Source organism: Paraburkholderia sediminicola, from assembly GCF_046027355.1.
Classification (GTDB): Bacteria; Pseudomonadota; Gammaproteobacteria; order Burkholderiales; family Burkholderiaceae; genus Paraburkholderia; species Paraburkholderia sediminicola_B.
This window is the reverse complement of sequence record NZ_JAQQEK010000032.1, coordinates 1-57,671: the sequence shown is the minus strand read 5'-3', so window position 1 is coordinate 57,671 and position 57,671 is coordinate 1. Positions and strand designations below refer to the sequence as shown.

At 59.2% G+C, this 57,671-nt stretch carries 53 protein-coding genes and 3 pseudogenes (1 of these 56 running past the window's edge); 13 read left to right on the top strand and 43 right to left on the bottom strand.

What is annotated here, in order from left to right; genetic code table 11:
• A protein-coding gene (locus PQR42_RS36400; protein WP_408390680.1) for an MFS transporter crosses the window boundary here: on the bottom strand, window positions 1–101 show its start. It extends 1,162 nt beyond the left edge of the window; 101 of the gene's 1,263 nt are visible here — the first part of the coding sequence; the start codon lies at window positions 99–101; its stop codon lies off the left edge, out of view.
• A 36-nt stretch (window positions 102–137) separates the two neighbouring features.
• Between PQR42_RS36400 and PQR42_RS36395 the strand changes: the two are divergent.
• Both PQR42_RS36395 and PQR42_RS36390 read left to right on the top strand, forming a co-directional pair.
• Window positions 138–791: pseudogene (locus PQR42_RS36395) on the top strand (transposase); the annotation flags it as partial.
• A 287-nt stretch (window positions 792–1,078) separates the two neighbouring features.
• Window positions 1,079–2,842, top strand: coding sequence for an FAD-dependent oxidoreductase (locus PQR42_RS36390; protein ID WP_408495091.1), 1,764 nt, complete (start codon window positions 1,079–1,081; stop codon window positions 2,840–2,842).
• 134 nt (window positions 2,843–2,976) lie between these two features.
• On the opposite strand, the gene PQR42_RS36385 is transcribed toward PQR42_RS36390, so the two are convergent.
• The 7 genes and pseudogenes from PQR42_RS36385 to PQR42_RS36355 form a co-directional block, all read right to left on the bottom strand.
• Complete coding sequence (locus PQR42_RS36385; protein WP_408215029.1) at window positions 2,977–3,690, bottom strand: YoaK family protein; 714 nt, start codon at window positions 3,688–3,690, stop codon at window positions 2,977–2,979.
• A gap of 76 nt (window positions 3,691–3,766) precedes the next feature.
• Window positions 3,767–4,684 (bottom strand): VOC family protein, encoded by a 918-nt coding sequence (locus PQR42_RS36380; protein ID WP_408390677.1) that lies wholly within the window; start codon window positions 4,682–4,684, stop codon window positions 3,767–3,769.
• Between the two features lie 23 nt (window positions 4,685–4,707).
• Window positions 4,708–5,153, bottom strand: a pseudogene (locus tag PQR42_RS36375) (DoxX family protein).
• A 1-nt stretch (window position 5,154) separates the two neighbouring features.
• Window positions 5,155–7,047 carry an amidohydrolase gene (locus tag PQR42_RS36370; RefSeq protein ID WP_408390674.1) on the bottom strand — a complete coding sequence of 631 codons (1,893 nt, stop codon included), beginning with the start codon at window positions 7,045–7,047 and terminating at the stop codon, window positions 5,155–5,157.
• Complete coding sequence (locus PQR42_RS36365) at window positions 7,044–7,334, bottom strand: DUF1427 family protein (RefSeq protein ID WP_408215021.1); 291 nt, start codon at window positions 7,332–7,334, stop codon at window positions 7,044–7,046. Before PQR42_RS36365 ends, PQR42_RS36370 begins: the two co-directional genes overlap by 4 nt.
• Window positions 7,335–7,526: 192 nt before the next feature.
• A complete protein-coding gene (locus PQR42_RS36360; protein WP_408215018.1) occupies window positions 7,527–8,213 on the bottom strand; it encodes a hydrolase in 687 nt (228 codons plus the stop codon).
• Between the two features lie 29 nt (window positions 8,214–8,242).
• Window positions 8,243–8,584, bottom strand: coding sequence for a carboxymuconolactone decarboxylase family protein (locus tag PQR42_RS36355; RefSeq protein WP_408390671.1), 342 nt, complete (start codon window positions 8,582–8,584; stop codon window positions 8,243–8,245).
• A gap of 297 nt (window positions 8,585–8,881) precedes the next feature.
• Here PQR42_RS36355 and PQR42_RS36350 point away from each other — a divergent pair, with 297 nt between their 5' ends.
• Window positions 8,882–9,637 carry a TrmB family transcriptional regulator gene (locus PQR42_RS36350; protein WP_408215016.1) on the top strand — a complete coding sequence of 252 codons (756 nt, stop codon included), beginning with the start codon at window positions 8,882–8,884 and terminating at the stop codon, window positions 9,635–9,637.
• A gap of 253 nt (window positions 9,638–9,890) precedes the next feature.
• Window positions 9,891–10,652 (top strand): bestrophin-like domain, encoded by a 762-nt coding sequence (locus PQR42_RS36345; RefSeq protein WP_408390669.1) that lies wholly within the window; start codon window positions 9,891–9,893, stop codon window positions 10,650–10,652.
• Between the two features lie 56 nt (window positions 10,653–10,708).
• On the opposite strand, the gene PQR42_RS36340 is transcribed toward PQR42_RS36345, so the two are convergent.
• The 7 genes from PQR42_RS36340 to PQR42_RS36310 form a co-directional block, all read right to left on the bottom strand.
• The gene (locus tag PQR42_RS36340; RefSeq protein ID WP_408390667.1) at window positions 10,709–12,214 is read right to left on the bottom strand and encodes an alginate export family protein; all 1,506 of its coding nucleotides are present in this window, start codon (window positions 12,212–12,214) and stop codon (window positions 10,709–10,711) included.
• Between the two features lie 66 nt (window positions 12,215–12,280).
• Window positions 12,281–13,195 carry a VOC family protein gene (locus PQR42_RS36335; protein ID WP_408390665.1) on the bottom strand — a complete coding sequence of 305 codons (915 nt, stop codon included), beginning with the start codon at window positions 13,193–13,195 and terminating at the stop codon, window positions 12,281–12,283.
• 40 nt (window positions 13,196–13,235) lie between these two features.
• Window positions 13,236–13,682: a DoxX family protein gene (locus PQR42_RS36330; protein WP_408390663.1), complete on the bottom strand. Its 447-nt coding sequence runs from the start codon at window positions 13,680–13,682 to the stop codon at window positions 13,236–13,238.
• A gap of 1 nt (window position 13,683) precedes the next feature.
• Window positions 13,684–15,582, bottom strand: a complete 1,899-nt coding sequence (locus PQR42_RS36325; RefSeq protein WP_408390661.1) for an amidohydrolase — start codon at window positions 15,580–15,582, stop codon at window positions 13,684–13,686.
• A 46-nt stretch (window positions 15,583–15,628) separates the two neighbouring features.
• The gene (locus tag PQR42_RS36320; protein ID WP_171926426.1) at window positions 15,629–15,796 is read right to left on the bottom strand and encodes a DUF1427 family protein; all 168 of its coding nucleotides are present in this window, start codon (window positions 15,794–15,796) and stop codon (window positions 15,629–15,631) included.
• Window positions 15,797–15,839: 43 nt separating this feature from the next.
• Complete coding sequence (locus PQR42_RS36315; protein WP_408390659.1) at window positions 15,840–15,995, bottom strand: hypothetical protein; 156 nt, start codon at window positions 15,993–15,995, stop codon at window positions 15,840–15,842.
• 36 nt (window positions 15,996–16,031) lie between these two features.
• Window positions 16,032–16,718 (bottom strand): hydrolase, encoded by a 687-nt coding sequence (locus PQR42_RS36310; protein ID WP_408214999.1) that lies wholly within the window; start codon window positions 16,716–16,718, stop codon window positions 16,032–16,034.
• A gap of 278 nt (window positions 16,719–16,996) precedes the next feature.
• Between PQR42_RS36310 and PQR42_RS36305 the strand changes: the two genes are divergently transcribed.
• From PQR42_RS36305 to PQR42_RS36295, 3 genes and pseudogenes are all read left to right on the top strand, one after another.
• Window positions 16,997–17,272: a XapX domain-containing protein gene (locus PQR42_RS36305; RefSeq protein ID WP_408214996.1), complete on the top strand. Its 276-nt coding sequence runs from the start codon at window positions 16,997–16,999 to the stop codon at window positions 17,270–17,272.
• 49 nt (window positions 17,273–17,321) lie between these two features.
• A pseudogene (locus PQR42_RS36300) lies at window positions 17,322–17,561 on the top strand (sodium:proton exchanger); the annotation flags it as partial.
• A gap of 367 nt (window positions 17,562–17,928) precedes the next feature.
• A complete protein-coding gene (locus PQR42_RS36295; RefSeq protein ID WP_408214994.1) occupies window positions 17,929–18,132 on the top strand; it encodes a hypothetical protein in 204 nt (67 codons plus the stop codon).
• A 21-nt stretch (window positions 18,133–18,153) separates the two neighbouring features.
• Here PQR42_RS36295 and PQR42_RS36290 read toward each other — a convergent pair whose 3' ends face one another.
• Window positions 18,154–18,918 carry an alpha/beta fold hydrolase gene (locus PQR42_RS36290; protein ID WP_408390657.1) on the bottom strand — a complete coding sequence of 255 codons (765 nt, stop codon included), beginning with the start codon at window positions 18,916–18,918 and terminating at the stop codon, window positions 18,154–18,156.
• A gap of 438 nt (window positions 18,919–19,356) precedes the next feature.
• Here PQR42_RS36290 and PQR42_RS36285 point away from each other — a divergent pair, with 438 nt between their 5' ends.
• Complete coding sequence (locus tag PQR42_RS36285; protein WP_408390655.1) at window positions 19,357–20,223, top strand: helix-turn-helix domain-containing protein; 867 nt, start codon at window positions 19,357–19,359, stop codon at window positions 20,221–20,223.
• Between the two features lie 66 nt (window positions 20,224–20,289).
• Here the strand turns inward: PQR42_RS36285 and PQR42_RS36280 are convergent, their stop codons facing one another.
• The 11 genes from PQR42_RS36280 to PQR42_RS36230 form a co-directional block, all read right to left on the bottom strand.
• Window positions 20,290–21,249 (bottom strand): fumarylacetoacetate hydrolase family protein, encoded by a 960-nt coding sequence (locus PQR42_RS36280; RefSeq protein ID WP_408214985.1) that lies wholly within the window; start codon window positions 21,247–21,249, stop codon window positions 20,290–20,292.
• Between the two features lie 153 nt (window positions 21,250–21,402).
• A complete protein-coding gene (locus tag PQR42_RS36275; protein ID WP_408390653.1) occupies window positions 21,403–22,692 on the bottom strand; it encodes an MFS transporter in 1,290 nt (429 codons plus the stop codon).
• A 102-nt stretch (window positions 22,693–22,794) separates the two neighbouring features.
• On the bottom strand, window positions 22,795–23,997 hold the full coding sequence (locus PQR42_RS36270) for an acetamidase/formamidase family protein (RefSeq protein WP_408390650.1): 1,203 nt from the start codon (window positions 23,995–23,997) through the stop codon (window positions 22,795–22,797).
• 39 nt (window positions 23,998–24,036) lie between these two features.
• Window positions 24,037–24,600 (bottom strand): GlcG/HbpS family heme-binding protein, encoded by a 564-nt coding sequence (locus PQR42_RS36265; RefSeq protein ID WP_408214976.1) that lies wholly within the window; start codon window positions 24,598–24,600, stop codon window positions 24,037–24,039.
• 173 nt (window positions 24,601–24,773) lie between these two features.
• Complete coding sequence (locus PQR42_RS36260; RefSeq protein ID WP_408390648.1) at window positions 24,774–25,103, bottom strand: hypothetical protein; 330 nt, start codon at window positions 25,101–25,103, stop codon at window positions 24,774–24,776.
• Between the two features lie 149 nt (window positions 25,104–25,252).
• A complete protein-coding gene (locus tag PQR42_RS36255; RefSeq protein ID WP_408390646.1) occupies window positions 25,253–26,383 on the bottom strand; it encodes a YncE family protein in 1,131 nt (376 codons plus the stop codon).
• 108 nt (window positions 26,384–26,491) lie between these two features.
• Complete coding sequence (locus PQR42_RS36250; RefSeq protein WP_408390644.1) at window positions 26,492–27,610, bottom strand: porin; 1,119 nt, start codon at window positions 27,608–27,610, stop codon at window positions 26,492–26,494.
• A 516-nt stretch (window positions 27,611–28,126) separates the two neighbouring features.
• Window positions 28,127–29,134, bottom strand: coding sequence for an ABC transporter permease (locus tag PQR42_RS36245; protein WP_408214966.1), 1,008 nt, complete (start codon window positions 29,132–29,134; stop codon window positions 28,127–28,129).
• Window positions 29,131–30,105, bottom strand: a complete 975-nt coding sequence (locus PQR42_RS36240; protein WP_408214964.1) for an ABC transporter permease — start codon at window positions 30,103–30,105, stop codon at window positions 29,131–29,133. The genes PQR42_RS36245 and PQR42_RS36240 overlap by 4 nt, the downstream gene beginning before the upstream one ends.
• Window positions 30,106–31,617 (bottom strand): sugar ABC transporter ATP-binding protein, encoded by a 1,512-nt coding sequence (locus PQR42_RS36235; protein ID WP_408495086.1) that lies wholly within the window; start codon window positions 31,615–31,617, stop codon window positions 30,106–30,108. It lies immediately after the preceding gene.
• A 95-nt stretch (window positions 31,618–31,712) separates the two neighbouring features.
• On the bottom strand, window positions 31,713–32,711 hold the full coding sequence (locus tag PQR42_RS36230) for a sugar ABC transporter substrate-binding protein (protein WP_408214959.1): 999 nt from the start codon (window positions 32,709–32,711) through the stop codon (window positions 31,713–31,715).
• Between the two features lie 316 nt (window positions 32,712–33,027).
• Between PQR42_RS36230 and PQR42_RS36225 the strand changes: the two genes are divergently transcribed.
• Window positions 33,028–34,125, top strand: coding sequence for a LacI family DNA-binding transcriptional regulator (locus tag PQR42_RS36225; protein WP_408390642.1), 1,098 nt, complete (start codon window positions 33,028–33,030; stop codon window positions 34,123–34,125).
• Window positions 34,126–34,143: 18 nt separating this feature from the next.
• Here PQR42_RS36225 and PQR42_RS36220 read toward each other — a convergent pair whose 3' ends face one another.
• The 9 genes from PQR42_RS36220 to PQR42_RS36180 all read right to left on the bottom strand — a co-directional run bounded on the left by PQR42_RS36220 (window position 34,144) and on the right by PQR42_RS36180 (window position 43,132).
• Entirely contained in the window at window positions 34,144–34,911 is a 768-nt protein-coding gene (locus PQR42_RS36220) for a helix-turn-helix domain-containing protein (protein WP_408446527.1), read from the bottom strand.
• Window positions 34,912–34,971: 60 nt separating this feature from the next.
• Window positions 34,972–35,322 (bottom strand): cupin domain-containing protein, encoded by a 351-nt coding sequence (locus tag PQR42_RS36215; protein WP_408390638.1) that lies wholly within the window; start codon window positions 35,320–35,322, stop codon window positions 34,972–34,974.
• Entirely contained in the window at window positions 35,319–36,296 is a 978-nt protein-coding gene (locus PQR42_RS36210; protein WP_408390636.1) for a quinone oxidoreductase family protein, read from the bottom strand. The genes PQR42_RS36215 and PQR42_RS36210 overlap by 4 nt, the downstream gene beginning before the upstream one ends.
• Before the next feature lie 11 nt (window positions 36,297–36,307).
• Window positions 36,308–36,847, bottom strand: a complete 540-nt coding sequence (locus PQR42_RS36205; RefSeq protein ID WP_408214947.1) for a gamma carbonic anhydrase family protein — start codon at window positions 36,845–36,847, stop codon at window positions 36,308–36,310.
• The gene (locus PQR42_RS36200) at window positions 36,844–37,725 is read right to left on the bottom strand and encodes a beta-keto acid cleavage family enzyme (protein WP_408214945.1); all 882 of its coding nucleotides are present in this window, start codon (window positions 37,723–37,725) and stop codon (window positions 36,844–36,846) included. The genes PQR42_RS36205 and PQR42_RS36200 overlap by 4 nt, the downstream gene beginning before the upstream one ends.
• Window positions 37,726–37,742: 17 nt before the next feature.
• On the bottom strand, window positions 37,743–38,492 hold the full coding sequence (locus tag PQR42_RS36195) for an SDR family NAD(P)-dependent oxidoreductase (protein WP_408390634.1): 750 nt from the start codon (window positions 38,490–38,492) through the stop codon (window positions 37,743–37,745).
• A gap of 14 nt (window positions 38,493–38,506) precedes the next feature.
• Window positions 38,507–39,349: a dioxygenase family protein gene (locus tag PQR42_RS36190; protein ID WP_408390723.1), complete on the bottom strand. Its 843-nt coding sequence runs from the start codon at window positions 39,347–39,349 to the stop codon at window positions 38,507–38,509.
• 934 nt (window positions 39,350–40,283) lie between these two features.
• Window positions 40,284–40,562, bottom strand: a complete 279-nt coding sequence (locus PQR42_RS36185; protein WP_408390632.1) for a YciI family protein — start codon at window positions 40,560–40,562, stop codon at window positions 40,284–40,286.
• Between the two features lie 365 nt (window positions 40,563–40,927).
• Complete coding sequence (locus tag PQR42_RS36180; protein ID WP_408390629.1) at window positions 40,928–43,132, bottom strand: OsmC domain/YcaO domain-containing protein; 2,205 nt, start codon at window positions 43,130–43,132, stop codon at window positions 40,928–40,930.
• A 753-nt stretch (window positions 43,133–43,885) separates the two neighbouring features.
• Between PQR42_RS36180 and PQR42_RS36175 the strand changes: the two genes are divergently transcribed.
• Window positions 43,886–44,398 (top strand): PH domain-containing protein, encoded by a 513-nt coding sequence (locus tag PQR42_RS36175; RefSeq protein ID WP_408214934.1) that lies wholly within the window; start codon window positions 43,886–43,888, stop codon window positions 44,396–44,398.
• 589 nt (window positions 44,399–44,987) lie between these two features.
• Here PQR42_RS36175 and PQR42_RS36170 read toward each other — a convergent pair.
• The 5 genes from PQR42_RS36170 to PQR42_RS36150 all read right to left on the bottom strand — a co-directional run bounded on the left by PQR42_RS36170 (window position 44,988) and on the right by PQR42_RS36150 (window position 50,401).
• Complete coding sequence (locus tag PQR42_RS36170) at window positions 44,988–45,911, bottom strand: beta-keto acid cleavage family enzyme (protein ID WP_408390721.1); 924 nt, start codon at window positions 45,909–45,911, stop codon at window positions 44,988–44,990.
• Between the two features lie 73 nt (window positions 45,912–45,984).
• Window positions 45,985–46,428: an acyl-CoA thioesterase gene (locus tag PQR42_RS36165; RefSeq protein WP_408390626.1), complete on the bottom strand. Its 444-nt coding sequence runs from the start codon at window positions 46,426–46,428 to the stop codon at window positions 45,985–45,987.
• Window positions 46,429–46,477: 49 nt separating this feature from the next.
• Complete coding sequence (locus PQR42_RS36160; RefSeq protein ID WP_408390624.1) at window positions 46,478–47,818, bottom strand: aspartate aminotransferase family protein; 1,341 nt, start codon at window positions 47,816–47,818, stop codon at window positions 46,478–46,480.
• A gap of 115 nt (window positions 47,819–47,933) precedes the next feature.
• Window positions 47,934–49,238 (bottom strand): MFS transporter, encoded by a 1,305-nt coding sequence (locus PQR42_RS36155; protein WP_408390621.1) that lies wholly within the window; start codon window positions 49,236–49,238, stop codon window positions 47,934–47,936.
• 74 nt (window positions 49,239–49,312) lie between these two features.
• The gene (locus PQR42_RS36150; protein WP_408214921.1) at window positions 49,313–50,401 is read right to left on the bottom strand and encodes a porin; all 1,089 of its coding nucleotides are present in this window, start codon (window positions 50,399–50,401) and stop codon (window positions 49,313–49,315) included.
• A 222-nt stretch (window positions 50,402–50,623) separates the two neighbouring features.
• Between PQR42_RS36150 and PQR42_RS36145 the strand changes: the two genes are divergently transcribed.
• Window positions 50,624–51,451, top strand: a complete 828-nt coding sequence (locus tag PQR42_RS36145) for a TetR/AcrR family transcriptional regulator (RefSeq protein ID WP_408390618.1) — start codon at window positions 50,624–50,626, stop codon at window positions 51,449–51,451.
• A gap of 410 nt (window positions 51,452–51,861) precedes the next feature.
• Here the strand turns inward: PQR42_RS36145 and PQR42_RS36140 are convergent, their stop codons facing one another.
• Window positions 51,862–52,902 (bottom strand): phosphotriesterase family protein, encoded by a 1,041-nt coding sequence (locus tag PQR42_RS36140; RefSeq protein ID WP_408390615.1) that lies wholly within the window; start codon window positions 52,900–52,902, stop codon window positions 51,862–51,864.
• A gap of 754 nt (window positions 52,903–53,656) precedes the next feature.
• On the opposite strand from PQR42_RS36140, the gene PQR42_RS36135 reads away from it, so the two are divergent.
• Both PQR42_RS36135 and PQR42_RS36130 read left to right on the top strand, forming a co-directional pair.
• Window positions 53,657–55,930 (top strand): beta-glucosidase family protein, encoded by a 2,274-nt coding sequence (locus tag PQR42_RS36135; RefSeq protein WP_408390612.1) that lies wholly within the window; start codon window positions 53,657–53,659, stop codon window positions 55,928–55,930.
• A gap of 202 nt (window positions 55,931–56,132) precedes the next feature.
• Complete coding sequence (locus tag PQR42_RS36130; RefSeq protein ID WP_408390609.1) at window positions 56,133–56,951, top strand: peptidylprolyl isomerase; 819 nt, start codon at window positions 56,133–56,135, stop codon at window positions 56,949–56,951.
• 422 nt (window positions 56,952–57,373) lie between these two features.
• Here the strand turns inward: PQR42_RS36130 and PQR42_RS36125 are convergent.
• Window positions 57,374–57,671, bottom strand: a 298-nt coding sequence (locus PQR42_RS36125; RefSeq protein WP_408495080.1) for an electron transfer flavoprotein subunit alpha/FixB family protein, incomplete at its 5' end; no start/stop codon positions are given.

Sequence of the window (57,671 nt, the reverse complement as noted above, 5' to 3'; positions counted from 1 at the left end):
AGCTGCACTGTGGCGTTTTCGCTCGGAAAGAACGACGAAGCGAAATAGATGGAGAATACGCTGTAAGCGAGAAAGTCGTACCACTCGATCAGGTTGCCCATGAGCGCGCCGATCAATGAGCGCAGGCGCACTGCAAAGAGGTCGAATCAACCAGGACAATGATCGATCGTGTCGAACGCCAACGGGACCTGACACCTCGCCGACTGGTCGGTGACACCGCATACGGCACAGCAGCGCTGCTTGGCTGGATGGTTGAACAGAAGCACATTGAGCCACACGTTTCAGTCTGGGATAAAACAACGCGCAAGGACAATACGTTCTCCCACAGCGAATTTATCTGGAAGGAACAGGCCAACGAATATCGATGTCCTGCGGGAAACGCGCTGCGCAGCGACTGGCGTCCATTCAGGAATCCCCGCACACACGTCACGAAAGCCGACACCATCGTCTACCGAGCGAGCCAAATGGACTGTGACGGCTGTTCGATGAAGAATCGATGTTGCCCGAATATGCAGTTTCGCAAAGTTGTGCGCAGCATCCATGAAGCCGCACGCGATGAAGCGAGGCGCATCGCGGCCACCCCAGAATACAAACAGTCTCGCCGGCAGCGAAAGAAAGTGGAAATGCTCTTCGCTCACCTCAAGCGCATCCTCAAACTGGATCGCTTGCGACTGCGTGGTCCAAGCGGTGCGCATGATGAGTTTCTGATGGCAGCAACTGCGCAAAATCTGCGAAGAATGGCCAAGTGGCTCATGCCTGAAGGTAAGCACGCAAACCAGGCAGTTACATGACGAAGAACTGGGGGGCGTCGCACGTTGCAAAACCGCCGCCTCGCTGAACTCTTCAACTCGAAACGTACTGCCAAAGTCAGCGCCCCAAACCAAAACACGACTTTGCGCGACGCTTCGCCATCGGGTTGAGCTCTGAGGTAGAGCAAGACTGGTGTTACCTATTTGCTGCATGTTGACGGCTAACCTATCTTGAATCACTGGACGACATTTACCCCGTGGGTTATCCAAAAGGCCAGGGGCGTGACTCTCCGCCGGCCGGTCCCAACGCGCGTAGTCAGAGGTTCACGATGAACAGCGGCGCAGCTTCGCCACCTGGCGGGCCGAAAAACCAGACAGAAGCCGGCACGAACGACGCCGATCGTTCTGCCGTGGCGGATGCGCAGACCCCAGATAACACCCCGCGCTGGCATCAGATATTTCCGGTACTGACTGACGCCGAGATTGATCGGATCAATCGCTTTGGTGCGATACACAGCTACGTCGTCGGCGAATTCCTATATCGCGCGGGTGGCATGAGTCCTGGCATGTTCGTCCTGCTGTCGGGCACGATTCGATACACGGCGCGCGACGGACTCGGCCATCGACGTTTGCTGCGCTCTCAGGCGAAACGGGGCGAATTCACCTCCGACGTTGGCATGCTTTCAGGCAAGCCCGGCCTTGTCGATGCTGAGGTTATCGAAGATGTCGTGGCGCTCGTGATTTCGCCGGACAAGCTGCGTGCCCTGATGATCGGCGAGGCGGAGCTTGGTGAAAGGATCATGCGCGCGCTGATCCTGAGGCGCGTCGCCGCGATCGAGCGCGGGCAAGGGGCGGTGCTCGTTGGCCCGCCCGACAACGAGCGGCTCCTCGCGCTGCAACATTTCCTGCAACGCAATGCTTACCCGCATATGACGCTTGACGAAAGCGGTGCCGATGCCATCGCGTTGCTCGAGCGCATGACGCCTCGGCGCGATGACATGCCGCTCGTTGTCTGCCCGGACGGCACCGTGCTGCGCAATCCGGACGACGGGCAGCTCGCCTCGTGCCTGGGACTCGTGCCGGAATTCGATCCCAGGCATGTTTACGACGTCGCGATCGTCGGCGCCGGGCCCGCTGGCCTGGCGGCAGCCGTCTATGCGGCATCCGAAGGCTTGTCAGTGGCCGTCTTCGATTGCCGCGCGCCGGGCGGCCAGGCAGGCACGAGTGCACGCATCGAAAATTATCTGGGCTTTCCAACGGGTATTTCGGGGCAAGCGCTAGCCGGCAGGGCATTTAACCAGGCGCAGAAATTCGGCGCGCACATCGCGATTCCCGTCGAGGTGAAAGGCTTGCATTGCAGCGCATACCCGCTCGAGGTGGAGCTTGCCGATTCGCGGCGCGTTGCGGCACGGACGGTAGTCGTCGCGAGCGGCGCGGAATATCGGCGTCCGGCAGTGAGCGGGCTTGCGCGCTTCGAAGGTCACGGCGTCTATTACTGGGCGACGTCGATCGAGGCCCGGCTTTGCCGCAGCGAAACCGTGCTGCTAGTCGGTGGCGGAAATTCAGCAGGACAGGCCATTGTGTTTCTTGCATCGCATGCTGCCCATGTTCATGTCCTCGTCAGGGGCCAGGAACTCGAACACAGCATGTCGCGCTATCTGATCGAGCGAATTGCCTCGTTGCCGAACGTGACGATCCATATGGGTTCTGAAATAACGGCCCTCGAAGGTGACGAACGGCTGGAGTCCGTCCACCATCGGCGACGCGATGGGGGTACAGAAAGTCTGAAGACGCATCATCTGTTCCTTTTTATCGGTGCCGACCCCAACACGAACTGGCTGCGCACGTGTGGAGTGTCGCTGGATCCGGGCGGATTTGTGTTGACCGATACCGACCTGGGAACACGGGCCAGCGGGCCCACGCTCCCGCTGCATACAAGTGTCGACGGCGTGTTTGCAATCGGCGATGTTCGATCGGGTTCCACCAAGCGCGTTGCAGGGGCCGTGGGCGAAGGGGCAGCCGTGGTCGCGCAGATTCACCGCTTTCTAGCCATGAAGCGCGCCGAAACACCCGCGCGTTCCATGCATGTGTAAGCTGCCTGTCACGATGGGTTGCAAGGCTGGATATGTCGCGGCAATGGTACTTGCACACACATGCCCGTCCGCCGGCTGCCACGTCCAGCTGTTCCGGGCACCACGGGATGAGCAGGCCGGCCACGCCTGTCCGACTATCTCCTCGCGTCTGTCACCGATCCGGAAGCCGCCAGCTGTTTCTGTGCGCTGCGAGCCTTCAAAGCCAGCCACAAGAGCACGACGCACGGCAGCAGCAACGCCCAGAACGCTGTGTGCCGATACGCGAGAGCGCCAAGGATTGCGCCAGCTGCGAACGCGAAAATCGTCGGCAACATCTTCCCCAGTCGCGTTCGCGCCACCGCTCGTGCTTCGGATGGCATCTGCGGCGACAGGATGTCGATCGTGTCGAGCACGGCCTGCGTCACGTTGCCCGTCATCACGGTGTTGGGCACGCCGGGACGCGTGACAAGCCGGCCGTGCGCATTCTGCACGCCCATTGCCGCTGCGCCGATCATCCCGCAGACGATGACGGGCGTGCTATCTGCATGCACAACCGGCGAGACGCCGACACCCGCGAGGCAAAAGGCCAGCATGAGCGCTGCCTGAACAGCGTAGAGAACACACGCCGCGCGGTTGGGCGTCGCGGGTCCGACGCTCTTAACAAGCACGCTGCTGACGACCACGCCTGCAACGAATGCGGGGAACGCCATCAACTTCATGAACACGCCCTGGCCGAAACCCGCCGCTCCGGCGCCAATCAGCACGAAGTTGCCCGTCACGTGAGCGGTGAACAGCCCGAAAAGCGCGACAAAGCTAAGTGTGTCTACGTAGCCCGCGATGGCGGCGAGCACGCTGTCTTCAGATTTCATCGATCGTCTCCCATGCCGGGGAATGACATCGGATGGCCTCGCGACCGTCATGGCGCATCACCCCGCCATCCCGCGTCTACTGCGCAATTGCGTGAATCTCGGCGATATATCCACCCGGGAACTGCACGAGCGCGGCTTCGAGGTTATCCGAAGTGAACGGCGGGACCAGCACCGTGACGCCTGCCGCCTTCGCCTTCTGCAGCGTGTCGGCGAGATTCGTCACTTCATAGCCCGTCATCTCCCGGCCGAACGGCCAGGGCAAGTGGCCGTCGGTCACCAGCACCGTCATCTTGCCGAATCCCGAGTCGATCCGCACGCGTCGGTATGTATCGCCCGGCCGGCCAATTTCGACGCCAGGCGCGTTGTGATCATCGGACACGACTTTGCCATGCGAAAAAGCCACGAAGTTGCGAATCAATAGACTGGCGCGCTCCGGTGACACGTAGACCCGGTTCTCGGGCACCGTCTGCAAAGAATCATAGTTCGGCGCCTGGTTGTGCCAGTACAACTGCATGTTGACGCCGCCCGGCCAGGAGACGATCGCGTCACGTCCGATCGGATCGGGGAACGTCGCCACCGTGACGTCGGCGTGGTGCCGCCTGGCCGACTTGACGGCCGTGTCGATGTCGGTCACGAGATATCCCGTGCGCTCGCTACCGAACGGATACGGAACAGGCGTCTTGAAGCCGAACACAGACAACGTGCCGACCGGCGTGAAAACGAGTTGCGAGATCGTCTTGCTCGACGTGGGTGTCACCTGAAAAACGCCCTGTTGCGACTTGTGGCCGCCGAAGGTTGCGACAAGACTATCGGTGAATTTGTCGAAGTCTTCAGGCGCTACATAGACATGGGTGGTGTCGTATTGCGGCCCCACAGCGAGCTGCGGCTCCGCGACGGGCTGTGGAATTCTCGGTGGCGTAGCCGAGGCGACTGACGATGCAGCGAGACAGATGATGGCAAGCGCTGTCGCTGCCAGGGAACGAAGATTACGCATGATACTGAAAGTCCTTTGAGGTTTTACCGAACACCGGCATGGCCGGAGGAATGCTTGATGCCGGCAAGGCATGGCGCCATGACGAGCGCAGCGATGAGTCCGAGATGCTCGAAGAAGCCGTTCAACGCGAAAACCTGCGCGCCGCCCGTCAGGTCCAGAAGTCGTTCGCGACGAGCATCGCAACGGCCGTCAATGCGCCCAGCCCTCCCGCGCCCAGCCACACGAAGCGGTTGGCGATCACGCAGACCGAGCCGCCCAGTTCGACGACGATCGCGAGCGTTGCCCACAGCCATCCCGGATGAAGTCCGAAATGCTGCTGCTCGAGCACGGCGCCATGAAAGTTCGCGAGCTTGGCCACACCTCCAATCAGATACGCAGACACGAGCGCCGTGCGTGCCACCAGCGGCAGCCAGCGTTGCGCGAGCAACGCAGCGATCCAGTGCGGATTCCTTTGTGCGTTTGTACTCATGTCAGACCGCCCAGCAGGCGCAGCCGAGCGCGCCCCAGAACGAGCGCAAATCGGACGCCGGCGCGTTGTTCGACCAGGCGCGCGCATGGTCGTGGCCATGCACGGCACAACCATTCGAGCAGCCGCACGATAACGCCGCCATCTTCTGCAACGACGCCTCGCCCTCGCCCTTCGAGTCCTTCCACGCCGCGAACCCGCCAAAGCGGCGCACGGGTGACCAGTCGGGCATCGCCGGAGGTGGAGCGCTGTCGTCGAGATGAGTGAACGCCGCACTGCCATACACAATGCGGCCGCCAACAATCGTCAGATCCGACACCGTGTGCGCGATCTCGTCCTCAGGGCAAGCGAAGAAGTCGCGGTCGGGAACGATCAGGTCCGCGAGCTGGCCCACGGCGATCTGGCCTTTCTTGCCTTCTTCGTTGGAGAACCAGGTGACCTTCTCGGTCCACATCCGCAGCGCCGTATCGCGGTCCAGGCGATTACGCTGCGGATAGAGGCTCAGACCGCCGACCGTCTTGCCCGTCACGAGCCACGCAAGCGATACCCACGGGTTGTACGATGCGACGCGCGTCGCGTCCGTGCCCGCCGACGTTCGTACGCCCTTCTCGAGCATCCGCGCGATGGGCGGTGTCGCCTCGGCCGCCGCCGCGCCGTAGCGTTCGACGAAATATTCGCCCTGGTAGGCCATTCTGTGTTGCACCGCTACGCCTCCGCCGAGCGCCGCGATACGGTCCATCGATCGCTCGGAGATCGTCTCGGCATGGTCGAAGAACCAGTGGATGCCATCGAGCGGAATGTCACGGTTAACCTTCTCGAAGACATCCAGCGCGCGGCTGATCGTCTCGTCATAGGTTGCGTGCATGCGCCATGGCCAGCGGTTTTCGGCGAGCACGCGCACGACCTCTTCCAGTTCGTGTTCCATCTGCGGCGGCATGTCGGGGCGCGGCTCGCGGAAGTCCTCGAAATCCGCTGCGGAGTACACCAGCATCTCGCCCGCACCGTTGTGCCGGAAGTAGTCGTCGCCCTGCTTGTACTTCGATGTCTTCGTCCAGTTCAGAAAGTCCTGCTTCTCTGCGTTCGGCTTCTGCGTGAACAGGTTGTACGCGAGACGCACCGTCATCTGTCCGTCGCTGGAAAGTTTTTCGATGACCTGGTAGTCCTCCGGATAGTTCTGGAAGCCGCCGCCCGCGTCGATCACACCCGTCACGCCGAGGCGGTTCAGCTCGCGCATGAAATGGCGCGTCGAATTGAGCTGATAGTCGAACGGCAGCTTTGGCCCCTTCGCCAGCGTCGCGTACAGAATCGACGCATTCGGTTTGGCGAGCAGTAGCCCTGTCGGGTTGCCGTCGCCGTCGCGCATGATCTGTCCGCCGGGAGGCTCCGGCGTGTCTTTCGTGTAGCCGACCACGCGCAGCGCCGCGGCGTTCAGCAACGCCCGGTCATAAAGATGCAGGATAAAGACGGGCGTCTCGGGTGCCACGGCATTCAACTCCTCGATGGTGGGCAGCCGCTTCTCGACGAACTGGTGTTCAGTGAAGCCGCCCACCACGCGGACCCATTGCGGTGGCGGCGTAATCGCCACCTGGCGCCTGAGCATGTTCATCGCATCGGCCAGCGACCGCACGCCGTCCCACCGCAGTTCCATATTGAAGTTCAAGCCGCCACGCACGACGTGCGTATGGTTGTCGATGAGCCCCGGCAGAACGGATCGTCCATTCAGATCGACTATCTTTGTCGCCGTACCGGCCAACGACATGACGTCGGCATTGTCGCCAACGGCCGTAAATTTCCCGTCCTTGATGGCGATCGCGCTCGCTGTCGGGTTTACACGATTTAGCGTCGTGAAGCGGCCGTTGTGCAGAATCAGGTCGGGGGTTTTTGCGGAAGTGTTCATGAGCGGGTTTCTCCGTTGCCAGCAATCTTGCGAGCAGTCATGACGCGAGAAATGCCGTGCTGCAATGTGCCGGATGCTGCGCTCGCCTCGTCCGATGCGCGCGACATCGCTGCGTGAATGGTGGCGGAGAAATATTGCCTGCTGAGGGGAACAAGCTGCTCTCCACCGAGAATGCCGAGCAGCCCGACCAGCGCAACGAGCGGCGGTGCCGGCGACCGTACGCCAATCAGGTGGTAGATGACACCGACCAGAACGCCGGCACCTAGTGAAAACAGATAGAGTTTCATCGGTTAATCTCTCTTGCAGCTTGCTCACGACGGAATCGCTTGCGGTCGTTGCGGCTCCAGCACGGTGAAGCGGCCATCGGGCAGAATCAGATCGGGGCTGCCTTAACTGAATTTCATATGGATTCCTGATGGCCGGCGGCGCCTTGCCACACGGCCGGAGTCATGACATCAGTTGAGACAGTGGGTGGCCGATTACCTGGCCGGAACCGCGGGCACGATTTCGTGGGAACCGTTGGCGCGCTGCGGCGCCTTGTGCACCATCGTGTATGCGTAATCCACGCCCATCCCGTACGCACCAGAGTGTTCCCTGACGACGTTCATGACTGCGTCGTACGTGTCGCGACGCGCCCAGTCACGCTGCCATTCGAGCATCACCTGTTGCCACGTCACGGGCACGACGCCGGCCTGAATCATGCGCTTCATCGCATAGTCATGCCCGTCCTTCGACGTGCCACCCGAGGCGTCTTCGACCATGTAGATCTCGTAGTCGCCTTCCAGCATCGCGCTAAGTGCAAAGGTGTTGTTGCAAACCTCTGTCCACAGGCCGGAAACCACGATCTTTTTGCGTCCATTCGCAGCCAGCGCGTCACGAACCTTCTGGTCGTCCCAGGAGTTCATCGACGTGCGTTCGAGCACCGGCTGACCGGGAAACACGTCGAGCAGTTCGGGGTAGGTGAAGCCCGAGAAGCTTTGCGATTCGACCGACGTAATGGTGGTGGGAATGCCGAATAGCTTCGCTGCCTTGGCGAGACCCACCACATTGTTCTTCAGCACCTGCCGGTCAATGGATTGGACACCGAATGCCATCTGAGGCTGTTGGTCAATGAAAAGCAGTTGGGAGTTTTGCGGGGTCAGTACTTCGAGCTTGGGGTTGGTCATGATGGGTTCCGATCAGTGTGTCTGGATAATCAGGCTTGCTTCAGCGTTTCGATGGCATCGAGCACGTGCGTGCTGTACGTGATGGCGGCGCCGGCGTTCAGGTTGATGGCAACGCCCAGCGCTTCTGCGATTTCCGCATCGGACACGCCGAGCTTGACGGCCTCTGCCGAATGAAAGGCGATACAACCATCACAGCGCGTGGTGACTGCGACGGCCAGCGCGATGAGCTCACGCGTCTTCGCGCCGAGATGGTTCGTGTTGGCGCCCGCACCTGCGATGAGGCCAAAACCGCGAAGGGTGTCCGGCGTGCGTGTGGACAGTTCCTTGAGGCGAACATTGATGTCCTGAATCGTTTCTTTCCACTCAATCATGAGATGACTCCAATACGGATACATGGGGAGCAGGCGCACGAGCGGACCACTCAACCGGCCCACGGTTCGCCCCGCTTCGGATCGATGTGATTCATCGGCTCCGGGCGTCAACGAATTGACTGGGATGAATGCTAGTCGCGGCCGTGAAACGCGTCCTTGAAATACGTTCCGGCCCAGCAAAAAATTTTATATCTAATTGATTTATATACACTTTTAGTGTACTATCCAAGCGAACGAATCGGCATGTAACGACCTTCACCACCTGCGTAGTGGTTGGCGAAGATGAGGTTGGCGAACATGAACCTTGTTGAGATGCTCCAGGCCGCCGGCATCGACGGAAACAAGGCCGACTTCTATCTGGCCTCGCTGGAACTCGGCGAGTCCACCGTCGCTTCGATCGCCCAGAAGGCGGGCATCGGCCGCACCAATGCATACGAAGTGCTCGACCGGTTGCTCGCCGACGGACTCGTCGCGACCGTGCAGAAAGGCGCGCGCAGCTATGTGATTCCGCAGGATCCGATCGCGCTGCTCAGGCGTATCGAGGCGCAGCGTCAGCTCGTTCAGGAAGTGCTCCCGCGGCTGCGCTCGATTCACAACTCAGCAGGTGGAAAACCGCGGGTGCGCTATTTTCCGGGTATCGAAGGGATCAAGACTGTGCTCAACGAAACGCTCGAATGTCAGAGTAAAGAGTTGCGCGCGGTGATGTCTAACAGTGAGCTGTTTCAGACACCGGGTTTTGAGGTCATCAGGGACGTCGCGGTGCGACGCATCCGCGCGGGTATCAATCTGCGCGTGATCCGCTCGGGCCCCGGCGATACGCGCGATCTGTGGCGATCGTCGAAGCGCGATCTCCGTGAACTCCGTTTCTCGCCCGCCGATTTCGAAGTCGGTATCACGACCTATCTCTACGACGACACTGTGGCCTTCGTTTCATCGCGGGCCGAGCACTACGCGCTGTCCATTCAAAGCGCGGAGTTCTTTGCGTTCGAGTGCAGTCTGTTCGAAGTGCTGTGGGGCGCGAGCACGCCCGATCGGTTCGACAAACCCGCCTGAACCGCTTTCGTTCGCTCGTCCAACGTGGCCTCGGCCAACACGGCAGCGGCTTCATCGAACGTTCACTAGACTGGCGAAGCTGCGCTTTGCACGGTATGGTGGGCGTTGCGGCCGGTAGCCTGTCCGCGTCGTGTCCAAGGTTCGCCTTCCAACACAGCCGGAAAGAGTTAGGTTGGCTCGACCACCGCTGCCCTGTGTCCGTTTTGGATAACCATTGGCGCAGGGCTTACGACCAGAGACTGAGGATTGAACTGTGAGCGACTTCGTTATCGCGTTGATCGTGTTTGTATGTGTATTCGGCAGCGCGCTGCTTGGCTTGTACCTGCGTACCATGCTGCCGCAGCATCACCTTGGCGACGATTCAGTCGGTGTCGTAAAGCTGGCGACCGGCCTGATCGCAACGATGGCCGCGTTGGTGCTTGGCCTGCTGATCTCGTCGGCGAAAAGCTCATTCGATACAGTGAACAGTGAACTTGTGCACAATGCCGCCGGCGTCGTTCGCCTCGATCGCGTGCTAGCCCAATATGGACCTGAAACGCAGGAGATCCGTGGCCTGGTTAAGCAGAGCTACGGCACGTGGATCCAGACACTCGTGTCCCGCGACCCTGCGGAGGTGGCAGCGCTTGGCAGCGTCGAGGCGTTAAGAGGGATGGAAGGCCTTCAGCACAAGCTGAAAGAACTCTCGCCGCGTAACGCAGAGCAGCGTGAGCTGCAGACGAACGCCATCCAGATTGCCGATGAAGTGCTGGCTGTGCGCGGACTGGCGCTACTGCAAGCGGTGGGCTCACTCCCCATACCGCTGCTGGTAGCCCTGGTGTTGTGGCTATCCATCATTTTCGGCGCGTTTGGCATGCTCACCCCCGCCAACGCTACAGTCATTGCAGCGTTGTTTATGAGCGCGTTATCCACTTCCGTGGCAATTTTCCTGATACTGGAAATGACCAAGCCGCTCGATGGACTGTTTACAGTCTCATTTGCCCCTCTGCGCGCCGCGCTCGCCATACTTGCTCAGTAGCGCTGCATAGAGATCAGCGCGGGAGTCGCCGCACAAGCCTGCCGAATTAGGGTGATCTACCACCCGTACTTGAGCTCAATGCCGGCGTAGTCAGCGTTGTGCCCACCCGCCTGACGGATCGAGTTCCCCACCTGGAAGTGCACGGCTTCAATCGAACCAATGAGGTTCGCCGCAATCGTCCAGTCCGCGCGCAACTGCACATACATCCCCGTCCACAGGCTGCCTCTGCCCGCCGTGCCCGGTACAGCCTGATTCGCCTGCTGATACACGGCGTCGCCGGTCGTCTCGCGCCACTGGAAGCCCAGCGCGCCGAGTAGCGCCAGATTGGCCGTCGGCTTGAGCGTGATGGATGGTTTGACATGGATGAGGTTCGAATAGCCCGTATAGCCCGCGAGCGTGAAGTAGTAGCCGTTCGGAAACAGCGTATTGAAGGTCTCGATTCTGCCGTCGTGCGGGTGGCGGTCGCCTGAAGCCGCGTCGACCTGCACAGCAACTTGCGGCGCCCAGGGCATGTCTAGCTTGTAGCCCGCGATCGAGCCGATCGCCCACGCGAGTATCGTGCCGTTACCGACCGTTCCAGTCTGCAGCATCCCTTCGACATCCCAATTGAAACGACCGCGTGTGCCGGAGTAGCGCAAATCCCAGACATCGCGGCGCTCGGCGCCGCTCGCATCCAGGTACCGCGCGTTGCTGCGGTTATAGCGCGACCAGTAGCCGGACAGATCGCCCGGCCCTACCGACTGGCGCTCGAAACGCACGCCGCTGAACGTGAGGTCGCGATTCGATACGTCGTCGAACACGGTTGCGTCGCGGTTCTGCACGGGTTGCGTCGCGTAGGCGATAAATCGCCACTTCTGGTATTCGTAGTCAGCCCAGAGCGCGTCGTACGTCTGGCGCACGTTCGGGCCGTCGCGCACGGAGATGAAACGCTGCAGGTCGAATGCCATCTCCTGGCGGCCGACACGAAACTTGAAGGTGCCGCCGCCGAGCGCGCCAGTGTAGGTGACAAACGCCTGTTCAAGATCGAGCGGGTTCTTGTCCACCGGCGTGACCACGTTCTTGCCCCACGCACGTGCGTCCTCGATCTGCACGAAGAACTGCCAGTGCTCGCCGAGATGCGCATCGGCATGGACCTCGACGCGCTGGATCAGATACGTATCCGACTGCGTGCCGATACCGAACAGCGGTGCGTTGTTGCTTTCGACGCGCTCGCGCATATTCACGCCGAGCGACAGATACGATGCCGGGTCGCCGCCGAGCGGAATGTACTTGAGACCGTCGAGCGGTTCGCGCGGCACGCACGGATTCGCGAGCACCGACCAGTCTTCCTGCCAGCGGTTGAACATGACGACGGGCCGCTTTGCATTGCAGGCGCCTGCCGATGTGCTGCCGCTCGCAGGCGCTACCGTATCGGCGGCATCCGCAGCGAGGCTCATCCCGGTTGCGGGTTGCGCGACCGTATCCGCGAAGCTCGCGTCTGCCCCCGTCAGCAACAGACCCGCGAAGGTCAGGGCACTGGCGGCCTTTTCGAATCGACTCCCGCGCATTGCAGTCGACACCATGGTTCCCCTCGCCATTGTCCGCGTGGGCTTATGTCCGGCCACCGCCCTGACCACGAATGCAACGCGTCATTGCGCCGATTTCGCGTGAATCTCGGCGATATAGCCGCCCGGGAACTCGACGATCGCGGCGTCGCGCCCGTCCGAAGTAAACGGCGGCACGAGCACCTTCACATCCGCGGCCTTCGCCCTCTCCAGCGTCGCGGCGAGATTCGGCACTTCGTAGCCCGTCACTTCCCGCCCAAACGGATAGGGCAGACGGCCATCAGTCACGAGCACGGTCATCTTGCCGAAGCCCGACTCGATACGAATGCGGCGATACGTGTCGTTCGGCCGGCCGATTTCGATACCGGGCGCGTTGCCCACATCGGACACCACCCGGCCGTGCGAGAATTTCACGAAAGCGTGAACCAGCTTGCGCATGTTTTGCGGCGACACATAGACACGGTTCTCGGGAATGGTCTGCAGCGCATCGTAGTGCGGCGCCTGGGTATGCCAGTAGAGCTGCATCTTAAGGCCGCCTGGCCACGAGATGATGGCGTCGCGGCCGATCGGATCGGGGAACGTGTCGACGATCACGTCCGCGCCGAGCACGCGCGCGGACTTCATCGCCGCGTCCATGTCGGTCACGAGGTAGCCTGTGCGCTCCTCGCCGAAGGGATAGGGAATGGGCGTCTTGAAGCCGAACACGGAGATCGTGCCCGACGGCGTAAACACGAGCTGCGACATCGTCTGGCTCGGCGTCGGCGTGACCTGGAATACGCCCGGCTTCGACTTGCTGCCGCCAAACGTCGCGACGAAGCTATCGGTGAAGCGATCGAAGTCTTCCGCCGCAACGTACACGTGCGTCGTATCGTACTGCGGACCGACGGCGACGTACGGCGGCAAGACGGCCGGTGTGGGTGGCGTCGCGAACGCAACCGGCGCGGCAACAAGACCGCTCGCAATCAGCACGGCGAGCAACGCAGAGCGAATCGTTTTCATGACGGAATTTCCTTGTCGTTTCATCGTTCTGTCTGATCAATCAGGTGCGGCTGCCGCCGGCCGCACCTTTCGTATCGCCGAGCATGGTCGCGAGCACAAGCGCCGCGATCAGTCCCAGATGCTCTAAAAAACTGTTGAGCGCCATGAAGCGCGCGGCGCCGGTCTGGTTCCAGAAGTTGTTGGCGACCAGCATGGCGATGACGGTCAGCACACCGAGGCCGCCCGCGCCAATCCACGTGAAGCGGCGAAATACGACGCATAGCGATCCGCCGATCTCGACCGCGACCGCCAGCGCTGCCCAGAGCGCGGGCGGGTGCAGGCCGAAATGCGCCTGCTCCGCGATCGCGCTGTCGAAATGCAGCGCCTTGTTAAAGCCGCCGATCAGCCAGGCTGATACGAGCGCGAGGCGCACGAGCGGCCCGACCCACGGCTGCGCAAGCAGCGCGCGGACCCATGTCGGGTTGCTGCGGCCGGACCATGCCGTCATGTCAGATGGCCCAGCAGGAGCAACCAAGCGCGCCCCAGAAGCCCTGCGCATCAGCGGTCGGCAACGCACGGCCCCATGCGAGCGCGTGTGCGTGGCCGTGCAAATTGCAGGCGTTCGCACACCCGCACATCGCTGCGGCCGCGCGCTGAAGCGGAGCGCCCTCGCGCTGCTGACTTACGTCCCAGCGGCCCCAGCCGCCAAAGCCGCCGTACTGCCGCACCGGCGACCAGTCCGGCATCGCGGCCGGAATCGGCGCATCGTGCTGCGAGAACGGACCCGCGCCCCAGACAATCTTGCCTCCCACCACCGTGAGCAACGCGGTGGTGCTGGCGATGTCGTCCTCGGCGCACGCGAAAAAGTCGCGGTCCGGCACCATCAGGTCCGCGAGCTGGCCGACTGCGATGCGGCCTTTCTTGCCTTCTTCGTTCGAGAACCAGGTGACGTACTCAGTCCACATGCGCAGGGCCGTCTCACGATCGAGCAGGTTGCGCTGCGGATACATCCGCAGGCCCGCGACCGTTTTGCCGGTCACCAGCCAAGCGAGCGACACCCAAGGGTTGTACGACGCCACGCGCGTCGCATCGGTGCCGGCCGAGACCTTGATACCCTTCTCCAGCATCTTCGCGACGGGCGGCGTGGCTTGCGCCGCCTCTGCGCCATAGCGCTCGACGAAGTACTCGCCCTGGTAAGCCATCCGGTGCTGCACCGCGATGCCGCCGCCGAGCGCGGCGATACGGTCCATCGAACGCTCGGAGACGGTTTCCGCGTGATCGAAGAACCAGTTGAGGCCGGCGAGCGGAATGTCCTTGTCGACCTTCTCGAACACGTCGAGCGCGCGGCTAATGGTCTCGTCGTAGGTGGCGTGCAACCGCCACGGCCAGCGATTCTGCGCGAGCACGCGCACCACGCCTTCGAGTTCGCCCTCCATCTCGGGCGCCATGTCCGGTCGCGCCACGCGAAAGTCCTCGAAGTCGGCAGCCGAAAAGACCAGCATCTCGCCCGCGCCGTTGTGGCGGAAGTAATCCGTGCCGTCGTGATACCGGGACGTGCTGGTCCAGTTCACGAAGTCTTCCTTCTCGGCCTTCGGCTTTTGCGTAAACAGGTTGTATGCGACCCGAACCGTCATCTCGCCCGCGTCATGCAGCTTGCGGATGACTTCGTAATCCTCCGGGAAGTTCTGCGAGCCGCCGCCCGCGTCAATCGCGCCGGTCACGCCAAGGCGGTTGAGTTCGCGCATGAAATGGCGCGTCGAGTTGTACTGATACTCGGGCGGCAGCTTCGGCCCTTTGGCGAGCGTCGCGTAGAGAATCGATGCGTTCGGATTCGCAAGCAGGAGGCCGGTGGGATTGCCCGCACCATCGCGCAGGATCTTGCCTCCCGGCGGCTCCGGCGTGTCCTTCGTATAGCCGACCACGCGCAGCGCGGCCGCGTTGAGCAGCGCGCGGTCGTACAAATGCAGTATGAACACGGGCGTATCGGGCGCCACCGCGTTGAGTTCCCCGATGGTCGGCAGGCGCTTTTCATCGAACTGATGCTCGGTAAAGCCGCCCACCACGCGCACCCATTGTGGCGCGGGCGTGATCGCGACCTGCTGCTTGAGCATTTCCATCGCCACGGCGAGCGAACTCACGCCGTCCCAGCGCAGCTCCATGTTGTAGTTGAGACCGCCGCGGATCAGATGCAGGTGATTGTCGATCAGGCCGGGCAGCGCGGCCCGGCCGCCCAGGTCGATGACCTGGGTCGAGCCGCCCGCGAGCGGCATCACGTCTGCATCGCTGCCGACCGCGACGAAGCGGCCATCGGCCATTGCCACCGCGGTGGCGACCGGGTTCGAACGGTCCAGCGTGGTGAACCGTCCGTTATGCAGAATGAGATCGGGTTGGGTGCCGGTAGTGCTCATGTGCGTCTCCTCACTTCGCTCAATTCGCAAATTTCGTTTGCTTCAATCAAAGGCCGAGCAACTGCTTGAGCGTCGGGACGGCCAAGGCGCCGATCAACATGCCGAGCAAGCCGATGAGGGCAATCAGCGGCGGTGCGGGCGAGCGGACCTTGATCACGCTATAGATCACGCCTATCAGCACGCCCGCACCCAGTGACACCAGATACGGTTTCATATGATCACTCTCTCTGACAAATTAACCTGCAGAACTGGGCGGTTCAGCTGCCCGAAAAAGCCTGGGTCGGCGAAAGCGAGGCCTCTGCGCCCAGGCGCTCGAACTGCACGGCGTCGTGCGCATGCAGCCCCGGTGTCGTTAGGGCTGGACATATCGCACCGCGCGCGTCACGCCGTTGCTCGACCTTCTCGTCGAGCATCTCGCGCACGTTCCGCGGGCGGTGCCTGAGCGCGTCTTACTTCGCCGGCACGGCCGGCAGCGCCTCATGCGGCGTAGCCGTGCGCTGCGGCGCCTTGTGGACCATCGTGTAGGCGTAGTCGATGCCCATGCCGTATGCGCCCGAGTGCTCCTTTGCGATGGCCATGATTTCGTCGTAGGTCTCGCGGCGTGCCCAGTCGCGCTGCCATTCGAGCATGACCTGTTGCCATGTGACCGGCACCACGCCCGACTGGACCATGCGTTGCATCGCGAAATCGTGCGCATCCTTCGACGTACCGCCCGACGCATCGGCCACCATGTAGATCTCGTAGTTGCCTTCGAGCATCGCGCAGAGTGCAAACGTCGTATTGCAGACTTCCGTCCACAGACCCGACACGACCACCTTCGTGCGCCCGTTCGCGGCCAGCGCGTCACGCACTTTCTGGTCGTCCCACGAGTTCATCGACGTACGCTCGAGCAGCTTCATGCCTGGAAAGACGTCGAGCAGTTCTGGATAAGTAAACCCCGAGAAGCTTTCCGATTCGACGGTCGTGATAATGGTCGGAATCTTGAACACCTTGGCCGCCTTGGCCAGCGCGACAACGTTGTTCTTCAGCACCTGGCGGTCGATCGACTGCACGCCCAAGGCCATCTGTGGCTGCTGATCAATGAAGATGAGCTGGCTGTTCTGCGGGGTGAGTACTTCAAGCTTCGGATTGCTCATGACGTGTATCTCCTTCGGTGCGGAGAAAATAAAACCTCGCCTCGCCGGCGTGACCGCGAGGAGTCCGATATACATTGCGCTGGGGCATGCGTCGTCCAGCGTTAACATTTAATACCAAACCCGGCGAAAGAACACCCCGAAAAATGAGTGCGATTCCGAGAATTGCACCTTTACGTGAACTTAACTACTCTTTCCCTTACTCGATCAGACCCGAAACGCTTGTGAACAATCTGTTGCGCAGTGCCTGTCGCCGGCCGACCGTCAAGGAGACTCGCATCATGAAGCCGTATATCCTCTCGTTCCTTGCCGGAATTCTTGCCGGTATCGTTTACAGCGCGATCGGCGTGCAGTCGCCGGCGCCGCCCACCGTCGCACTGGCGGGCCTGCTCGGCATTCTGGCCGGCGAGCAGATCCTTCCCGTCGCACGTCGAATGTTATTGGGCGTCAAGCTCAAAGCGGCGTGGAGCGAAGCGAAATGCAGCCAGCACATGTTCGGCCCACTGCCCGGCGGCCACGTTTCCGATGTAGCCGCAAAGGACAAGCAATCATCGTGACCCATCATCCTTCACACAATTCCGTGCTGCACAATCTGCCTGCACGCGGATGAGCAACGGCGAGCTCTTTCATTACCTGCTGTTGTTGATCTGCGGCGCGGGCGCACTCACCTGGCTCGCCGAGCGCATTGCGATCCCGCCCGCCGTCGTGCTGCCGTTCGGTGGCTGCGTGATCGCGGTCGCGGGCAAGCGCGCCCCCGAGATGGACCCGAACCTGATGCTCGCGGCCGTGCAGCCGCTCTTGATTTCGAGTTCGTTCTACACGGCCTGGAAGGAATTCCGCGAGGAGCCATGTCCCCCGCCAGCACGATTACCGCTACACACGCGCTTTACAAAGCGTTGGGTGCCGGCTGGCAAAGACAACCGGCTCCCCCGGCGTCGCCGCGCGGCAACCGTGATGCGGGCATGCAATGAATTGACTTACTGCACCAAACGTAAAACCTCAGCGTAACTCGTCACAACGGCTTCGGCCAATTCAATCGAGTCCGAAATCACCGCCTGTATCGGTGACATGGCCAACTTGTTGTCCATAAAACGAACGATTTAAATTCGATCATTCAGATCTGGCCATCCGCTGGTTTCCACTGCCCCTCGTCGTGCATAGAATGTAAACAGCGTTAAGCCGACGCGGTTCAGATCAAGCGGAGAGGATCATCATGAATATCACTGCATTTATCGCGGTCGTGGTTTTAAGCACTTCCCTGTTTACGCCAGCCTTTGCCAGTGAGCATATGCATGTGAATCACGATCACGAACACCCCCGTTATCAACCGCCTGGCGCAGACCAAGGCGGCGCGAATCAAAATACATCGGCGCAGGTGCCACGGGACAACAATCAGACCATTCCGGGCAGCAAGTAGGCGAGGAGCGCGTGCCTCGCCTTAGCGAGCATAGCGAAGCAGGAAATCCCGTAACGGCGGATTCACAATATCGGCATGCGTCAAATTCGGGGTATGTCCCGCTCGATCGACCATCACAAGGTCTTTGCAGTTCGGCAACCGGGCGGCGAGCGCCTCTGCACAGTCAGGGCTGATGGCGGCGTCGTCGCGTCCATGAAACACGATCGACGTATGCGTAATCTCGGCAAGGCGCGGCGTGATGTCGTCCCTGGAGACAAGCGCATTGACCGGGTGTTCAAAGTTCTCCACGCCAGCGTTCATCCATTTCTGGATCCATGCGGATGCCGCATACTCGGGACCGAACAGAAACGCCGACAGATTTTGCGCGACATTTTTAGCGCCGTTACGTGCCCATTCTGCTTTCAGCTCCTCGAAGGACTGCCGGACCGCTTCGGAGTCGACATCGCTTCGAGTCGATATCAGCGCGATAGCCCGAAAGCGGTCCGGCTCCAACAACGCCGCACGCATCGATATGAATCCGCCTTGAGACATGCCGACAAGCGATGCCGAGGCAACCTCAAGATGATCTAGCAAGGCAATGAGATCCTGTGCGGAGTCCCAGTAGCTGAAAGCTTGGGGCGCGGATCCGGTTGCACCGAAACCTCGCTGGTCCCAGACGACGCAACGGAACGCATCCTGGAGTTCCGCGATGTTCGGCTGGAACATGTCGCCGTCCATCAGGAAGCCATGACTGAAGACAACGACAGGCGCCCCAGAAGGGCCGAACTCATCGTATGCGAAGCGCATCCCTTCTCGTTCGAAAAACGGCATACCTATCCCTACTTTGGAATAACACGATGGATTCAATATAAGCCGGCCCCTGCTGGAAAGCCTGACCGTAAGAGCCGATTGCTTGTCAAATCGTCCAGAATTCTTCTTGCGGCCTAGCCTATTCAGGCATACACGACCAGGATCTCGGCGTTGAACGGGTACAAACGCAACAGCCAGTTCATATGCAGATGATCACGTCCCCATGTGAGTCGAGGCGATCGGATACATCGCATATCAGAACACGTTTCTACTCATTGACTGCACTCCTTACTTTTGGTTAAGTGACGTCTACCAGAGTTTTCAATCGACTGGCTTGCCGCAAGGTCCAGCCGCTGACCGAAGCGTCTTTTTTGTGTTCAAGGAATCCGGCAACGCGTAATGCACCGCCGCGTTCCACGTGGAGAAATGTTGGGTATGACGACAGTACCAATTGATGGAGACAAGCCCGTCTGGATTCTGCAAGGAAGTTTCGGGCGAGCAACGGTGAACTTCATTAGCCGTCCCCTTGTCGCCCACGCTCACTCCCAATACCAGTTCCTTTTCAAGCTTGGCGGAAGCAACTGCAATTTCCGTGTCGGCGCAGACGATTGCGCGCTTACTGCGGAGCGCGCACTCTGTCTGAATCCCTGGGTCGAACACTCGAAAAGGAGCAGCGACGACGAGCCTTCCCTGATCCTGTCCCTCGTCATCGAAGCCCCCTGGCTGCGGCAGCAATTGAAACTCGCCGAAAGCGGCACCGCGAGCATCTTCCCGAAGGCCGAGGTCGTCGTCACGCCGGACGTGCAGCACCACGTGGATCGTATCGCTGCGGCGATCACCAACCACCTGGTTGCCCACGACGACAATTGCTTGCCAATTCTTGCGGATCTGGTAACGGCACTCGGACGGGATTTTGCCGATCCTGCGTTGACGGCCGGCATCATCCCGTCAGGCAGACCGATCGATTTTCGCATCCGCAAAGCGGTGGATTTCATCAAGCACGCGTCGGTGACGAATCCCACCGTCGTCCAGGTGGCTGCTCAAGTCGGCCTGTCGAGGTCGAGATTTTTTCAGCAATTCCGGTTGTGCATGGGCATTTCACCGCAGCACTATATCGATTGGGTCCGCATGTCGCATGCGATCCAGTTGCTTGGCACTAGCGACAAACCCCTTTCCGGAGTCGCTGAAGAGTTGGGGTTCGAAGAGCACAGCCACTTCACCCGTTTCTTCGCACAACACATGGGGGTGCCACCCAGTGAGTTTCGCCGACATTCGGTGACGCTGAACAATCGGCGCGGCTGAACGGGGGTGTGGGACTGCGAATGATCCCCACACCCTCTGAAAGCCAGAATTGGTGTAACCCCGGAATCAGGCCGCGGACTTTTCTACTGCGTAGCCACTTTCACTGATGGACGCGTCGGCGGCAACCGGATTGCCGAGAACGCCCAGTCCATCGATCTCGATCTCGACCCAATCTCCCGACCGCATATGCACCAACCCCGGTGTCGGAAAGGGTCCGTATTGACGCGAGAGATCGTGGCCCTCGACATCATCCGGCTGAGGTTTCAACGCGCCGGGCGTTCCCATCGCAATCAGGTCGCCGGGCCGCAAGCGATAGCCCTGACTGAGATAGCTGATCACTTGCGCAACGCCCAATAACATATCGTCGAGCGGTGCGCTCTGACGAACGACACCGTTGATGCGAGTCGTGACAGTGTGCTTCGCAGGATCACCAAACTCGTCACGAGTCATCAACCACGGCCCATAGGATCCGGATGCTTCGAAATTCTTGCCGAGGCCGAATTGACGATTGTGCATCTGGAATTCGCGAACCGATCCTTCGTTGAGGCAGGTGTAACCCGCCACATGTTCCAGCGCTCGCTCCACCGGAATATAACGCCCAGGCATGCCAATGACGACGCCTAGTTCGCCCTCATAGTCGAACGCGCGGGCAACGGATTCCCGCGGCGCCAGAATCGGCTCGCCGGCGCCGACATAGGACGCTGCCGTACGCATGAAAAGGTGCGGATACTCCATCGACGTTTGAAGTCCCGTTTCCGCGATATGGCTCTTGAAGTTCAACGCCAGGGCCCACATCGCGTTCGGGCGGTCCAGGAAGGGCTTGAGCGTGACGTCAGCGAGCGCCCGGTCACCTTGACGTCCTTGTGCTGCTTGTTGCAAGCGCGTTAGCCCATCTTCCTGCTCCAGGATTGAAATGAGGTTGGACGGCAGGTCCGGCTCAATGTCGGAGACGGCAACGAAATGGGTCGGGCTGGTGACGATGCCGAGTTCGATGGGGCCACCGTCGGAGTAAGCAATAATCTTCATGATTGAGAGTGTCTTTGCGTTGGATTAAAAAGCTGGATCTGTCGTCTGAATGTAGGCGCGCTGTCCCAGGTGCATCGTTGACGCCAGTAGCGCGCCGGCGTTTGCGAACCCAATGGACGACTTGTCAGTGAGCCAAGCACGACGTGGCGAGTCTCAGTTCTCCGCCAAGGCGCTGTCGGGAAACTTTTGAACCGCTCTGCGACCGACCAGCGACAGGGCGCCGAGTGCGAAGATCGCCGCGCAGGCCGGCGCAACGGAGGTGAGGAGAATCTCGCGCACCGGCCAACCGAGCGACAGCAAGCCTCCACCAATCGCCGGTCCCACGAAGGAACCGACCCGCCCGATCGCATGCCCCCAGCCCACCCCGGTTGCACGAATCTCCGGCGGATAGAAGGCGACAGCGAGCGCGGTTTGACCCATGATGCCGTTGACCAGACCAGCGCCGATCACACCGATGAACAGCAGCACGATAGCCGGCGTCACCGCCACCTGGCTAAGGCTGCCGACGCTGATAATCACCAGCAACAGTCCCACAACCAGCGCCGATTTCACCCTGAGCCTGCCGGCAAGCGTCATCATCGTGACCGCCACCGTCATCAGGACGTTGCCGCTGAGACCACCGATACTGAAGGCCGCCATACCGACTGACGCATGGTCCGCCGAGAAGCCGAAGTCGACGAGCAGCGTCGGCACCCAGAACAGCAACGCATAGACGTCCATGAAGATCAGGAATGAAAACAGCCACAGCAGGCACGTATAGGCGCCCAGACCATTTTCGAACAACGCCTTGAGCGGGTTAGGCACACGCACGCCGGCGGCATCCGCGGCCACCGGGCTGCGCGCGGGGAGGATGCGAAAGAACGCAACAACCAGCAGGAAAGGCAGGATCCCGCCGGTCACAAAGACGGACTGCCAGCCAAAGTGACTCATCAGAGGACCACCTGCCACGCCGCCCGTGACCGCGCCCACGGACATGCCAGTCGTAACGAGCAGGGACGCCGCCACCTTGTGCTTCGCGCCAATGATGCCGGCCGCCGCCGTAATGGCGATCGGCAGTGCCGCGCCCAAACCGATGGCTGCGGCAAGGCGCATGACGGACACGCTGGCGATATTGGTCGCGTACGCCGTCACGAGCGTGCTCCCGGCGAATAGCACAACGCTCGCGACGCCAATGTAACGGTGTCCGAAACGTTCAGCGAGCGGCCCAGAAATCATGAAGCCGATCGCCGCGCCAATGTTCGTCGCCACGAACACGGTGGTGAAGAGCGCCGGCGCCAGATGCCATTCATATGCGAGCCTCGGCGCGACAAAGGAGATCGACGTGGTGTTGAATCCGTCCAGAACGATCACCAGGAAGCACACCAGCAGGGCCAGCACTGGCCCCACGCGGCGTGTTTTGGCCAGGCCGCCTTCCATGGACGGCTTCGGGTCTTTTGCAATCATCGAATCATCTCCTTTGCAACTCGCGCACGGGTACGCGACCAGGCTGACATGCTGTAGCCAGGCGCGAGTACACACCTGTTGAACTGACGCACCACCATGGACTCAGGCCCGTATAGACGCTGCGATGCGTTGCTGCAGCGCGGGGGTAAAAATGCGCTTGGGAAGCATGCAATGAATACCCTTGGGCGGAATGGTCGAGTAGACCGTTCCGGTCTGATTGGCGTATTGCGTCACACGGAAGCTGCCTGCCACGCTATAGATTCCGTAGCAATCTTCCGGTGCAATGCCACTGGCGGCGGACAGCCAGCTGATCATCTGGCGCAGGCAAGCAACCAGTGAATTCTCGAGGGAGTCGGAAAACCCGAAGCCGATCCAGTGGTCGGGGGTCTCCGCCATCGGCACATTCAGTGCGGCGCCTTTGTGCAGGATGTACTGGATGCGCATCTCTTCGAAGGCAGTCTCAATCGAGGTCTGATCGACGTTGCCTTCACCCGAGGCTCCCATGGAGCCGCCCGTCCACACCCGCGCACCGCTTACCTGTACAGGCAGGAAGATCGACGTGTCCACCCCCAGCACGGCACAGTCCAGATTGCCGCCGTAGTTGCCGGCGAGATTCGCGCTGATGGGTTTCTCTCCGGCTGGCTGCGTGGCGATATACGCCTGAAATGGCTGCAGCGGAATATTGACGCCTGGCACATATGCTGCGGCGGTCCTGTCCTTGTCGAATTTCAGATAGCGCAGGTAAGGCTTGAAATCGTGGGGCAATGCACCGACACCGGGAGGCGCGGAATTCCAGCCCCAGTCGATCGGCCGCATCTTCAACATACGGCACTCGACCAGATCGCCCGCTTCGGCACCGATGATCGAGACGGGCCCAATCAACGAGAAGGGACCGTTGGGGTACTTCTTGCGGATCGGCTCGCGCTCCTTGAAGGTCAGCCCATACTTGGCCTCATTGCCCCAATTGGTCCACGTGCCGTCATACCAGACGGTATCGCCCGACTTGATCGTGACCGCAGTCGGCGCGCCAGGCTCGATCTGACCGACCTTGACCGTGTCCAGCGACGGCACCAGTTTGATGGTCTGACCTTCGCGCGAGGCTGCCGCGACAGCCGCCCCTTGCGACGAGCCGCTCTGCGCGCGAGCTGCGCCGGACAAACCTAAAGCACCGGCCGCAAACGCACCGAAACCAAGCTTCAGAATCGATCGGCGGCAAGCGTCGGTGGCGTCACATGTCGAGGCATGCCTGCCGTCCGCGACGCCTGTTACGCCCACTGCATCGCGTTGTTCTGTTTCGCGTTTCATGAAAATCTTCCCAATATCGTTTCAATAGGACACGACGTGTCATCGCACAGTCGTTGCGCCGATTGCTTCAATTGCACCCTTGACGACCTGATCATCGATCTCCGAGGGCGCACCACTCGCGCCAACGGCACCTAACAGATGCCCGTCGACAAAAACAGGAAACACACCCCGTGCCGGCAGAAACGGGGCGAAATACCCAGCGCCGGAAACATTGCTGTACTCCGAAGGATCGTCTTTGAAGCGCTGCTCCAGCGTTGCGCCAGACTGGCCACCGAGCGCAACGGAGGCGAAAGCTTTGCCGCGGGCGAAATCAACGCTGGCAAATGGCGCGCCGTCCATGCGTACAGCCATGATGAGGTGGCCTCCCGGGTCGAGCACGGCGAAACTCATCGCGAGATGGCGGCTCTGCGCAGTTGCCGTTGCAATGTCGACAAGCTTCATTGCCTGCTTGATACTCAGCGAATAGCTTGCAAGCGGAGGCGCTGCCTGCTGCGCTTGAGTCGTGTCGGCGGCGCAAACGTTGCTCAGAAAAACGAGGCACGCCGAACCCAGCAATGTGGCTAATCCAGCCTTGTTTGACGGAGCTGAACGACGGAATCTCAAGCTAGTCTCCTCTTCATGACACCTCGAGCACCGCTCGATAGATGAAGCTTATGCTGGGGAGCGCGCGTCCCTATAACCAGAAAGATTGCGCGCTTACCAACAAGTCCGATAATTCTTGATCGGGCTTATCGCTGAGGACTTAGCCCCCAACGTCACCCTTAAAGTTGAGGGTGTTATTGACCCGATGCGGACGCCGGTGTAGCAGGTTTCGATGCAGCGGCCTTACGCTCCGCGTCCATGAGATTTTGCGGATAGTTATCCTGATTGCCTGACTCTCGATAGCCGTTCTTCTCGAGAGCCTTCAACTCGGCGTTCTTCTTTTCCCGCCGGGCCTTGCTAGCAGCCTTCCGTTGGGCTTTGGCGATCTGCTTTGGCGTTGATGCGCCCATGGAGGAGGACGCCTGCTCGCCACTAGTCTGTTGAGCCGTCGCCACAGGCGCCTCGATAAGCACCAAACCAAGCGATACGACGAGTGCAGCTGAAACTGCACGAAACTGGACCATGATTGAGTCTCTTTGAAAGTTGAATTACTGAGGGCAGCGGGACAGTACTGCACGGCGCCCCAGGACTACTCGATGAAGTCCTGGGGAAATGGCGACGGTCCGACTATGGTCCGACTGCGAGTCACACGCGGCAACATCTACAGGGGCGCTTACTCGGTCGCGAATACCGCTACGCCCGCACCCGCAAACTGCTCCGAGTGACCCGGTCCGTGGGGCACGAAGACACGATGAGACTCACCGTCCACCGCCACCGAGTGCGCGCCCATCGTGGTCGGAACAATCGCGACGATGCTGCGCGTAGCGGCGTCGATAATGCCGAGTGCCGGGTCGAACTTCGCCGTCTTGCTGCCAACCTGGGAGACGTTGTCGGCCGAGCGGTGACCGGCGGCGAGGAAGTAACGATTGGACACCGGGTCGTACACGACTTCGTCCGCGCCGCCGAACGGCAACTCGGCGACGGTTTTGCCGTTTGTACGGTCGATGATCACCGTAGTCTGCTTGCCGCCCTCGTCCGGATCGCATCCGATCAGTGCATCGTTGCCCGGGCCCATCGCGAGGCCGGTCGGGCCTTCACAACCCTTCAGCGAGAAAACGTTCGCAACGACAGGCTTGCCTTCGAGAACCGACGCGACCGGAATCACATCGACCTCCCCTTTCGGGTTGGCTTTCGTACCATCGTTGTTCAACAGGAAGTTCTTGCCCTTCGGGTCATACGCGCACGCTTCAAGGCCGGTCGAGTCCTTCAACGAGAGTCTCCCGATCACTTCCTGGCTCTCGGTATTGATGAAGGTGGCAAAAGGCGGTTCCTCTGCGCCGCTCGAGAACATCACGACATGATGCTCAGGGTCCAGGCAGCTCTCGTCGGCGCGAATACCGGACGTGCTGACCGTAATGGTCTTAACCAGCTTTTTGGTTGCGACGTCGATCACCTTGACCGAGTTGACGTCCCCGACGTACACCAGCGACGTGCCCGGCACCGGCGTGACCCCCGATGGTCCCGATTTGTCATGGCTGGGTCCGATGCCGGCGAAGTTCGCCGAAATCTGGTCGAGCAGCGTGGCCGTTTTTGTGTCGAACACGTCCAGCGTGGCGTTCGCCCCGTCAGCCAGGTAGTACTTGCCGTCCGCCGACGCACTGATGTCGAAGCCGAACGGCTTGGCGCTCGTCACCGGAATATTCGCAACCCATTTGGGCGCGGTCTCCGCCGCGCTGCTCGCCCACGTATAAGCGCCGACCGCGAAAGTACCCGCTAAAGCCAGGCCAAGGTATGTACGTTTCATGTGTTGACTCCTCCAATCAATCGTTAAAATTTCCAGCCGCAGCTGGGACGGGGGGCAGTTCCCCAATTCGGCTATCGCAGCGCAGACAAACCTGCGAAATAAGGGTGCTTAGAAAGCGTGATACATGCCGATTCGCACGTCAGCCTGCTGACCTGCCAGCGAGGGCGCGAAACTCCCGCCGATGACGGGGTCCACGCCGGATGACGCCTTCAGGTAATCCGAGGAGATATAAACCTGGGTCCGTTTCGACAGCGAATAAAGCGCCGCTGCAGTCACCTGATTCCACGTGTGGCCTTCGAAGCCGGTGTGCTGATAACCCAGAACCAGTTGCGTGGCCGGCGTGACCTGATACGTCGTCCCGGTTTCATAGACATGCATGACCGAGGTCTGGGCCTGGTACTTCAGGACGGTGTCGCTGAAGTCGCCGTAGAGCGTGAAGTCTCCAATCGCGTACGATGCGCCGATCCCGAACGTTCCCAGAGAGCTGATCTGGAACTCGGGCATCAGATCGGTCGCGGTATTGCCCGATACAGAGGCGACAGGTACATTGAAGAACGTGTGGACACCAATTTGCGCATAAGGATCCAGCGTGGGCTTGGCCTCGTACGTGTACGCTGCCCCCACAATCAGAGGTCCATTGGCGTATTGGAAACCGGCACTCCAACCGCTTCCGTCATGAAAACTTCCCGGCGTATTGCTAAAACCGTACATCGCGCCAAACGTGAAGCCGCCCCACACAGGACTCGTGTACTTGATGGAGTTGTTCAAGCGGTCATTGTTGGTGTGGTCGAAGTCGCCCTGATGGATCGCGTAACCACTGCCGGAGGCGCCCACGTTGAACTGCCCAAAGAAATCCGCGCTGAAGTCGAACTGCCTGCCCATTGTCAGCGTGCCGTAATCGGTCTGCAGACCCACCCATGCCTGCTGGCCAAATAAGGTGTTCGGCTGATTGAGCTGACCGTTGTTCAGGTTAAACAGCGACGACAACTTGAACACCGTCTTGATGCCGCCGCCCATATCCTCGGTGCCCGTCAATATCCATAGATTTGGAAAGAGCACGCCGCTATCGGCCTTGTAATTGTGGTGACCGCCTTCGTTGTCGACGAACGTGATACCGTCGTCCAGTTTGCCCGCCATCGTGATGCTGCTCTGCGCAAAGCTCGCACAGCTCAAACTAGCGCTGCACAGCCCCGCACCAATGACCGCGGCAATCAGCCTTCGTTTCATGTCTTCCTCACTCGCTCTTAGTAATGGATTCACTGCCAGCCGCTTCCGACTTCACAGCTCGCATTTATATATTCGTTGTACGAATCGTTTGGGAAAGAAAGACAAGCTAAAAGAAACACACGACGCACCTGCAAGACAGCCAGATTGCCTCGTTCGTCGCCTTAGCCGGCATTCCGACCCACCGCCGCGCCAAATCTTTCCTTAGGATTTACCTATGCAATACCGATGCAATCGATTGCCAAATGACTCGCATTTAAGATCCGTTGCCCGCCTTATTCTTCCGGTGCGTCCTCAACTGATCTCGTTACCGATCACGTTTGGGTCGACCGGATCGTTATCCAGATAATACGGAACATCGGGTTAAAGTCCTTGACCTCGAAGTCTCGCCGCTTATCAAACAGTCCGTTTTCGCGACTGACGGTTGCGAGAAATTGCGACAACGGCGGCAAAGGGCGTGCAAGACGAACAACACAATGCGCGACAAACAACCCTGAGGTCATTTGTCGCCCGGCGGAGTCAACCGATCCGCTCTTTTCTGCCCCGTCCGAGCACGTCAGCGAGTACGGCAATGAGCAGAACGGCGCCAACGATCAATGGCTGCCAGTTTGCGTTGAGGTTCAGGAGATTCATCCCGTCGATCACGAGCGCGAGCATGAGGCACCCGGACAACGTGCCCAGCAAGCTCCCTGCGCCACCGAACAGGGACGTGCCACCAATCAGTATGGCCGCGATAACGGGAAGCAGAAGCGGCTCGCCCATGGCTGAATCTGCGGCATTCACCCGTGCGAGATAGATGAGCGCGGCGATCCCGGACATCAAGCCACTTATCGTATAGACAGCAATTTTTCGCCGGCGCACCGGTATGCCTGAGAGTCTCGCAACCTCGCTGTTGGCGCCAATCGCGTAGATCTCCCGACCGAAATTGAGCCCTCCCGTGACGATCGTCGCACCAATCAGCACGAAGACCATCATGTAGACAGGCAGCGGTATGCCACCGAGGAATCCGGTGCCCAGTGCCCTGAACCCCGTCGGAAAGCCGTAAATTTCGTTACCGCCCATGTAATGAAACGCGAGCCCCTGAACGACCCAAAGCATCCCGTAGGTGGCGAGAAACGGTGGAAGCCGCAGCAACGTCACGGCCATCCCGTTGAGCAGCCCGATCAGCGTACTGCACGATAGCGCGGTTGCGGCCGCCAGGACCGGCGACCCGCCTGTCTTCATGACACCGGCCGCAAGACAGGCCGACAGCGTTAGATTGGCCGTGATCGAGAGATCAAACCCGCCAGACAGGATCACCAGCGTGAGCCCGGAGGCAAGCAGGAACATCAGGCTGGCCTGACGCAGAACGTTAAGCAGATTAGGGGCCGTGGAGAACGCAGAAGTCGCGAACGCCAATACCATCGCAATCAGAACAATGAGTGCGGCGCGATAGATCAGCGTGGCGATTTCCTCGCGGACATGATGGCGCACATCCAACTGGCTGACGCGGGACCACGCCAAGCGGGAGTTGTTCAGGATACTCATGCTTTCGCTCCATTGACTCTGGACTTGCGCACGCTATCGATAACAACGACAAGCAGTACCAGCATCCCGACGGAAACAACCTGAAGAGAAGACTCAACGCCAAGCAGATTCAAGGCATTGCGCAAAACGCCGATCGTCAACACGCCCATGACTGTGCCGAACAACCATCCTTCGCCACGCTCGAAAGACGTGCCACCGAGGACCACGGCCGCAATCGCATCGAACTCCATGCCGATCGCCGAGGCAGGCTCAGCCGAATTCATTCGGCCGACCAGCACCAGCGCCGCCAGGCCGACCATCAAGCCGCTGAAGGCATAGATCGCAATATGAAAGACTTTGGCCTTGATACCCGCAAGAAGCAGCGCATCCCGATTACCGCCGATGGCGAACACATAGGTGCCAAACCGCGTGTGATACAACAGGAGATGAGTGAGCGCATACGCGAGGAGCGCAAAGATCACCGGAAACGGAACGCCGAGAATAGTCCACACGTAGAGCTCGGCCACGCTGGGGTTCGCGACGACAACGGCGTTGCCGTCCGTCAGCACTAGCGCGATACCGTGGGCAATGCCGAGCGTGCCGAGTGTGACCACAAAGGGAGGAAGCCCCAGCTTCGCGATGAGTGCGCCATTGAAGAGACCGGTCAGCATCCCCACCGCGACTGAGGCACATAACGCCGGCGCGATGCCCCACCCTAACCCCAGCGCCTGGGCGAAAACGACCGCACAGAGACTGAGAAGCGCGCCCACGGAGAGGTCGAGCCCCTCGCTCAAAATGACCAGTGTCATCGGCATGGCAATCATGAGCAGGATTGAAACCTGCAGTCCGATATTGGTGATGTTGCCACTCGATGCAAATCCGGGCACGCCGAGCACCGCCGCCAACGCAAGTGCGCCACTCGCCGTGACAATCGACGGCACAGGCCGTCGCTTTCGTATCACACTGACTCGTTCAACAGTTAATTCCATCATTTAACTCCCATGCATCGCCAGACGAAGAATGTTCTGTTCGCTCAAGCTTTCTCTAGGCAATTCGCCTGAGATCACGCCTTCGCGCATGACGTATGCGCGATCGCAAACGTGAACGATCTCCGTCAATTCAGAACTGATGAGCAGAACGGCGGCACCGTCTTTAATCAGGTTTTCGATCAGGTTGAAGATTTCCGTCTTTGCGCCAATGTCGATGCCGCGCGTCGGCTCATCAAATATGAACAGCCGGCAGCCGGCACTGAGCCATTTGCCAATCACGATCTTCTGCTGATTGCCGCCGCTCAGGACACGGGCGCACTTGTTCGGGTCACCCGGCGCGATCCGCAATGAGTCGATAAGCGCTTTAGTCGCACTCCTTGCTTTCTCCGCTTGATACCACCCTTTCGGAAAGAGTTTCCACAGGCTGGAAGTGAGCAGGTTTTCATGCACGGAACGCTTCAGCGCCAACCCCTCCTGCTTCCGGTTCTCAGGAATCAGACCCACGCCCATCGCCGCGACTTTGTGAGGACCGCCGGTTACAGCCTCCCCGAAGACGGTGACCTGGCCGGTTTGAATCGGGTCCGCGCCGAAGACCGCCCGCACGACCTCTGTGCGCCCGGCGCCGACAAGTCCCGAGAGTCCGACGATCTCGCCGCATCGAACCTGCAAATCGACACCTCGAACGCCGGTTAAGGTGGTCAACTGGCGTACGTCGAGTGCGACCTTGCCCGGCTCGCCAAAGTATTGGCGTTTGTACACGCTCCCGACTGACCGGCCAACCATCAACGCGATCAGTTCATCGGGTGTCGCCGCGGTGGCCGGCATTGACTGCACCAGACGGCCGTCACGCAGTACCGTGACGCGATCGCCCAGGTCGAACACCTCCTTCATGCGATGGGAGATATAGACAATTGCGGCACCGGACTCGCGCAGCTTCCTGACGACACTGAACAGCGTCTCGGCCTCACGGTCGGAAATCGCCGCCGTGGGCTCGTCCATGACCACCACGCGGGCATGGTGCGAGAGCGCCTTCGCGATCTCCACCATCTGCTGCTGCGCGACGCCGAGATCGGCCGCGTACGTGTGGGTATCGTAGGCAAGTCCAAGTTCTTCGAGCGCGGCCCTGGCGTCGAGATGCATCTTGCGATGATCGATCAGGCCAAAGCGGTTGCGCGGTTCGCGACCCAGGTAGATGTTCTGCGCGATGGTCAGATGCGGTACGAGGGAGAACTCCTGGAAGATCACCGCAATGCCGAGTCGCCTGGCGTCGGCAGGCGACTCGATGGTTATCGGTTGGCCGTTGCTGAAGAATTCGCCGGAGTCGGCTCTGTACGCGCCAAACAGTACCTTCATCAAGGACGACTTCCCTGCACCGTTCTCCCCGAGAAGCATATGCACTTCACCGGCATACAACTGAAGGTCGACGTCAGTCAGGGCGCGCACGCCCGGGAAGCTCTTGCAGATCTTGCGCAATTCCAGAAGAGGCACGCCATCGCTCGGAATCGTTGTTTCCATGTTTGCCTTCATTTTTTGGCTTGAGCAGTCACTGGCGGTGCCGGCGTATCGCTCGAGCGAAATCCGGCAGCGCGACAGCGCGAACTCGTGGCTCGTTAGTTACTCACGACATCGCCCCATTTCGGACACTGCCGTTTGTCTCCCGGCACTTCGAACGGTGCGTAGTTCGTTTTGTCGATGACGATGCCCTTGATCAGAATGGTCTGCGGAACGGACTCCTTACGCACCGTCCTCACGGCCGCCATCGTGGCAATGCAGCCCATCTTGTAGCCGTTGAATTCGGCGGTCGCCAGCAACCGGCCGTCCTTGATGGCTTTGACCGACTCCGGCACGCCGCCGATACCCACCACCTTGACCTGCTTCTGCCCGGCCGCCTCCAATGCCTCGATCGCCCCCATCGCCATCACGTCCGCCGCCGCGAGAACACCGTCGATTTTTGGATTCGACTGAATCAGGTTCTCCATGACCTGAAGTGCCTGCAAACGCTGATAGTTCGCAGGCTGCGAGGCGAGCAGCTTAACGTTCGGAAACTCCTCCAGCGCCTTGTGGAAACCGCGCACCCGCTCGTCACTCGTGGTGGAACCCTTCACGCCTTCAAGGATGACGACGTTGCCTTTCCCGTCCATGCTCTTCAGCAGATAGCGGCCGACGTCCAGCCCAAGGTTGAAGTCATCGGCAACGACGACGGAGGCGAACTTGCCGCCTGCCACCCGATCGTTGTAGTTGATGATCGGGATACCGATCGCGTTGACCTTCTCGATCGCCGGAACGACGCCGTGCGGATTGACGCCCATGAACAGCACGACGTTGGGTTTTCTGACACTGACGTCCTCGAGCTCGCTAAGCTGCTCGCCCAGATCATTGGGGCGCGTCGGCGCGTAGTGGGTCACCGAAACGCCGAGATCCTTTGCTGCCGCGTCGACGCCTGCGTGGACGAGCGCGAAATGCGGATCGACCTGATTCTTGTAGAAGGCCGCGACGCTCTCGCCTGTCGCAAATGCGTTTGGCCCTGCGGCAATGCCCAGCGCGAACGCACAGGTGATGAGAATGCGTTTTTTAGCCAGTCGGCTCGTCAGTTCTGTCGTCAGTTTCAAGGTCGTCTCCGTTTAAATGTTTTCCTGGCAGGGTCAAGCGAGTGCCCGAACCCGGTACGCCAGCCCGGTTGCAGGAATGCACCCGGGCAGCACCTCCGATCTTGCGCACAATTCATGCAATCGTTTGCCTCCGCGCGAGTGATTATTAAGCTTTTACTGCGTCTCGAATGCCATGAATGGCTTTCTGCTGTGTGACAATCTTTATGCAAACGTATGCATATACTATTCCGACAAACACCTTTGTCAATTCATTTATGACACGCACCACATAGGGTTTGTACGTGCAACATTGAGAGCAACCCTTTGCACCTATACAATGACTTCCATGGCCAAAACATCAGACTCCCGGGCAACGAGCCGCGTCACCATTCGAGAAGTCGCGCTGCATGCATCAGTCAACGCGTCGACGGTCTCGCGCGCCCTCAATCCCGCAACCCGTCACCTGATCGGGGATGAAGTCGTCCGCAGAGTGTTGGCGTCCGCGAAATCGCTGGGTTACCGTCAGAACAAGCTCGCGTCCGCACTTCGCGGAGGCCAGTCCAGGGTGGTCGGCGTGTGCTTGCCCGATATCGAGAACCCGGTATTTCCTCCGATTGTCTGTGGCATCGAAGAAGAACTCGCGGCCGTTGGCTATGGCGTCCTGATCGCCAACACCGTTGGCACGTTGAAAGACCAGGAGCGCATGCTTGAGCAGATGCTCGAGCGCCAGGTCGACGGCCTGGTCCTCGCCACCGCTGCCCGTCATGACCCATTAGTACGCCGTTGCATTCTCGATGGCATACCCGTCGTGCTGGTCAATCGCGCGGAGGAAGGCGGACAGGTGCCGGAAGTGATCAACGATGATTTCCTCTCCATGAAGCTTGCGGTCGACCACCTGGTGGAGCTGGGGCACAAACGGATCGCGCATCTCGCCGGCCCTGAGCGCCTGGCAACCGGGCTCTCGCGAATCCAGGGCTTCCAGATGGCGACGCAGCAGCATCGCCTGACCGGCACGGTCATCCTCGAAGCCGCCGAATTCACGCGCGAAGCGGGCCGGGTGGCATGCGACCAGTTGCTGAAGGAGCACAGAAGCGTGACTGCGATCATTGCCGCGAATGACCTGATTGCGCTGGGGTGCTATGACGTGTTTGCGGAACTGCATCTGATGTGCCCCAAAGATATTTCGCTCATCGGTCACAACGACATGCCGCTTCTCGACATGCTCCATCCGCCCTTAACCACGCTGCGCATCCAGCACCGGGAAATGGGCCGCCAGGCCGCAAGACTGCTGCTCGGGATGATTGCGACGCCGGGCACGGCCCCACACCGCATTACGCTCCCCCCCGAACTGATGGTTCGCGGCTCGACCGCCGTGCCACGCAACACATCGCTACGCGCGAGAACGCCGAAAACCGCGCCCGCTTCTGCGGAATGAGCACAGAAGCGCTCAGGTTCAACCTGAAGCGCTTCGTTCGGGTGGTCTGATGCTCTGACGCGCGAGCCATTCGCGTGGTGAATTGCCGATCCGCGATTTAAAGAACGTCGAGAACGCGCTCGATGTAAATCCAAGAACACGGGCCGTCTCCGCCACGGAAATCCCATGCACAAGTGCGCACATCGCCGCCCCTACCTGCACCTCCCGGCGCCATCGGCCGACACTGGCGCCCAGTTCTTTGGTAAAAATCCGGCTCAAGGTACGGCGACTGACGCCCGTCCGGCTTGCTACGTCCTCGATCGCCATATCTTTGCCAGGATGCACGAGCAGCGCGTCGCATAGCGCCGCGACACGGCTTCCCGATGACGGCATTCGGACAGCAAAATTTCTGGCCGTTTCAGGCCCCGCACGCAACTCATCGGCGATCAGAGCCACGACCGCTGCATACGAGCGCTCGATAGTCGATCGTTGCGTCGCCGAGAAGATCGCGATCAATACCGCGGAGCAATTCAGAACGCGCACCGCCGGCACGAAATCTGCACGCAGGCCGGTATCGATCCGAAGCGCGCAAATATCGGCTGCGTACGTCGTGGAGATGCTATGCGCGACGGCCGGCGGAAGCCAGATGCCATTGCCTTGCGTCACACAGTACGCGCGTCGCCCCACCGTTATCCACACGCCGCCTTGCCGCACATAGAGAAAGCAGCCGACAGCGGCGGCTTGGGCATGCCCCTGTTCACCGGCGCCAAACTGCATATCCGTCACAACACCGCTGGAATGCATCATGCGCAACCCTTGCGGGTCGTCATGGGAAGCACGCGAGGGCCTATCACCGCCGTCGTCTCATCAGCAGTGCTCAGGCCGCACAAACGGCATCGCCAACAGAATCTTCGCCGGACTGCGGGAACGATTTTGCAATGCCCGCGGTTCTCCCGGCGCAATGCGGCACGAATCGAAGGCCGCGAGCACAACCTCGCCTTCATCCGTCACGACAATGACCTCACCTTCCAGCACCACATAATGTTTTTCAACGGGCGACGCATCCGACGTGGTGTAGCCGCCCGGCTCGATCGCCGAAACGCCTAGCCACAGCGACTCCGCCGGTCCGGCTTCATGACCTTGAAGCCGGACGCACCGCATCGAAAAGTGGTTGGGCGGAAAATATTCCGGCGCCTCTTCGAAACGGGTTACGTTCATGGCTTGAGCAGAACCCGGTTAGCCGCGCCGCGGAAAACAGCCTGATACGCAAGCGCCGCGTCGGAGAGATCGAAGACAAAATTCTCAACGATAGGAAACGGCTTTAACGTGCCGCGTTCGAATGCCGGCAGCAATGCGTCGAGAATAAACGCGCCTTCCGTGCTGTCGAGTGCGAGCGTATCGATGCCGACATAGGTATGCTGCCCCCGATAGAACGTAAAGATGTCAAACGGCACCGGACGTTCGATGGTAGAGATGAAAATCTGAGTCCCGCGCACGGCCATGGCCTTGTTGGCCTTTTCAAAATATGGACTGCCAACTGTGTTGTACACGATGTCCGCGCCGTGACCATTTGTCAATTGAAGGACCACCTCGTCGATGTTTTGCGACGAGGCGTCGATCATGGTGACGTCGGCGTTCGCATGGCCAATGTACGGTTTATTCGTACGTTCGACACCCAACACCGTCGCCCCAGCCTGGGTCGCAAGCTGTATCGCGGCCTGCCCCACCTTCCCGTTCGCCCCCAGCACGAGGACGACGTCGCCTTCTTCCACGCCGCCTGCTCGTTGCAGTCCTTCGAAGGCGGTCACGAAGGGAACGCCGACCGCGCCCGCCTCCTCCATGGTCAGATTTGCCGGCTTGGCGCGCACACTGCCCACGGGCACAGCAAGATAGCCGGCATGCGTGCCGTCGCGCCGGACACCCAACTCGCCGCCGCTGCCCCACACTTCCTTGCCGAGCATCTCTTGCGGCCCCTCGACAACAACGCCGGCGTAGTCCCGGCCCGGCGTGCGTGGCCATACCGCATGCGGCATGAAGCCCAGCACGGCCTTCACGTCGCTCGGATTCACCGCGGCACTCACCACACGCACGAGACACTCGGCAAACTCGACGTCCGGCGCGTCTTGCGCGCCGATGTGCAGATCGAGTGAGTCGATATCGGCGCTCTTTTCCAATACACGAACTGTTTTCATTTTTTTATTTCCTAAAAGGTCAAGATGACAGGTCGGGCGGTTCTATAGCGCTCGGCAAGTGCCACGTAGCGGACAGCAGACGCTGCCATTCCCTCGAATTCTTCGTCATTCAGCGTGCGCAACAGGCGCGCCGGATTTCCCGCCCACAACTCACCCGCGTCCACTACCTTGCGGGGCGTGAGGACCGCCCCTGCAGCCAGCATGCCGCCTGACCTGACGACGGCCCCATCGAGTACACGCGCACCGAACCCGACAAACCCCACGTTTTCTATGGTGCAGGCGTGCAAAATTGCGCCATGGCCAACGGTCACGTCATCCCCGATGATCACTGGCAAACCGTTGGTCGTGCCGTGGATGACCGTGCCGTCCTGGATGTTCGTACGCATGCCGATCACAATTTTCTGGACGTCACCGCGCAGCACGCAGTTGTACCAAACGGACGACTGTCGGCCGATGGTCACGTCGCCGATTAGCGTCGTGCCATGGCCAACGTAGACGCTCGGATCCACCTCTGGCGCGCCGAATACCGACGCGCCCTGAAGCGCGCTCATCGTTTCAGCCCCAGAAGCTCGCGCGCCTCCTGGCTGGTCGCCAGTTCGCCACCCAGCGAATGCACGATGTCGCGCGCACGTGCGACCAGCTCCGCATTGCTTTCGGCGAGCACGCCTTTGGCGATGTAAATATTGTCTTCAAGTCCGACCCGGACATGGCCGCCCGCCAACCATGCCTGGGCGACGATCGGAAATTCGGAACGGCCGACACCGAAGGCCGACCAGACGGCCTGACGCGGCAGCAGGTTACGCGCGTAGAGAAGCGTTTCCGGACTAGCCGAGAAGCCGTATTTGACGCCCATCACCAGGGTCCAAAGCCCCGGCCCGTCAAGAACGCCCTCCTTGATCAGGTCCAACGCAAGGTGCAAGTCACCAGAGTCGAATATCTCGAGCTCAGGTTTGACGCCCGCCTCGCGGATGACATTGGCCATGCGCGTGACATTCTTAGGTGTATTGATGACAACGTCACCGCCGGAGTTCATCGTGTTCAGGTCGAGACTGCAGATGTCCGGCTTGAGTTCGAGAATATGCTCGACACGCCTTTCCGGCGGCAGCAACGTGGTGCCTGGCGCCGCGACTCTGGGGTCGTCGTCGCTCGGAATAAAACGGCCACCCGGCCCCGTTGTGAGATTGATGATGAGATCGGCATTCACCGCTCGGATGCGCTCGATGACTTCCCGGTAAAGCGCCACATCCATTGAGGGCCGCCCCGTCTCGGGATCGCGCACGTGGATGTGAACGGCGGCCGCGCCGGCGGATGCCGCTTCGAGCGAGGCGATCGCGATCTGCGCGGGGGTGATCGGCAAACCCGGGTGCTGCTCCGGTTTGGTGATATTGCCTGTTACAGCACAGGTGATGATGGTCTTGCGGGAATGCATTTTAGGCCTCGCTTCAACTAGTTCAGGCGACGGCCACCGTCCACGACGATGGTCACTCCAGTGCTGAATTTCAGATGAGTGGCGCAGGCTTCGATGGCCGCCGCGATATCGTCCGGCGTCGCGATGCGGCCTAGCGGCGTGGTGGCGGCAACCTTGTCGTTGAAGTCATCGCCACGACCCGGAACGAACGACGTGTCGACCACCCCCGGGGACACGTTCAGGACACGAATGCGAGGTGCAAGCGCGCGGCCAAGCGACGCCGCCATCACGTCGAGACCGGCTTTGGCCGCGCAGTAAGCGATGTTGCTGCCATTGCCCGTCGTGCCGGAAATCGAGGAAACGTTGACGACCAGGCCGTCCCCTGAAGCATCGAGCAGTTCGCGGAAAGCGCGGATGGCCGCGAATTGCCCGCGCCAGTTGACCTTCAGAATCTCATCGATCAATTCGTCGGTGAGCGCATTCAGGTCGGAATGTTTGACGGGCTGGGTGAAGCCCGCCGTGTTCACGAGAATATCCGCGCGGCCATAGCGGTCGCGCACCAGCCCGGCCAACGCGTTCAGACTCTCGCTCGCGGTAATGGCCGCGAGCGCCGCGGTGTGGCCCTCGCCGGGCAGACCGTCGGCCACGCGCTGCGCTCGGCCCAGGTCATGCTGTCCAACAACGACGACACGGGCACCAGCTTGCCCAAGACGGTGTGCTGCAGCAGCGCCGATACCTCCGGTTCCGCCCAGGATGACCGCGACCTTCCCTGAAAGTGTGTTTGACACGTGAGACCTCTGCTTTACTTGATAGGGGGGGTTGGGTACGTGGGCGTTCCTTCGGCAAGAACGAAGTCGTAGTCGAGTGTGTAGTACAGCCTGTCTACGTCCTGCCTCGGACCCGTGCCGGAATCGTGGCGCTGGAACGTGCCGACGAGACGGCGGTTGACGCCGAACACGACGTCGGAATCCAGGTGCTCCGAGTCGTCGGCGAACACTTGCGAGACCAGGGTTGCATAACCTTCCGCGATGATCACGAAGTGCAGATGCGCCGGCCGGAATGGGTGGCGATTCTGCTTTTCAAGCAGCACGCCTACCGGCCCGTCAGTGGGCACAGGGTAGCCGGCAGGACGCACGCTCTTGCAGGTAAACCGCCCCTGGCTGTCGGTGTAGAAGTGACCGCGCAGATTCTTGTCGGGCTGGCTCGAGTCCTGGTTTTCGTACAAGCCGACTGGCGAGGCCTGCCAGACGTCGACTTTGGCGTTCGCAACAGGCTCGCCCTTAGTGTTGAGCACGCGTCCGTTCACAAAGAGCGGAGAGCCGGGTGAGTTCTCGCATGCGATGCACTCGCCATTCGCGTATTGCGGCGAGTCACCCCGGTAGAACGGCCCCAACAGGGCGCCCGGCGTGCGGCCGCTTGCGTCCGAGTTGTTCAGCAACGTAACCAGGGTCGAGAGACCCAGCACGTCAGCGAGCAGAACGACCTCATTGTGCTTATCGTTGCAAGCCAGACCTACCGCTCTCACGAAATCAAGGCCCTTCTCGAATTCCTCGTCAGTCAGCCGCACCTGCTTCAGGAACGCGTGGCCGTGCTCCACTAGCGCGTCGAGCAGCTCCTTGAGCCGAGGATTGTCGGTCTGGTTCATGGCCGCCTTGACAACCGCGGTTATCGAAGCGGCGTCGTCGACGATGTTCTTCAGATGGTCTGAATCTTCCACGGGGTTTCTCCATCAATGCAATCGTTTGCATGATAAATTGCAAAAATGTCGATGTCAAAGCCAAAACATGTCATAGTTAACCCTACTTATTCTGCTGTGCCGGACGACGCTAAAAGACATGCGTCGCGCGACCGATTGCACCTTGAGCTTGCCCCCCCATAAAACGAGTCCCTTGCTGAGCAGGTATGCCCACTGGTATTTGTCATTTGCGCCTATGCCATTCGTGAAACTAAAGCCAGCTCAAGGTAACGCTCGATTGTGCATGCGCTTCGCCGATCGCGAGAGAAACTGCTAAAACAGCAATAATCTTCTTGTTCATTCCCAGTCTCCGTTGCTCTGCCAATCGCGCATCCCACTACTTATTCCATTCGCAATACCAATTATTATTTGTTTACAAACCACCGAAATGCTTTCACTATCGCGTAACGCATTGGTGAATCCCGCGCCGCTGGATCGACCATCTCAGCGCGAGTCAGGTTGGAAATGCTATCGTCGCCTCTTTGCTATCGCGCGGTAAATTGCTCGTCCGATCTCAAACTGACGCCTACGTCTATATCGTTCGAGCGCCATGGCCGGAGAACCCGCGCATTTACCTCTGAGTCCAATTAATCCCGCCGTGGTTGAGCGAGTCACGCACAACGTGGTGTGGGGCGCTTTGAACTATCGGCACGCTATACAGGCGCACTCTGCCCCTCTCGACACGGATCAGACGTATCAAGCGGCGGTTCTGCCGACAGAGAGATATGAATCGTTACAGGAGACACTCGACGCCGAGAGGCTCCCATTACAGGATTGGACAACATCGGCCCAACAGGGAGCGCCGCATCTCGGGGCTCGTCGGAGCGCGCCGGTTGTCAATCGTTTAACCCACCCGGCGATGAAAACGGTGAATCCTGACTTCGTCCCAGAGCCCAGTTGCGAAGAGCGGGTCATTGCGATTAAATGCCTCGACTTCGCCGCGTGTTTGCGCCTCCACAAGAAAGAAGCTACCGATCTTGTTCTCACCAGCGTCATCCACCAATGGACCAGACGTGACAAGCGCGATCGGTCCGCTCTCCAGATACGCGCGATGCTTCGGGGTGTTGGCTTCGCGAAGGGCCGCGGCACCAGGCCTATCGGTGCAGAAAACGATCCAATGCATGTTTTTCAGTTCCTATCGAAGTCGGGCAGGATTGGTATGCACCTGCTGAGCTGCACAAAGAATTCCGTCAGGGTCAATCGCTTCATTGCCTTGAAGCAGGCTATGTGTTGGCCGGTTCAGGCGCCGCCTTGCGCTCTGCGTTCTGCAAATCCCGCACATCTGGATGCAGAAATGACCTCTACGGCTGGAAAGCTCATGCAGTATCAATCTCTTGCGACGTAACTGGATGCGCTACACGTCCTATGGCTTACCGAATGATCCGTTTTTTTGGGGCATGCTCGAAGCCGCCGGAAAGGAGAAGGAAGCCCCGCGATGGAGGGAATTCACTTCTAGGACGTCATCGCACCCAGCCATGACTCGTAACCCTAACTGGCTGTAGCCGCCACATTGGCCCGCGCCTTATGCAGTTTTTTGTAGTTGTCGATCAGGCGGTGGTGCCTATCGAGACCCTCCAGTTTCATACTTGTTGGCGTGAGCCCATAGAAGCGCACGCTGCCATCCACTGACCCCATTACCGCGTCCATCCGAGCGTTGCCAAACATCCGACGGAAGTTGACCGCGTAGTCGTCCAGTTCCAGGTCGTCGTCGAGTAGCACCTCCAGCACCACATTCAAGGCCTGGTAAAACAATCCGCGCTCGACCGTGTTGTCGTTGTACTGCAGGAAAGCTCCCACCAGCTCCTGCGCCGCCTCAAATTGCTGCAAGGCGAGATGAATCAGCAGCTTCAACTCGAGAACTGTTAGCTGCCCCCAGTCCGTATTCTCGTCAAATTCGATGCCGATCAAAGTGGCAATATCGGAGTGCTCGTCCAGCTCACTGTTCTCCAACCGCTCAAGCAGTGCTGCCAGGCCGGCATCGTCCAGTCGATGCAAGTTCAAAATATCGGCGCGGAACAGCAGCGCCTTGTTTGTGTTATCCCAGATCAAATCCTCTACCGGGTAAACCTCCGAATAATCGGGCACCAGAATCCGGCAGGCTACGGCACCCAGCTGGTCATACACCGACATGTAAGCTTCTTTCCCCATGTCTTCGAGAATGCCGAACAAGGTGGCTGCTTCCTCGGCGTTGGAGTTTTCACCCTGGCCAGAAAAATCCCACTCAACAAACTCGAAATTGGCTTTGGCGCTGAAAAAGCGCCACGACACTACACCACTGGAATCAATGAAGTGCTCGACGAAGTTATTTGGTTCAGTCACGGCGTTACTGACAAAGGTGGGCTGAGGTAAATCATTCAGGCCTTCAAAACTACGCCCCTGCAGTAATTCCGTCAGACTCCGCTCCAGTGCCACCTCAAAGCTTGGGTGTGCGCCGAACGAGGCAAAGACACCGCCTGTCCGCGGGTTCATCAAGGTGACGCACATCACCGGGTAAGTCCCACCCAGCGACGCATCCTTCACCAGCACCGGAAAGCCCTGCTCTTCCAATCCCTGAATCCCGGCCAGAATGCCAGGGTATTTCGCCAGCACTTCGTGCGGCACATCAGGCAATGCGATTTCACCTTCCAGAATTTCGCGCTTTACCGCTCGTTCGAAAATTTCGGACAGACATTGCACCTGCGCTTCGGCCAGCGTATTACCGGCACTCATGCCATTGCTGACATACAGGTTTTCGATCAGGTTGGACGGAAAATACACCACTTCGCCGTCCGACTGCCGCACGAACGGCAGCGAACAGATACCGCGCTGCACATTGCCGGAGTTGGTGTCGATCAGATGCGAGCCACGCAACTCGCCATCAGGGTTGTAAATCTCCAGGCAATACGCATCCAGAATCTCAGCCGGCAGCGCATCCTTGCGACCAGGCTTGAACCAGCGCTCGTTCGGGTAATGTACAAACTCCGCATTGGCGATGTCTTCGCCCCAAAACGCGCCGCCATAGAAATGGTTGCAATTCAGGCGCTCGATAAACTCTCCCAACGCTGACGCCAACGCGCTTTCTTTGGTCGCTCCCTTGCCATTGGTAAAACACATCGGCGAGTGCGCATCGCGGATATGCAGCGACCACACATTGGGAACGATATTGCGCCACGAAGCGATTTCAATCTTCATGCCCAAGCCCGCCAAAATGCCCGACATATTGGCGATGGTTTGCTCTAGCGGCAGGTCTTTGCCTGGAATATAGGTGCTGGCGTCAGAATCGGGATTGAGAGTCAGCAGCGCCTGAGCATCGGCATCGAGATTCTCCACCTCTTCAATCACAAACTCGGGCCCGGCTTGCACCACTTTTTTGACCGTACAACGGTCGATGGAACGCAAAATACCCTGGCGGTCTTTGTCGGAGATGTCCGCCGGCAACTCAACCTGAATCTTGAAAATTTGTTGGTACCGGTTTTCCGGATCAACAATATTATTCTGCGACAGGCGGATATTTTCGGTAGGAATATTGCGAGTTACGCAGTACAACTTCACAAAGTAAGCTGCACACAAAGCCGATGAAGCCAGAAAATAATCGAAGGGACCGGGCGCCGAGCCATCGCCCTTATAGCGGATAGGCTGGTCGGCCACTACCGTGAAGTCATCGAACTTGGCTTCAAGACGTAGCTTATCGAGAAAGTTGACCTTAATTTCCATGGGGAAAATCCAAAAATGGTGCTCAAAATAAAATATAAAGCCCTGTAAAAAACAGGGCTTTGATAGTCAGTCAACTAGCGAATGATGTTTCCTGGAGGGGATTCTACTCCCCTCAATTGACAACCGCCTGCCGCAAACCCAACGCTGAGCCTCGCTCGGGCCCCATTGCGCCCGCCGATACCGTCAGCGATCCGGTGCTCCCTCCCGGCACTCAACGGCTCCAGGTGGACCGCATTGGGAGATCAACGCCGCCCGCCTTAAAAAGTCGTGTAAGCCACGCATAGTCGGCTGCGGTGGAACTTCAATAGGCCGCGCGGGGATTAGACGAGCGCTCGGCTGTCATCGGTTTCGAATTGAAGTCGACGCGTCCGGAAGTCATGATCGGGCGCAACCTGCACGCCCGCATCATCGTTAGGCCTTGTGTGCAGCACTCACCGCTCTGTGCGTACGTCGCAGACGATACTCGTCATAAAGACTATACTGGCGCACCATAGGTATCAAGTCGCGCTACGACTTCAAGACAGTGGCGTGCGACTCAACTATGTTCGTTTCAACAGTCGATGCGTCGACGATGCGTTGCGTCGCCACCGGACGTTTGAAACATGCGCTACTAACCCGGCGTGCATGTCTGCATGGCGCGAGAATCGCTGCATTGCCGCCGGCCACTCTATTCGCTGACGCGCAACCGAATCAGGCAGCGCTGCCTTTTTCGACGGACAAATGGTCCGTGGGTCAGAAAAAGGGACATGTGCGATGGCCAATCAGGTAATTTTCAGTGGCGCTCCCTCGCAGGCATGCAACCTTGCAGCGATCCTGAAGGGGAGCGCTGTCATGGCAATGATTGGCGCTATACATGTCTACGCGTCCAACTCTTTCCCGCTTCAGTGGCATGTGCTGCTTGCACAAGCTGCTGCGGTTTTGATCGGTGTCGGATTGCCGTTCGCCAAGACCGCGTTCACCGGAATCGTCATCGATACCGCGCGGATTACCTGGACTCAAGGTATTCTGCATCGCCGTGTATCAATTCTCGAGATTTCCCGGATTCAGCGCGTCACGTCGATCCACCCCTGGTGGCAGCGCCTGTTCGGCGCCGGCACGATCATTCTAACGACCAACGATGCAACTCGTCCCGTGAGGCGTTTGCCGGGCATCAGGGGCGCTGACCAGGTCGGTAGGAGGCTTGCCGAGGTCGTTGCCATGCATCAGGAGCGGGGCAACACATATGATCCGAACGCCGCTGGGTACTCTCTGGCGCAGAGTGTTTGAACAGGCGGCATCGGTTTACAACTGACGGGTCTTGTTGACCGTCCCATACTGGCCGCGTGCCGCCTCATGCAATGTGCACGCTCCGCGGGAACGTCGCACCACCGCCATTGGCGGCACGCGAAGATCAACGTCTTACGGGGTTTTTTGTTTTCGCGGACTGCTGTCATGCACCAGAGGCATCGACGATTTTTCCGTATACACGGAATCGAGGTGCCGAGCCGTGCCCAAACGCATCGAACCCGAAGCCCGCAGTGGTGTTTCGTGTCGGCAAACCGCGCGAGCGCCCGTATCTGCTCGCGGATGGGAATGGGCAGACGAAACCCACCGGAAGGCTGAGTTTGTTGTTCGCGAATACCTGACTCCCGCTCCGCAACAAGCCATCTCGACGCTTGCCACGCCAGAGGCGTCGATGAGGTAAACGCCCTCGCCGCGCGCTACACGCGGCGAACGGACAGCGCCTTTGGGCATATAGAAGCTCATGACGCTGCCGCCAGGTCGGTGTCGCCAACGAGACGGGATGCGGTTTGATCAGCCGTTTCGTGTTTCCGTGTCTGACCTGTGGGAGCGAAGAACGCTCCCACCCAGCGAGTTACGCTACAGAGAACTGCGGACGTGCCGGCGTGTCGGTACGAGGCAGGCCCAGCATCTGGCGCGCTTCAGCCGGAGTCGCGATCTCATAATCCATTTCGCGCAGAATGCGCACGGTCCGTTCAACGAGTTCGACGTTGCGCGCCAATTGCCCCTGGCGATAGTAGAGGTTGTCCTCAAGGCCGACGCGGATAATCTGTCCGCCCAGCAGCAGAGAGTTCACACTCGCCGGCAGTTGTGCCGGACCGATGCCGCTCACGCAGAAGATGCTGTCTTTCGGCAGTAGATCGACCATGTACTGGAGCGACTTGGGGTTATACGGCATCGCGTTCTGGAACCCGCGATGCGCATTCATTACCATGTTGATCACATACGGTGGTTCGTCGAGCCCAAGCTGGATCAGCGTGCTGACGTCCTGCACGATATGGGTGGGGCTGAACACCTCCCATTCCGGCTTGATCCCGCGCTTCTTCATTTCTTCAGCGAGGTAACGGCAACGTGAAGGCGACGTATTGAGCAGCACTTCCTTGCCGCCGAAACTGGCCACGAACGTGCAGGCGTCCAGTGTGCACATTTCGGCACCGGCTTCCATGCCTTTGAGTCGTTCCTCCCAGACGGTGTCCCACATGCCGCCTTCGATCGGTCGAATCATGTCGCCGTGAACGCCCCCGCCAGTGGAGTTGTTGATGACGATGTCGCACTTCGCGCGGATCTGCTCGTTGATGCTGCGGTAGATATCGGCGTTGCAGGTAGCCTCGTCGTTGGGCAGCCGTGCATGGACCGCGACCACGCTGGCACCGGCGTTATAGCAGTCGTAGACATCCCGCGCGATTTCGGCGGGCTGCGTGGGAAGATGGGGATTCTGTGATTTGAACGCCATGCCACCCGTCGGGGCGACGAGAACGATAACCTTGTTGGTAGCCATGCTGAGTCTCCATGAAGTGTTTTGAGTTGGGTTCCAGCGATCGTCGAGTTTCGACATACGGGATTTCAGATCGTTATGGCGACGGCTCTTCCTGTTCGGGGACATGAAAGCGTTCGATCCGCCGCCGCAGATCATCGATGATCTTCACCGGCACGCGGCGTTCGAGCGAGAACAGCACGATGACCTGTTCGATGCGCACACGCAGTTCGTTGTTCCAAAATGCCGTGAGCGTCAGGGCGACTGAACTCGTTCCGATTCTTCTCACTGCCAGCCGCAGCTGGAGCGTGTCACCGATGGTGCTTGGCGCGACAAAATCACATTCGATCCGCACAGTTGGCACACCCAGTCGCTGCACCGCGATCAAGTCGGCGTAGTTGACGTCCAGTCCGTCGTTGAACCAGTCCTCGATCAGTTCGTGAAACAGTACAAAGTACTGTGGGTAGAAGACGATTCCGGCAGGGTCGCAGTGCTGAAACCGGATGAGCTTTTTCGATTCGTACTCGTGAGGAGCTTTCACGACGGTGTTCCCGATGCAGATTGAGAGTGGTTACCTGTTTCTATAAAGCTCAATGTGCGATCACCTGGCCGGCGCGAAGAATGTCGGCATATCGATCGAGGAAACGGCCGAACACCACAATGAATCGTTCGATTTCTTCGTTGCCGATCGGCATGCTCAACACGATGAAGCCCCGGCGCGCGAGATAGATGCCGTGTTCGACCATATGAAAAAAGAACAGATCCTTAAGGATATTGCCTACCGGCAGCAGGTCTTCGACCGAGCGGATCTCATGCGTGCCGGCCTGTAGATTTAACAGCGACCCCGTCCCGATGAACTGTATCGCCACCTCCCGTACCGCGCACATCGAGTTAAGCCGGGCTCGCATCTGCTCGCCGCGCGCGTTCAATTCCGTCGCAACGGCAGGCGTGTACAACTCAGACAGGCCCGCTGCTCCGGCTGCCATCGTCAGGACGTTGTTATTGAATGTGCCTGCGTGCGGTGTCGCATGCGGATTGCGCGGATCGAATTGATCCATGATTGCAGCGCGCCCCCCGAATGCACCGAACGACATGCCCCCGCCGATGTACTTCCCAAGTGTCGTGAGGTCCGCGTGGATGCCAAATTTTTCCTGAAGCCCACCTGGAGAGAGACGGGAGGTCATCACCTCGTCAAAAATGAGCAGCGCGCCGTTCCCGGACGTCAACTTGCGCAAACCTGCCAGAAATTGTTCGTCGGCGGTAATACAGCCAGATGCCCCTTGCATCGGCTCGGCGAGCACTGCCGCGACTTCACCCGGATGAGATTCGAACAGCGCTCTCACACTTTCTAGATCGTTGTACCGGGCGATCAGGAAATCGTGCGGGACGTTGACCGGATTGTTCCCTTTCGCGAAAGTGAGCACGCCACCATGGTAGCCACCGCTGAACAGAATAATCTTCGAGCGCCCTGTGTGCACCTTGGCAGCGGCGATAGCCATCAGGTTTGCTTCGGTGCCGGAGTTGGTGAAACGAACAATATCGACCGATGGGAAGCGGTCGCAAATCAGTCGGGCGAGCTTCGACTCGAGCAGGTTGTGCCCGCTCAGATTGATACCCCCGTCGAGGGCACCATCGATCGCTCGCCGGATAACCGGGTTGGAGTGTCCGTAGATACCCGCCGTGAACTCGGCGATGAAGTCGATGTATTCGTGACCATCCGCGTCCCAGAGCCGGCAACCGTCCCCTCGAGCGATAGCCAAAGGAAACGGGGAGTAGTACAGGACTGACCGCGTGTTGCCACCCGGCATGACGCAGGCGGCTTGCTCGTACTGCGACGCGCTTCCGGGATTATGTTGAGCATAAACTTCGGCAGCTTTCGCGACGGCCTCGGCAATCGGTGTGGGATCCAACTTGATCAGGTCTTGGGTCATGATGGTACGAAATGAGGGACGACGGGGACAGCGCGCGGCGGTCGTGAAAGCAGTGCCAGCGCACCACCCGGATTTATGTACAATAGTTTATTGTACATTGAACAATACATCCAGTTTACTCGAGCTCCAACTTCGCCCGGTCCTTCATGAAAACAAGGGCCGGTAGAGTGGCAAGGGCCGAGATCGCCAGCAACCATCCCGCATTAGGCGCGTAGCCGGTCCCTTCGATGACCCATGTTGTGAGAAAAGGGGAAAATCCCCCGAGGATGATTGCCATTGCGCCGCCGAAAGAGACCCCGGTCGACCTGACGTGGGTCGGAAACATTTCAGCAATCGCCGACGGCCCAGGCCCGGAGTACATCGCGAACATCACGTTCATGAGCAATTGAAGCCAAAAGAATGTGGTAAATGATTCGGTTGCAACGATCTTTTCGTAAAGCGGATAAGAGAGCAGCAGGAAGAAGAGACAGCTTGAGAGAAGAAGCGGCTTCCGACCTACCCTGTCAGACAGAAATCCCATCAGCGGAGCCAGGACGATGACGCTCGCGAGCGAGGCTGTACTTGTCCAGAGGGCTTGCTGTCTGGTTACGTGTCCGTACTTCGCCGCAAACGTAGGCATGTAGACTGAGACCATGTAGGAACATACAGCCCAAAAAATCACAAATGAAAACGCGTGGCACACGGCCCGAGCAAAAGCCCGAACTTCGTGATGTGCGGCGATTTTGTGAGCCGAGCCCTTTTCATAGGCAGGGGACTCAGGCACGCTCCGGCGCATATACATGCCGAGCGGGCCGAGCAGCGCGCCCAGGAAAAATGGAACACGCCATCCCCATTGCTGCAAAGACTCTGCCGGAAGGAGTGTTGCCATGGTTGCGGCAACCGCCGAGCCGAGGAGTAGTCCGGCAGCAATGCTTGATTGCTGGAAAGACCCAAAGAATCCGCGGCGCGACTTGCCGCCCCACTCGACGAGGAAGGCCGCTGCTGTTCCCCACTCCCCGCCCGCGGAAAAACCCTGGATCAGTCGCGCGAGTACGAGAAGACACGGCGCTAGCAGACCTACCTGTGCGTACGAAGGCAAACAGCCGATCATGACTGTACTTCCCGCCATCAGAAGCATCGTGATCGAGAGTGCTTTTTGACGCCCCTGTCTATCGGCCATGCGGCCGAGAACGAGGCTTCCGATCGGACGGGCGACAAAGCCCACTCCGAACACCGCAAAAGATGCGAGGAGGGAGGCGTACTCATTGGCCGATGGGAAGAAATTTTTGGCGATGATTGGCGCGAGAAAGCCGTACACGCCGAAGTCGAACCACTCAAGAACGTAACCTGAGATCCCTGCAAGGATCGCCTTGCGTTGCTGCGCGCGCGGCGCCGAAGTGATATGTGCCGGATTGTCCGGCGCTGTGGTGTCGAGATTCACGATTCCAATCCTTTTGATATGTGCGACCGTGCGCACGACGTGCCTGGCTGACGCCCGATGAAGCTCGTGTTTAATTAGAACCGATGGCGCATACCAACCCGAAGCGCCAACTGCCGGTCGTTACCGGACGGGCCGATGGTCACCAGGTTGGCCACGGTGCCCGCCCCGATAGCTTTTTCATAGTTGGCCGACGTGTAGATATCAGTGCGCTTGGACAGCAGGTAGTCGAGCGTGAGGGCGAACTCATTCCATTTGCTTTCGGCCATCTTCGAGTACGTGTAACCACCTGCGACTTCCAGATCAGGAAGGATCCAGTAACGAGCAGCGGCATTCAGACTTTGCAGGGTTTCCGAACTGCTTCCGTTATCGAAGCGCGTATTGCTGTAGACACCGGAAAGGCCAAATTTCCCAAAATCCCACCCGGCACCAGCGCCGGCCGTGCGGAACTCCCTGACTGCGACGCTGGTTGCCGCAGCCGCCAGCGGTGTACCGAAGAATGTCGAGACTCCAAGGCTGGAGCCAGGCGAGAAAAAGTAGTCGTGGATATCGGTGATGGCCGCGCCTGCACTGAAGGGACCGTGGACGTAGCTTGCGCCGAAACTGTAGGCATGCCCATAGTTGGTAGTGGGTGCGGACTGCGAATTGAAGCTGTACTGCGCGTTCACCTTGAAGCCCGCCATGTCGGGGCTTGCATACGTCACCATATTGTCAAGCCACTCACCCGATATCCGGTCCTGATCGCCCGGATTCAGGTTGTAGATGCCTACCGTCGTGTATCCGGAGTGGAATCGCAACAGCATGGTGGTCATCTGGTCGTACTGACGGCCGAGCGTAACGGTACCGTATTGCGAGCTTGCCAAGCCGACGAATGCCAGCCTGCCGAATACAAGTCCTCCCTGCCTCGAAGCACCGGTGTTCGGGTTGAAGCCGCCTTCCAGGTTAAATACCGCCCTCCAGCCGCCCCCCAGATCTTCCGCGCCTTTAAACCCGAAGCGATCGCCCTGGCTCACGCTGTCATCCATCTTGTAGACGTGCTTGCCTCCCACGTTCGAGACGTAGGTCAGGCCATCATCGATGACGCCGTACAGGGTCACGCTGGATTGGGCGTGTGCCACACCTGCAAGCCCGAGAGCGACTGCGCCGCAGAGAATTCCTATTTTCACCTTGATCTCCAGATCGTTGTCGAGAGTTGTGCTGCCTACGTCCTACCGGGCAGTTCGATGTCTTTTTAATCATTGTTCACTGAACAATGATCATTTATACGTCGACTAAAAATACATTGCAACTGCGTAAAAACGCTACTTTGACGTGGCGACCCATTGTTCGGCTTACAATGGTCTTCTTGTTCACGTAAGGCGTGACGTTCAAACTTGACCGGAAAAGGAATGACAACTTCAATCAGAAAGACGGTGCGCGCTGACGGCAAGGTGGTGAAAGGAAAGAAGGCAGGACCCGCGACAAAGACGGGTAGCGGGCGCGCTCCCGCGAGTAAATCCGCAACTGCGGTGCGAACGCGGGCCCCCAGGGGGGGCGCATCTGGCGAAGCGCTTACCAAGGAAAAAATTGTTGCCGCCGCCATTGAGCAGATCGATCGCAATGGTGTGATGGGTTTCAGCCTGCGAGATGTCGCTCGTTCCTTGGGGGTATACCCAGCAGCGGTGTATTGGCATGTTGCGACGCGCGACGATCTTCTCGCCTCCGTCGTAGAGACAACGATGGCCGACGTTGCGCCGGAGACGGGCGAAGGGCCTTGGCAAGACTGGTTTCGCGACCTGTTCTCGCGCTGTAGAGACGTGATGCGGCGCCATCCTAACGTTGCCCAGTTGGTCGGTGGACAGCTTGTTGCAAACTCCAGTCTCAGCCCCCGGATGATCGATCGAATTCTTTCCGTGCTGATCGCTGCCGGGTGTCATGAATCGAGAATCGTCGAGATGTACAACGTTGTAATCGCAACAATGGTGGGCTTCTCAACCCTCGAATTCGCTTCGGTGCCCACAGACGATCCTGCGACGTGGGCAGCTCAACTCCAGGAACAGGCGCATGCCATCCGCGCGCTGGAGTTTCCGACACTTGCGCGGCACTTGCCTGCGATGGCCAACCGCGCCTTCATTGTTCGCTGGCAGAACGGGACGGAAGCGCCGATGGATTCCAGTTTTACCGTCTATGTGGAAGTCGCAATCGCCGGCATGGAACAGGTGCTGTCGCGGCAATGAGAGCGGCGAGCGCCCGGCGCACGCATTTGCGGATATCTGCCCCAACTGGTGGGGCGTTTCTTATTTCTGTCGCGTAAGAAAGGCGCCGCTTTCCCCGCTTTCAAACTATCTGAGCCTGCTATTCATCGTGTTCATGATGGTAACCATGTATCTGACCGCGTCCATCAAGACGTCTGTTTTCGCCATTCCGATCTGGATCGTCGCCGTACACGCGGCCTTCTCGAGGGTGCGGCAATCTGATCGCGCGGGGCATCGTAGTCGCCCGGTTAATCAGGTTCTTGAGGCAGAGGTAAATTCAGGCGCGTTCGTCGACTGAGTAGTGGCTTATTTGGCGTACGCCGATGCGTTCCGGTCTGAAGTGGATATGGACCAGGAACGCATCGCTTCACAATCTCGCAGTCGGATAGCGGTCAGATGAAAGTAAGTAGTCGAGCCGGATTTGTGACGAGGATCTGGTCAACCTCCGCCTGAGTGAAGCCCCGGCGTAGCATGCGCGGCACCACATTGGCAAAGATGTGCTGGTATCCGTGGCCGCCGTATCGACCAAGACGCGTCCGCGTGCAGATGTCGTGACTGATTAGAACCTGCTCGGCATGACCGCGGTCCAGCAAAGCCCGGACCATGCGCAGCCTGCCCGCGTCGTTCGGCATATCTATGTCGGACATGGGATAGGCTGACTGCTCCCACCCGAACAGATCGAACTCGATTACGCAGCCACTATCCGCCAGTTCAAACAGTCGATTTTCGTCGAATATCGTGCGATCTATATGGCTGATGATGACACGCTCGGTCGTGTATCCCATCTGCCTGATTGCGTCGACGAGCTCCTTCGGCTGATCGGGATGCCGTCCTGGATGAAGATTCATCGCCGCGCCGGTTTCCTGTTGCGCGATCAGGGCTCCGCGAACTACACGCTTTTCCTGATCCGTCCACGGCGACTGGCAGCCGATCTCGCCGATGATGCCCGCCCGTATCGACGTTTCCCACGCGCCTTCCGTGAGCTGGTGGATCATCTCGGAGGCAAAGTCATCAACGCTTTTCTTCGCGTTGGCTGGCAGGTGGAATTCGTGCACGTAGTGCCCACAGCCCATCACGATGTGGACGCCAGTTGCGCGGGAGATCGCTGCGAGGCCATCAGGATTGGGTTTGAGACCGCCCGTGGTCAGATCAACGATACTGCGACCGCCAGCCGACATCATCTCCTGGACCTCCTCAATGGCCACATCCGTTTGATCTAGCCGATAATTTTTGAGCGATGGCTGTTGACCGTAGGTAATCTTCCAGCAGTTGCATAGGTCGATTTCGACCTCGTCATGATCGGCGTCTTCAGCCAGCCGTGGTGGCACGAGATCAATCAGCAGATGCTCGTGCATCAAGGTAGAGCCAAGTTTTGAGGGTTCGATCAATCCGAGGACCGTCTGGATTTTTCCCTTGCGCGATTCGGTCGACATGGGCTCTTTCCAAGTTATTGAACACTCGACCATTGTACGATGAACAATATATATTTGTACTGTTGATTGGATGCGCCGAGCGCGTGCGGCCGCCGCTGAACGGCCGATGCCTACGCGCAATAAGCACGGAAGCGTCCCCGCGATACAGGGTCGTGGCTCATATCGTGAACCGTCGTCACCTCGTCCAGACCGATCATCGACTTCTCCATCAGCGCACGTCCATGTGGAAATAGGGTCGACGCATCAGCAGATGCGTAGCGCGGAACCCACTGCCGGCTTCCCAAGTTGTCAGACGTCTGTGGTTTTACATAACCATTTGAATTTAATAGATTCGCGTAAACACCAGTCGTCCGATGACTGGTTGTGATCTACGATTCAGCCATTAGAAAGCAGAGAGTTGGGATTACGCCGCACCGATCCGACAATGCGTGAGACGCCTGCAATGAAAATCGGAAATCACTAGCGTTCCGAAGCGACTTCGCGCGTCCCGGAAACTTGACGCCGCGTCCGGGCGGTCGACTGACAGAACATCGATCAGACTTTATTAAGTATGACGAAGCACAATAATGAGCCGAGCGCTTAACGCTTTTGCACACACAAAAACTGAGGAGAAAGCATGTCTGTGAGAATTGTCGAGAGGCGGACAGCAGCTGCCGCGAGCATAGTGTTCTTTTTGGTCGCGTGCGGTGGGAGTAATGACTCGAATACAACGGCTTCGAACGCGCCGCCGTCTAATACAACAGCCATGCCATGGATGAACACCGCCCTTTCTCCGGAAGCACGCGCGGCACTGCTCGTCCCCGCAATGACGCTTGCTGATAAGGAAGAGCAACTGGCTGGTTCGAATCCAGGGATCCTTCCTGAGCTGCCGCAGTGCTATGGTGCCCGTCACATCCTCGGGTTAGCCAAGTATGCCATCCCCACGCTGCGGATCACCAACGGGCCCGTCGGCATCGGCCAGAATGACTGTGTGTCTCCTTCAGCCACCGGGTTTGCGGCTTACACGGATTCCAGCTCCGCCAAGGCAACCGCCCTGCCGTCGGCGATCGCGGTGGCCGCCTCGTTTGACCCGTCCGTGGCAACTCAGTTTGGCAACGTGGTCGGTGTCGAGGGTGGCAATCTCGCCCTGCATGTCTTCGAAGCCCCCGGTTTGAACCTGGCAAGATTGCCGATTGGAGGACGCAACTTCGAATACATGGGTGAGGATCCGTATCTCACTGGGACCATGGGGGTTGCGGAGACCCAGGCTGTGCAAGCCCACGGCATGATCGCGATGGCGAAGCATCTGGTGGCCAACGAGCAGGAAACGAACCGCATGACGATTCAGGAGAGCGTCGACGATCGTACCTTGCACGAGCTCTACATGCTGCCGTTCGAGATGGCGGTGAAATCCGGGAGCGTGGGCGCCGTCATGTGTTCATATAATTCGGTGAACGGCTTCTCGATGTGCGAGCAAAAGCATATTCTTTCTGATGTTCTTCGTGGTCAATGGGGCTTCAAGGGCTACGTACAGTCGGACTTCTTTGCAGCGCATAGCACTGCTCCGACACTGCTGGCGGGCATGGATAACGAAATGCCGACTCCGGCGAACTGGTCGCCGGCCAAGCTGAACGCGGCTCTCGCCTCAGGTCAGATACAAACTTCGGATATCGACACTGCCTTACTCCGGCGATACACACAGATGTTCCGTGCGGGCATCTTTGATCGACCGATTGCACAGACGGCGATCAACGCGACAGCGGACGGGTCGATCGCCAGGCAGATTGGCGAACAGTCGGCCGTGCTGCTGCAGAACAACGGCATATTGCCACTGAAGAAGACCGTTCGAAACGTCCTTGTGGTCGGAAAGACCACCCAGGTCTACGCACAGCAAGCGGTTGCAGGTGGAAGCTCCGTTGGCCATCCGATGGGTTCGGGCGGAGGGAGTTCCGACGTTGCGGGTCTGTACACGGTTACCCCGGTGCAGGGTATCAAGGACACGCTCGCCAACCTCGGGAATACCGGCGCACAGGTTCGCCTTGCTCTCGTCGATGATAACAATACGACCGGTACGATCGATGGTGCAGTGGCGTCGATCGCCGACGTCCAGACGGCAGCGACCGGCGCTGATGTCGTCGTTTTCATGGCTGGCTCCATGTCGGAGGAAGGTGCTGACCAGACGACATTTACTGACTCTACTGGCCTCACCCTCGATGCAGGCAAGTACCTCAATACTCTCGACTGGTACGCACCGAAGTCGAGCGCTCTTACCACCTCGGGCACTGCAAAGAACAGCAACACGCTCGCCTTGTTCCGGACCATCGTTGCGGCCAACATCAACACTGTTCTCGTTCTCAAGGACAGTGCGGCCGAAGCGCTGGATTCGTCGATTCTGACGGGCGGCGCTTCTGCCGCGGGCGCAATTCTTGAAGCGTGGTATCCGGGCGAAGAGGATGGCCACATTGTGGCGGATCTGCTGTGGGGTGTTGCTAATCCTTCGGGTAAGCTGCCGGTGACGTTCCCGCAACTGGGTCAAGGCTTCATGGATTCGATTACGCCCTTCCAGTACCCCGGTGTATCGATCAATGGAAGCCCGACCGTTACCTACACGGAAGCGCTGAATGTCGGTTATCGCTGGTATGACGCAATGGGGAAGAATCCGGCATTCCCGTTTGGCTTCGGTCTCTCATACACGACTTTTACCATCACCAACCCGACTGTGAGTCCTGGATCGAACGGCACTTTCACTGTAAGCGCAGTCGTGAAAAACACAGGGGCCACAGCGGGTGCGGAAGTTCCTCAAGTGTATATTGCTCTGCCGTCGTCGGCGGGTGAGCCACCGAAGCGTCTGGTGGGCTTCCAGAAAGTCAGCCTGAATTCCGGTGCTTCGCAGACGGTCACGATCACCATCGATCCGAATGCTCCGAATCATCCGCTAGGCACCTGGAATAAGGACACGCAGCAATGGACGATCCCGACGGGCTCCTACTCCCTCTATGTCGGTAACTCGTCACGCAGCCTTACTCTCGCAGGAACCATTACACAATAACGTTGCGCAGTAGTCGGATCTGACCAGGTTAAACCGTGGTCAGATCCAGCGGGAGAGATGAAATTCCAAAGCCGTCGTGGCGATATTTCGCTTACGGGGTCAGTCGTAATCGCTACCCTCGCACGAGGGTTTCGAATGCTGTAGATATTGCGCTTCAGGTATTCCACCAAGGTCGGTCTAACCAACGTCTTCAATCGTCCGAATGAAAGCACTCTCACGATGGATATCGGCGCTTCTCCTCGGCACCACGGTCTCCATAGCCGCAAGCGCCGCGGATAAACCCTTCGTCACTGTAAACGGCAAGGCGGTCTCGCAGGTCGATGCCGATCTCTACATTGGTCAGGCACAATCCCAGGGCTTTTCCGACTCACCCCAATTGAAGGATCGCGTTCGAGACGAACTCATTCGCCGTGAAGTCCTCTACCAGGATGCGGAGAAGGTCGGATTCGACCGGAATCCCGACGTTGCAGCGCGCGCGCAGGCAGCCAGGCAAAAAGTGCTTGCCCAGGCCCAGGCAACCTGGGAGACTGAGATCGTCAGGGCATATGTACAGGACTTTCTCAAGAAAAATCCTGTGAGCGACGATCAACTGAAGGCGATGTATAACGACATGAAAGCGAAGGGCGGGAACACTGAATATAAGGTCCGCCATATCCTCGTGAAAGAAGGCAGCGAGGCCAGGAAAATCATCGCCAGTCTCAACAAGGGGTCATCGTTCGAGGACCTTGCACGGCAATCAATCGATTCAGGTTCGAAATACAACGGCGGAGATCTTGGCTGGATCACCTCCAGCAAGGTCGTCAAACCTTTCGCTGACGTGCTTTCCAGTCTTCACAAGGGTGAGTACACGAAGACACCTGTTAGAACGGAATATGGATTCCACGTAGTCAAGCTTGATGACACTCGTCCTTTGAAGGTCCCGTCGCTTGAGGAGATGAAGCCAATGCTGTACCAGCAAGCGCAAGCGGCACTCATCGACAGATTGGTGAAAAGTCTTCGGACCAAAGCAACTATTCAATGATATGCAGCGCTTCCCTCCTTTGTCAGCTCGCGACTCGCGGCGGCGTGACGAAGGGTTGCAGTTACCGGATGTCCATGTGTGAATCGTATCGACGAGTGCTATCGAGCCCTGCGGAATCGTCATGCGGCGCGCGTCGATCACGCTGCCGTGCGCGCTACGACGATGGGATTTCCCTCGCGATCCGGATGGCCTCATCGAAGCTGTTATCCGTGACCACGTGCCGCTTGTCAACGCTCACCAGCCAACGGTCGCCACTGCAGCACCGGTGAATCCTCCGTTCTTCAAGGAGCACTGCGAACCACCGCCAAATGGAGGCAACTTCGGCGTTGGCGGTTAAGGCTGCCGCCGCTCTGAGATGCCTCATATCATTCCAATTGCTCACGTGTCACCTCATCCGACTTGGACTTTCCTTCGACGTATGCTTAAGACAGCATTTGCTCGAACTCCGGCACAATCGTGAACAGGTCGCCTACCAGACCGTAATCGGCGACGCTGAAGATCGGTGCTTCTTCGTCTTTGTTGATCGCGACAATGACTTTGCTGTCCTTCATGCCGGCCAGATGCTGGATCGCACCCGAAATGCCGACTGCGATGTACAGCTGCGGCGCGACGATCTTGCCGGTCTGGCCGACCTGATAGTCGTTCGGTACGAAGCCCGCGTCGACGGCTGCGCGCGATGCGCCCAGCGCTGCGTTCAGTTTGTCCGCCAGCGGTTCGAGC

Coding starts and splice junctions, on each gene's coding strand:
- PQR42_RS36390 (WP_408495091.1), top strand. CDS start 1,079: ATGAACAGCGGCGCAGCTTCGCCACCTGGCGGGCCGAAAAACCAGACA.
- PQR42_RS36385 (WP_408215029.1), bottom strand. CDS start 3,690: ATGAAATCTGAAGACAGCGTGCTCGCCGCCATCGCGGGCTACGTAGAC.
- PQR42_RS36380 (WP_408390677.1), bottom strand. CDS start 4,684: ATGCGTAATCTTCGTTCCCTGGCAGCGACAGCGCTTGCCATCATCTGT.
- PQR42_RS36370 (WP_408390674.1), bottom strand. CDS start 7,047: ATGAACACTTCCGCAAAAACCCCCGACCTGATTCTGCACAACGGCCGC.
- PQR42_RS36365 (WP_408215021.1), bottom strand. CDS start 7,334: ATGAAACTCTATCTGTTTTCACTAGGTGCCGGCGTTCTGGTCGGTGTC.
- PQR42_RS36360 (WP_408215018.1), bottom strand. CDS start 8,213: ATGACCAACCCCAAGCTCGAAGTACTGACCCCGCAAAACTCCCAACTG.
- PQR42_RS36355 (WP_408390671.1), bottom strand. CDS start 8,584: ATGATTGAGTGGAAAGAAACGATTCAGGACATCAATGTTCGCCTCAAG.
- PQR42_RS36350 (WP_408215016.1), top strand. CDS start 8,882: ATGAACCTTGTTGAGATGCTCCAGGCCGCCGGCATCGACGGAAACAAG.
- PQR42_RS36340 (WP_408390667.1), bottom strand. CDS start 12,214: ATGGTGTCGACTGCAATGCGCGGGAGTCGATTCGAAAAGGCCGCCAGT.
- PQR42_RS36335 (WP_408390665.1), bottom strand. CDS start 13,195: ATGAAAACGATTCGCTCTGCGTTGCTCGCCGTGCTGATTGCGAGCGGT.
- PQR42_RS36330 (WP_408390663.1), bottom strand. CDS start 13,682: ATGACGGCATGGTCCGGCCGCAGCAACCCGACATGGGTCCGCGCGCTG.
- PQR42_RS36325 (WP_408390661.1), bottom strand. CDS start 15,582: ATGAGCACTACCGGCACCCAACCCGATCTCATTCTGCATAACGGACGG.
- PQR42_RS36320 (WP_171926426.1), bottom strand. CDS start 15,796: ATGAAACCGTATCTGGTGTCACTGGGTGCGGGCGTGCTGATAGGCGTG.
- PQR42_RS36315 (WP_408390659.1), bottom strand. CDS start 15,995: ATGCTCGACGAGAAGGTCGAGCAACGGCGTGACGCGCGCGGTGCGATA.
- PQR42_RS36310 (WP_408214999.1), bottom strand. CDS start 16,718: ATGAGCAATCCGAAGCTTGAAGTACTCACCCCGCAGAACAGCCAGCTC.
- PQR42_RS36305 (WP_408214996.1), top strand. CDS start 16,997: ATGAAGCCGTATATCCTCTCGTTCCTTGCCGGAATTCTTGCCGGTATC.
- PQR42_RS36295 (WP_408214994.1), top strand. CDS start 17,929: ATGAATATCACTGCATTTATCGCGGTCGTGGTTTTAAGCACTTCCCTG.
- PQR42_RS36290 (WP_408390657.1), bottom strand. CDS start 18,918: ATGCGCTTCGCATACGATGAGTTCGGCCCTTCTGGGGCGCCTGTCGTT.
- PQR42_RS36285 (WP_408390655.1), top strand. CDS start 19,357: ATGACGACAGTACCAATTGATGGAGACAAGCCCGTCTGGATTCTGCAA.
- PQR42_RS36280 (WP_408214985.1), bottom strand. CDS start 21,249: ATGAAGATTATTGCTTACTCCGACGGTGGCCCCATCGAACTCGGCATC.
- PQR42_RS36275 (WP_408390653.1), bottom strand. CDS start 22,692: ATGATTGCAAAAGACCCGAAGCCGTCCATGGAAGGCGGCCTGGCCAAA.
- PQR42_RS36270 (WP_408390650.1), bottom strand. CDS start 23,997: ATGAAACGCGAAACAGAACAACGCGATGCAGTGGGCGTAACAGGCGTC.
- PQR42_RS36260 (WP_408390648.1), bottom strand. CDS start 25,103: ATGGTCCAGTTTCGTGCAGTTTCAGCTGCACTCGTCGTATCGCTTGGT.
- PQR42_RS36255 (WP_408390646.1), bottom strand. CDS start 26,383: ATGAAACGTACATACCTTGGCCTGGCTTTAGCGGGTACTTTCGCGGTC.
- PQR42_RS36250 (WP_408390644.1), bottom strand. CDS start 27,610: ATGAAACGAAGGCTGATTGCCGCGGTCATTGGTGCGGGGCTGTGCAGC.
- PQR42_RS36245 (WP_408214966.1), bottom strand. CDS start 29,134: ATGAGTATCCTGAACAACTCCCGCTTGGCGTGGTCCCGCGTCAGCCAG.
- PQR42_RS36240 (WP_408214964.1), bottom strand. CDS start 30,105: ATGATGGAATTAACTGTTGAACGAGTCAGTGTGATACGAAAGCGACGG.
- PQR42_RS36235 (WP_408495086.1), bottom strand. CDS start 31,617: ATGGAAACAACGATTCCGAGCGATGGCGTGCCTCTTCTGGAATTGCGC.
- PQR42_RS36225 (WP_408390642.1), top strand. CDS start 33,028: ATGACTTCCATGGCCAAAACATCAGACTCCCGGGCAACGAGCCGCGTC.
- PQR42_RS36220 (WP_408446527.1), bottom strand. CDS start 34,911: ATGATGCATTCCAGCGGTGTTGTGACGGATATGCAGTTTGGCGCCGGT.
- PQR42_RS36215 (WP_408390638.1), bottom strand. CDS start 35,322: ATGAACGTAACCCGTTTCGAAGAGGCGCCGGAATATTTTCCGCCCAAC.
- PQR42_RS36210 (WP_408390636.1), bottom strand. CDS start 36,296: ATGAAAACAGTTCGTGTATTGGAAAAGAGCGCCGATATCGACTCACTC.
- PQR42_RS36205 (WP_408214947.1), bottom strand. CDS start 36,847: ATGAGCGCGCTTCAGGGCGCGTCGGTATTCGGCGCGCCAGAGGTGGAT.
- PQR42_RS36200 (WP_408214945.1), bottom strand. CDS start 37,725: ATGCATTCCCGCAAGACCATCATCACCTGTGCTGTAACAGGCAATATC.
- PQR42_RS36190 (WP_408390723.1), bottom strand. CDS start 39,349: ATGAACCAGACCGACAATCCTCGGCTCAAGGAGCTGCTCGACGCGCTA.
- PQR42_RS36185 (WP_408390632.1), bottom strand. CDS start 40,562: ATGCATTGGATCGTTTTCTGCACCGATAGGCCTGGTGCCGCGGCCCTT.
- PQR42_RS36180 (WP_408390629.1), bottom strand. CDS start 43,132: ATGGAAATTAAGGTCAACTTTCTCGATAAGCTACGTCTTGAAGCCAAG.
- PQR42_RS36175 (WP_408214934.1), top strand. CDS start 43,886: ATGGCCAATCAGGTAATTTTCAGTGGCGCTCCCTCGCAGGCATGCAAC.
- PQR42_RS36170 (WP_408390721.1), bottom strand. CDS start 45,911: ATGGCTACCAACAAGGTTATCGTTCTCGTCGCCCCGACGGGTGGCATG.
- PQR42_RS36160 (WP_408390624.1), bottom strand. CDS start 47,818: ATGACCCAAGACCTGATCAAGTTGGATCCCACACCGATTGCCGAGGCC.
- PQR42_RS36145 (WP_408390618.1), top strand. CDS start 50,624: ATGACAACTTCAATCAGAAAGACGGTGCGCGCTGACGGCAAGGTGGTG.
- PQR42_RS36140 (WP_408390615.1), bottom strand. CDS start 52,902: ATGTCGACCGAATCGCGCAAGGGAAAAATCCAGACGGTCCTCGGATTG.
- PQR42_RS36135 (WP_408390612.1), top strand. CDS start 53,657: ATGAACACCGCCCTTTCTCCGGAAGCACGCGCGGCACTGCTCGTCCCC.
- PQR42_RS36130 (WP_408390609.1), top strand. CDS start 56,133: ATGAAAGCACTCTCACGATGGATATCGGCGCTTCTCCTCGGCACCACG.